General features: G+C 43.4%; 48 protein-coding genes and 5 pseudogenes. 38 read left to right on the top strand and 15 right to left on the bottom strand.

All coding sequences use genetic code 11. The annotated features are described in order from the left end of the window. Nucleotides 1-575: 575 nt before the first annotated feature. Nucleotides 576-748: pseudogene (locus H6G40_RS15270) on the top strand (IS1/IS1595 family N-terminal zinc-binding domain-containing protein); the annotation flags it as partial. 219 nt (nt 749-967) lie between these two features. Here H6G40_RS15270 and H6G40_RS15265 read toward each other — a convergent pair. Then, nucleotides 968-1285 carry a KGG domain-containing protein gene (locus H6G40_RS15265; protein ID WP_002732376.1) on the bottom strand — a complete coding sequence of 106 codons (318 nt, stop codon included), beginning with the start codon at nt 1283-1285 and terminating at the stop codon, nt 968-970. Between the two features lie 455 nt (nt 1286-1740). Further along, nucleotides 1741-3984 (bottom strand): IMS domain-containing protein, encoded by a 2244-nt coding sequence (locus H6G40_RS15260; protein ID WP_042790316.1) that lies wholly within the window; start codon nt 3982-3984, stop codon nt 1741-1743. 247 nt (nt 3985-4231) lie between these two features. On the opposite strand from H6G40_RS15260, the gene pdhA reads away from it, so the two are divergent. The 3 genes from pdhA (at nt 4232) to H6G40_RS15245 (ending at nt 7725) form a co-directional block, all read left to right on the top strand. Further along, nucleotides 4232-5266, top strand: a complete 1035-nt coding sequence (gene pdhA / locus H6G40_RS15255; RefSeq protein ID WP_002733307.1) for a pyruvate dehydrogenase (acetyl-transferring) E1 component subunit alpha — start codon at nt 4232-4234, stop codon at nt 5264-5266. Between the two features lie 199 nt (nt 5267-5465). Continuing rightward, nucleotides 5466-6248, top strand: a complete 783-nt coding sequence (locus tag H6G40_RS15250) for a hypothetical protein (RefSeq protein ID WP_002777147.1) — start codon at nt 5466-5468, stop codon at nt 6246-6248. A 538-nt stretch (nt 6249-6786) separates the two neighbouring features. Continuing rightward, on the top strand, nt 6787-7725 hold the full coding sequence (locus H6G40_RS15245) for a glycosyltransferase family 2 protein (protein ID WP_069474331.1): 939 nt from the start codon (nt 6787-6789) through the stop codon (nt 7723-7725). 235 nt (nt 7726-7960) lie between these two features. Here H6G40_RS15245 and H6G40_RS15240 read toward each other — a convergent pair whose 3' ends face one another. Continuing rightward, entirely contained in the window at nt 7961-8302 is a 342-nt protein-coding gene (locus H6G40_RS15240) for a hypothetical protein (protein WP_069474330.1), read from the bottom strand. Between the two features lie 34 nt (nt 8303-8336). Between H6G40_RS15240 and aat the strand changes: the two genes are divergently transcribed. The 3 genes and pseudogenes from aat to H6G40_RS23980 all read left to right on the top strand — a co-directional run. Next, the gene (aat, locus tag H6G40_RS15235; RefSeq protein WP_036396144.1) at nt 8337-8918 is read left to right on the top strand and encodes a leucyl/phenylalanyl-tRNA--protein transferase; all 582 of its coding nucleotides are present in this window, start codon (nt 8337-8339) and stop codon (nt 8916-8918) included. Nucleotides 8919-9496: 578 nt separating this feature from the next. Beyond that, the gene (locus tag H6G40_RS15230; RefSeq protein WP_069474329.1) at nt 9497-9700 is read left to right on the top strand and encodes a hypothetical protein; all 204 of its coding nucleotides are present in this window, start codon (nt 9497-9499) and stop codon (nt 9698-9700) included. A gap of 146 nt (nt 9701-9846) precedes the next feature. Beyond that, nucleotides 9847-9933 (top strand): annotated as a pseudogene (locus H6G40_RS23980) (DUF4351 domain-containing protein); the annotation flags it as partial. Between the two features lie 2 nt (nt 9934-9935). Here the strand turns inward: H6G40_RS23980 and H6G40_RS15220 are convergent. After that, the gene (locus H6G40_RS15220) at nt 9936-10742 is read right to left on the bottom strand and encodes an MlaE family lipid ABC transporter permease subunit (protein ID WP_002736708.1); all 807 of its coding nucleotides are present in this window, start codon (nt 10740-10742) and stop codon (nt 9936-9938) included. A gap of 228 nt (nt 10743-10970) precedes the next feature. Then, nucleotides 10971-13094 (bottom strand): serine/threonine-protein kinase, encoded by a 2124-nt coding sequence (locus tag H6G40_RS15215; protein WP_069475337.1) that lies wholly within the window; start codon nt 13092-13094, stop codon nt 10971-10973. A gap of 208 nt (nt 13095-13302) precedes the next feature. Between H6G40_RS15215 and H6G40_RS15210 the strand changes: the two genes are divergently transcribed. The 5 genes and pseudogenes from H6G40_RS15210 to H6G40_RS15190 all read left to right on the top strand — a co-directional run bounded on the left by H6G40_RS15210 (nt 13303) and on the right by H6G40_RS15190 (nt 17975). Then, complete coding sequence (locus H6G40_RS15210; protein WP_042790849.1) at nt 13303-13971, top strand: hypothetical protein; 669 nt, start codon at nt 13303-13305, stop codon at nt 13969-13971. A gap of 166 nt (nt 13972-14137) precedes the next feature. Next, nucleotides 14138-15307, top strand: coding sequence for an HhoA/HhoB/HtrA family serine endopeptidase (locus H6G40_RS15205; RefSeq protein WP_069475338.1), 1170 nt, complete (start codon nt 14138-14140; stop codon nt 15305-15307). 188 nt (nt 15308-15495) lie between these two features. Continuing rightward, on the top strand, nt 15496-16311 hold the full coding sequence (locus H6G40_RS15200; RefSeq protein WP_069475339.1) for a mechanosensitive ion channel family protein: 816 nt from the start codon (nt 15496-15498) through the stop codon (nt 16309-16311). A 27-nt stretch (nt 16312-16338) separates the two neighbouring features. Further along, a pseudogene (locus tag H6G40_RS15195) lies at nt 16339-16527 on the top strand (PDZ domain-containing protein); the annotation flags it as partial. 893 nt (nt 16528-17420) lie between these two features. Further along, nucleotides 17421-17975: a hypothetical protein gene (locus H6G40_RS15190; RefSeq protein ID WP_002737808.1), complete on the top strand. Its 555-nt coding sequence runs from the start codon at nt 17421-17423 to the stop codon at nt 17973-17975. Here the strand turns inward: H6G40_RS15190 and H6G40_RS15185 are convergent, their stop codons facing one another. The 4 genes from H6G40_RS15185 to H6G40_RS23735 all read right to left on the bottom strand — a co-directional run bounded on the left by H6G40_RS15185 (nt 17976) and on the right by H6G40_RS23735 (nt 20090). After that, on the bottom strand, nt 17976-18293 hold the full coding sequence (locus H6G40_RS15185) for a hypothetical protein (protein WP_002736138.1): 318 nt from the start codon (nt 18291-18293) through the stop codon (nt 17976-17978). Between the two features lie 122 nt (nt 18294-18415). Continuing rightward, on the bottom strand, nt 18416-19306 hold the full coding sequence (gene crtR, locus H6G40_RS15180) for a beta-carotene hydroxylase (protein ID WP_002737746.1): 891 nt from the start codon (nt 19304-19306) through the stop codon (nt 18416-18418). A gap of 162 nt (nt 19307-19468) precedes the next feature. Next, entirely contained in the window at nt 19469-19978 is a 510-nt protein-coding gene (locus H6G40_RS15175) for a transcriptional regulator (protein ID WP_176721682.1), read from the bottom strand. After that, nucleotides 19962-20090: a hypothetical protein gene (locus H6G40_RS23735; protein ID WP_272071995.1), complete on the bottom strand. Its 129-nt coding sequence runs from the start codon at nt 20088-20090 to the stop codon at nt 19962-19964. The genes H6G40_RS15175 and H6G40_RS23735 overlap by 17 nt, the downstream gene beginning before the upstream one ends. Before the next feature lie 152 nt (nt 20091-20242). On the opposite strand from H6G40_RS23735, the gene H6G40_RS15170 reads away from it, so the two are divergent. The 11 genes from H6G40_RS15170 to H6G40_RS15120 all read left to right on the top strand — a co-directional run bounded on the left by H6G40_RS15170 (nt 20243) and on the right by H6G40_RS15120 (nt 30384). Continuing rightward, complete coding sequence (locus tag H6G40_RS15170) at nt 20243-20797, top strand: PEP-CTERM sorting domain-containing protein (RefSeq protein WP_002736121.1); 555 nt, start codon at nt 20243-20245, stop codon at nt 20795-20797. A 119-nt stretch (nt 20798-20916) separates the two neighbouring features. Next, on the top strand, nt 20917-21216 hold the full coding sequence (locus H6G40_RS15165; RefSeq protein ID WP_069475340.1) for a nucleotidyltransferase family protein: 300 nt from the start codon (nt 20917-20919) through the stop codon (nt 21214-21216). Then, on the top strand, nt 21209-21580 hold the full coding sequence (locus tag H6G40_RS15160; protein ID WP_002738003.1) for a HepT-like ribonuclease domain-containing protein: 372 nt from the start codon (nt 21209-21211) through the stop codon (nt 21578-21580). Before H6G40_RS15165 ends, H6G40_RS15160 begins: the two co-directional genes overlap by 8 nt. 89 nt (nt 21581-21669) lie before the next feature. After that, nucleotides 21670-21837, top strand: a complete 168-nt coding sequence (locus tag H6G40_RS15155; protein ID WP_004163258.1) for a hypothetical protein — start codon at nt 21670-21672, stop codon at nt 21835-21837. A gap of 84 nt (nt 21838-21921) precedes the next feature. Beyond that, the gene (locus H6G40_RS15150; RefSeq protein WP_002750657.1) at nt 21922-22203 is read left to right on the top strand and encodes a DUF433 domain-containing protein; all 282 of its coding nucleotides are present in this window, start codon (nt 21922-21924) and stop codon (nt 22201-22203) included. Further along, nucleotides 22200-22547 carry a DUF5615 family PIN-like protein gene (locus tag H6G40_RS15145; RefSeq protein WP_002750655.1) on the top strand — a complete coding sequence of 116 codons (348 nt, stop codon included), beginning with the start codon at nt 22200-22202 and terminating at the stop codon, nt 22545-22547. The genes H6G40_RS15150 and H6G40_RS15145 overlap by 4 nt, the downstream gene beginning before the upstream one ends. A gap of 209 nt (nt 22548-22756) precedes the next feature. Further along, nucleotides 22757-27331, top strand: coding sequence for a glutamate synthase large subunit (gene gltB, locus H6G40_RS15140; protein ID WP_190537902.1), 4575 nt, complete (start codon nt 22757-22759; stop codon nt 27329-27331). Between the two features lie 85 nt (nt 27332-27416). After that, nucleotides 27417-27905 carry a hypothetical protein gene (locus H6G40_RS15135; protein WP_069475342.1) on the top strand — a complete coding sequence of 163 codons (489 nt, stop codon included), beginning with the start codon at nt 27417-27419 and terminating at the stop codon, nt 27903-27905. Between the two features lie 12 nt (nt 27906-27917). Beyond that, complete coding sequence (locus tag H6G40_RS15130) at nt 27918-29003, top strand: HsdM family class I SAM-dependent methyltransferase (protein ID WP_081330906.1); 1086 nt, start codon at nt 27918-27920, stop codon at nt 29001-29003. Nucleotides 29004-29014: 11 nt separating this feature from the next. After that, nucleotides 29015-29665 carry a restriction endonuclease subunit S gene (locus H6G40_RS15125; protein ID WP_069475343.1) on the top strand — a complete coding sequence of 217 codons (651 nt, stop codon included), beginning with the start codon at nt 29015-29017 and terminating at the stop codon, nt 29663-29665. 5 nt (nt 29666-29670) lie between these two features. Then, the gene (locus H6G40_RS15120; protein WP_242028768.1) at nt 29671-30384 is read left to right on the top strand and encodes a hypothetical protein; all 714 of its coding nucleotides are present in this window, start codon (nt 29671-29673) and stop codon (nt 30382-30384) included. Between the two features lie 185 nt (nt 30385-30569). Here the strand turns inward: H6G40_RS15120 and H6G40_RS15115 are convergent, their stop codons facing one another. Continuing rightward, the gene (locus H6G40_RS15115) at nt 30570-30689 is read right to left on the bottom strand and encodes a type II toxin-antitoxin system Phd/YefM family antitoxin (protein ID WP_069475345.1); all 120 of its coding nucleotides are present in this window, start codon (nt 30687-30689) and stop codon (nt 30570-30572) included. 156 nt (nt 30690-30845) lie between these two features. On the opposite strand from H6G40_RS15115, the gene H6G40_RS15110 reads away from it, so the two are divergent. The 3 genes from H6G40_RS15110 (at nt 30846) to H6G40_RS15100 (ending at nt 31696) form a co-directional block, all read left to right on the top strand. Then, entirely contained in the window at nt 30846-31085 is a 240-nt protein-coding gene (locus H6G40_RS15110; protein WP_002791637.1) for a hypothetical protein, read from the top strand. After that, a complete protein-coding gene (locus H6G40_RS15105; RefSeq protein WP_069475346.1) occupies nt 31085-31513 on the top strand; it encodes a putative toxin-antitoxin system toxin component, PIN family in 429 nt (142 codons plus the stop codon). The genes H6G40_RS15110 and H6G40_RS15105 overlap by 1 nt, the downstream gene beginning before the upstream one ends. Nucleotides 31514-31582: 69 nt before the next feature. Beyond that, nucleotides 31583-31696 (top strand): hypothetical protein, encoded by a 114-nt coding sequence (locus tag H6G40_RS15100; protein WP_242028767.1) that lies wholly within the window; start codon nt 31583-31585, stop codon nt 31694-31696. On the opposite strand, the gene H6G40_RS23975 is transcribed toward H6G40_RS15100, so the two are convergent. Together H6G40_RS23975 and H6G40_RS15095 are read right to left on the bottom strand one after the other, a co-directional pair. Next, nucleotides 31664-31795 (bottom strand): PIN domain-containing protein, encoded by a 132-nt coding sequence (locus H6G40_RS23975; RefSeq protein WP_420372232.1) that lies wholly within the window; start codon nt 31793-31795, stop codon nt 31664-31666. The two genes, H6G40_RS15100 and H6G40_RS23975, sit on opposite strands and share 33 nt — an antisense overlap. Before the next feature lie 251 nt (nt 31796-32046). After that, the gene (locus H6G40_RS15095) at nt 32047-32274 is read right to left on the bottom strand and encodes a type II toxin-antitoxin system Phd/YefM family antitoxin (protein ID WP_002763578.1); all 228 of its coding nucleotides are present in this window, start codon (nt 32272-32274) and stop codon (nt 32047-32049) included. A gap of 242 nt (nt 32275-32516) precedes the next feature. On the opposite strand from H6G40_RS15095, the gene H6G40_RS15090 reads away from it, so the two are divergent. The 6 genes from H6G40_RS15090 (at nt 32517) to H6G40_RS15065 (ending at nt 34640) form a co-directional block, all read left to right on the top strand. Continuing rightward, entirely contained in the window at nt 32517-32741 is a 225-nt protein-coding gene (locus tag H6G40_RS15090; RefSeq protein WP_002737428.1) for a C2H2-type zinc finger protein, read from the top strand. Further along, nucleotides 32731-33153 (top strand): putative toxin-antitoxin system toxin component, PIN family, encoded by a 423-nt coding sequence (locus H6G40_RS15085; protein WP_002738150.1) that lies wholly within the window; start codon nt 32731-32733, stop codon nt 33151-33153. Before H6G40_RS15090 ends, H6G40_RS15085 begins: the two co-directional genes overlap by 11 nt. Nucleotides 33154-33231: 78 nt before the next feature. Continuing rightward, nucleotides 33232-33474: a hypothetical protein gene (locus tag H6G40_RS15080; RefSeq protein WP_002737040.1), complete on the top strand. Its 243-nt coding sequence runs from the start codon at nt 33232-33234 to the stop codon at nt 33472-33474. A gap of 31 nt (nt 33475-33505) precedes the next feature. Then, nucleotides 33506-33751 (top strand): ribbon-helix-helix domain-containing protein, encoded by a 246-nt coding sequence (locus H6G40_RS15075; protein ID WP_002737637.1) that lies wholly within the window; start codon nt 33506-33508, stop codon nt 33749-33751. Further along, nucleotides 33748-34173 carry a putative toxin-antitoxin system toxin component, PIN family gene (locus tag H6G40_RS15070; RefSeq protein WP_002750630.1) on the top strand — a complete coding sequence of 142 codons (426 nt, stop codon included), beginning with the start codon at nt 33748-33750 and terminating at the stop codon, nt 34171-34173. Before H6G40_RS15075 ends, H6G40_RS15070 begins: the two co-directional genes overlap by 4 nt. Before the next feature lie 242 nt (nt 34174-34415). Then, complete coding sequence (locus H6G40_RS15065; protein ID WP_002735305.1) at nt 34416-34640, top strand: hypothetical protein; 225 nt, start codon at nt 34416-34418, stop codon at nt 34638-34640. Nucleotides 34641-34655: 15 nt separating this feature from the next. On the opposite strand, the pseudogene H6G40_RS15060 reads toward H6G40_RS15065, so the two are convergent. Beyond that, nucleotides 34656-35260, bottom strand: a pseudogene (locus H6G40_RS15060) (helix-turn-helix domain-containing protein); the annotation flags it as partial. A gap of 256 nt (nt 35261-35516) precedes the next feature. On the opposite strand from H6G40_RS15060, the gene cobA reads away from it, so the two are divergent. The 5 genes from cobA to H6G40_RS15035 all read left to right on the top strand — a co-directional run bounded on the left by cobA (nt 35517) and on the right by H6G40_RS15035 (nt 39312). Next, nucleotides 35517-36317 (top strand): uroporphyrinogen-III C-methyltransferase, encoded by an 801-nt coding sequence (gene cobA / locus H6G40_RS15055; RefSeq protein ID WP_123229972.1) that lies wholly within the window; start codon nt 35517-35519, stop codon nt 36315-36317. A gap of 10 nt (nt 36318-36327) precedes the next feature. After that, the gene (locus H6G40_RS15050) at nt 36328-36747 is read left to right on the top strand and encodes a secondary thiamine-phosphate synthase enzyme YjbQ (protein ID WP_002737818.1); all 420 of its coding nucleotides are present in this window, start codon (nt 36328-36330) and stop codon (nt 36745-36747) included. Nucleotides 36748-36879: 132 nt separating this feature from the next. Beyond that, a complete protein-coding gene (locus tag H6G40_RS15045; protein WP_002735968.1) occupies nt 36880-37374 on the top strand; it encodes a photosystem I reaction center subunit III in 495 nt (164 codons plus the stop codon). A 45-nt stretch (nt 37375-37419) separates the two neighbouring features. After that, entirely contained in the window at nt 37420-37548 is a 129-nt protein-coding gene (gene psaJ / locus H6G40_RS15040; protein WP_002738148.1) for a photosystem I reaction center subunit IX, read from the top strand. Nucleotides 37549-37713: 165 nt separating this feature from the next. Beyond that, on the top strand, nt 37714-39312 hold the full coding sequence (locus H6G40_RS15035; protein WP_002735621.1) for a peptide ligase PGM1-related protein: 1599 nt from the start codon (nt 37714-37716) through the stop codon (nt 39310-39312). Nucleotides 39313-39443: 131 nt separating this feature from the next. Here the strand turns inward: H6G40_RS15035 and sipA are convergent, their stop codons facing one another. Both sipA and H6G40_RS15025 read right to left on the bottom strand, forming a co-directional pair. Then, complete coding sequence (gene sipA / locus H6G40_RS15030; protein ID WP_002738252.1) at nt 39444-39656, bottom strand: regulatory protein SipA; 213 nt, start codon at nt 39654-39656, stop codon at nt 39444-39446. 8 nt (nt 39657-39664) lie between these two features. After that, complete coding sequence (locus tag H6G40_RS15025; protein ID WP_190537904.1) at nt 39665-39904, bottom strand: hypothetical protein; 240 nt, start codon at nt 39902-39904, stop codon at nt 39665-39667. Between the two features lie 152 nt (nt 39905-40056). On the opposite strand from H6G40_RS15025, the pseudogene H6G40_RS15020 reads away from it, so the two are divergent. After that, nucleotides 40057-40436 (top strand): annotated as a pseudogene (locus H6G40_RS15020) (ISAs1 family transposase); the annotation flags it as partial.

The raw sequence follows: 40436 nt of genomic DNA, 5'->3' as shown, positions 1-40436 counted from the left end.
GTATTCATGATTCTACCGTTTAATTGTTTCTCTTTATTTTGCCTTAGCTAACGTTTTTAGTCTCTAAGCATTTATACTTATTGCAAAATTGGGATGCTCCCAACCACATTTAGGACAACAAGATGTTGAAGTTTGTGAATCTTTTGTCAGAAGACAATGTTCTAAATCTTCATCGTAATTTAACCAAAGTTTAATTATCCAAGAGAAGATATTGATAAAAATAGCAATCATAAAAAGCAAATCCCCAACATTTATCAAGCAATTATTTTTATTAGTAAATATTCTACACAACTCAGTCCAGATAAGCAAGATGGCTTACCACTACTACCGAATCACTACCCAACATACCTTCGATACCCACAATGGGAGATTTACTCGAAGGAGGGGCAGAATCCCGGGAGCATCCCACTTTTGCAATAAGCAATTGTACTTAGATGCGAAATACTTATATGGCAAGCCTTTTCGGGAGTTCATAGATTTTCAACGGTTCTCTAAATTGTGTGATTGGAACCAGAATCGTTACTACAAAAGCCTTCTTACCCTTCTGAGCATTTATACTCATTACATAATTGGGATGCTCCCAATGTGGTTCTTATCATACCATCAAAAATGGTTCTACACATCATGGCAAGCCGAAACGTCAGTGTAAAGAATGTGGTCGTCAGTTTGTGATCAATCCCACTAATAAAACCGTATCTGACGAAACCAAACAATTAATTGATAAACTCTTGCTCGAACGAATTTCCTACCGAATCACCACCTTTGGCTAAAGAACTAGAACAATTGCAACCTTTCTGGCAGCGTTCTGAAACTTTGCCCAAATGGGATGTGACGGTTCTGCCCTCCTAGCTGGCATCTTATTTTTACGCAAGTCCCTATTGGGGATGGGGAAATGGGGGAATGGGGAATTTAGCTAAAAACCCCAACACCCCAAAACCCTTTCAGTCCCAGAAAAAGTCAACCAAAGTCAACTATTTGCTTCCGAGTTGCCAAAATCTGAGGAATTTTCACCTATAGACTCGTTGACTGGGGAATTTTCCCCGGAGTTTAAGTTTTTGCGACTGCCTTTGTGAGAATTTTTGCCCCCTTCCCGTCCAATAGCTGCCATGTGGGACCGATCTCGGCTAACCGCTTCACCACCTTTTCGTCCCGCTTCGCGAGCTTCTTCGGAGGTAAATTCGTGGGCTGTCCCTTTTTGATGAGCAGCTTTACCACCTTTACTAGCGATTTCCCTTTGTTTAGCTTGATCCATAGAGGCAAAACCGCGTTTACTCTTACCTGTCATAATATCCCTCCTGTGTGAATGCTGATTTTAAAAGTTCTTAAAGACTTATGCGAGATTTTTAAAAGATCAAAATCATGGTCTTGTGGGTGAGCAAAACATTGAGATTGCCCCGCTTTTTTCCTCTAAGAACTATGGATCCCTACCTACGATTATAACTCATTAGCTTGACTTCTAGGGAACCAATTACAGCAATCAAAGAGCAGATTTTATGTTAAAAAATATTAAGAGAATCGAGCATTTATCAGTCTAAAGATATAGAAGTTATCTTAATAGTGAGGTACAAAGGTTGCTTTTGCAGGAGTCGGTCTTCAGTTATCAGTTATCAGTTATCAGCTTTTTTCTCCCTGCTCCCTTCTCCCCACTTCCCCACTTCCCACTGAAAAGGCTGCCATGCAGCCTTTTTTGGGTGTGCAGGCAGCCTAAAGCCTAGTTTTTGGGGATTTAATCGGAAAAAATTAGGGTAAGACTTGGGTTTTTTCGATCAACCATTTATCTCCTTGCCGTACCAAATCATAGCGCACCTTCAAGGACTCATTATAGGAACGATTGACAATTTCCTTGCCATTATGGAAATACATGGCCTTTTCGTTGACTATCGCTTCCACCGTGGCTAAATTAGGATTTTTCGCATTATTAGTGACTGATCGCACATCCACTTGATGATCGTAGCGCCAATAGTTATTTCCCTGTAAAGCCGCCGCCCGTTTTTGCCAAATTTCCAAAGCTGAACCCGTTAAAACCTCTTTCAATGGCTCTTTTTGGTGTTCACTGCCAAAAGCCGCCGATTTTGCTGCTAACCAAGCTTGAATCGTCTCCTTGGCCTTTTCCTTGTCTAAGGGATTCCCTTCCATCACCTCCGCGTTAGCCGAAGGAATTTCTAGTATGGGAGTATTTAAAGAAATCGGTAACTGTTCCCCTTGCAAGGCTGCCAAAGGAGATTGACTATCGACAATTGCCTTTACCCCCAAGGACAAAACCACGAGCGTTCCCACTAATCCTACTCCCAATATCGCCACTCGATCGAGTCGTAGTTTTCTGCGGACTGGTCGTCTCCGTTTCGGTGCGACTAGGGTAGTTTTTACCGTTTCTACGGCTGCTGGCCCGGAGTTGCCCGCTGCTGGGTGGCGCGAGCGACTAGGACGACGACGGGGGGGATTAAGTGCCGGTTGACGATCGGCTGCTGTCACCACCACACTGCCCTGAGTATAGGGGGTGAAAGTTTCCTGCTGAGGGGTGGCTCTCAGGGCAGGTACAGCAGTGCCTGTCCGCTCACCGTTAGCTCTAGCTAAAGACGGTTTTTGGGGACGAGAATGGGAAGAATAAGCAGATTCCCTCATCGGTGTCGCTCCTGGCACTGGGTTTAAATGGGTGGGGGGGGTGTGGGTTTTGAGAACATTTACTTCCGATTCTAAAGGTTCCCCAACCTTTTCTTGAACTGACACGGGAACTTTTTCGTCAGGAAAACCTGACAATTCTTCCAAATAATTTTGTACCTCTTCCTCGGCAAAATACTCTTTGAGTGAGGCTTTCCGCTCGACTAAATCACTAAAATGGCAGAAAACTTCTGTTTGTAACCAACGCTCACCGTAACGACATAACCCAGGTAGAAGATCGGGAGATTGCCCAGATTGTTCCTTAATATAATTTAATATTTCTTGCTCTTGACTTTTTTCTAAAATTGTGCTTGCTTGTTCGGTTTGACCGAGCAGCAGGGCGCAGATCGATCGCTCGATGGAAACATCCTGATGTTTTTGTAATTGCTGCAGGCGATCGCTGGCTGCCACAATAGCGGCGGGTTGTTTTTGGGCGAAACCGCGGGCAATCAAGGCATAAACCAGCAGATAATTACCCACCGCCGAGGGGCGTTCTGCCTCTTTTGCCCAGATTTTCTCCTGTTCGGCCTGAGTCAAATAAACCCGTAACTGTTGAATAAAGCGTAAAAAATTATCCACCCCCAACCCAGAGCGATCGTCGCCCTGGCCATCGATGCCACCGCGAGCGGCCAACATATCCTCCAAGAGATTTAAGCCCCGCTGACGGGCAAGACCGGGGTTTTTTTCTTGGGATAACAATTCCAGAACCTGGTAGGGACGCAAGCGATCGCAATCATGACGAATCTCGCCGGCCACTTGTGGGAACATTTGTTCTTGTTCCAAGCAGATCAAGGCCTTGGCTGCGGTGCTGGCCGCCTGTTCATAATTTTTATCCTGCCAATATTCCCGACTTAATTCCCCGTAGGCCAAAGCCAAGGTTAAGATCATATCTGGGCGAGTAGTTGGCTCCAAATCTAGATAAGTTTCAGCCAAACGAATCACTAACTCGTATTCTCCCAACTCTTGCAGGATGAGCAAAGCTCCCACCAGATCGGCGGGGGCAATGGTAATCTGGGGAGTGGGATATTCTGAGGAAGCGGCGGCCACCTCCCCACCCTGAGAATCGAGGTTTTCGGCGCTGCTATCTGGGTTGAGAAGCAGGGGATTGGGAGCGAAAAATTGGGCATCGTAATCACGACGGCGATCTGGATCACTTAACACTTGGTAAGCTTCATCTAACAAGTGCTGACGGGCAACGATCGCTGTTTGACTGTATTCTTGACGTGGCAATTGCCGTCCCCGATCGGCGTGGGCCAAATCAATCTGCTCGGCATTCACCTGAAAAGGGATTCCCAATATCCTGTAGTAGTCAAGAGGAATTCGCACGGTTAGCTGTACCTCAACTCTGGAGAGTCCTTAGTGAATTAAATGATGTAAGTGAGAGCGGAGCGAGTAAAATAACAAGATACCATCTTATCCTAGCCAATCTCTGACTGACTAAGATTAGATTTGAGAGAGAAAATACCAAGAACCCCTTGGTTTAAGACCAAAAAATTCACTGCCAGAATTCTCGAAAAATCTACCGCTTCCTCTCCCCTTGCCTTTTTGTTGTCTAAATGATACTACAGACCCTATGATTTCCGAACGTACTTTACCAACCTTTAATCCTGCTTCCATCATTATCACCAAAGCTGAAGGTCTTCGCCTATACGAGGATATGGTTTTGGGGCGGATGTTTGAAGATAAATGTGCCGAAATGTATTATCGCGGCAAAATGTTCGGTTTTGTCCATCTCTACAACGGTCAGGAAGCCATATCTAGCGGTATTATTAAAGCCTTGCGTCAGGGAGAAGATTACGTTTCTAGCACCTATCGCGATCACGTCCACGCCCTTAGTGCCGGAGTTCCCGCTCAAGAGGTGATGGCGGAGTTATTCGGCAAAGCTACCGGTTGTAGTAAAGGACGGGGCGGCTCCATGCATATGTTTTCCGCCGAACATAAGCTTTTAGGGGGTTATGCTTTTGTGGCCGAGGGGATTCCCGTCGCTACCGGGGCGGCTTTTCAGAGTAAATACCGTCGGGAAGCCATGGGTGATGCCAGTGCCGATCAGGTAACGGTCTGTTTCTTTGGGGATGGGGCGAGTAATAATGGCCAGTTTTTTGAGTGTCTGAATATGGCCGCCCTCTGGAAGTTGCCGATTATCTATGTGGTGGAAAATAATAAGTGGGCGATCGGAATGGCCCACGATCGAGCCACTTCTCAACCAGAAATCTATAAAAAAGCCAGTGTTTTTAGTATGGTCGGTGTGGAAGTGGACGGTATGGATGTGGTCGCCGTTCATGCCGCCGCCAGAGAAGCCGTGGCCCGCGCCCGCGCCGGTGAGGGGCCGACTTTGATTGAGGCCTTAACCTATCGTTTCCGGGGTCACTCTCTAGCAGATCCCGACGAGTTACGCAGTGCTGACGAGAAACAATTCTGGGGCGAAAGAGATCCGATCACTCGCTTTGCCGCCTACCTCTACGAGCGAGATCTGGCCACGAGAGAAGAATTAAAAGAAATCGAGGAGAAAATTCAAGCTGAAATCGAGGCAGCGGTTAAATTTGCCGAATCTAGCCCCGAACCCGATCCTAGTGAACTAACTCGCTTTATTTTCGCCGAAGACGAGTAATTTCAGTGATCAGTTACCAGTTATTCAGAGTTGAGTTTTCAGTTCACTGATCACTGATTAGTGATCACTGATTACTTAAGGTATTCTATGAGGGGGAGAAGAAAAATGCCCCCTTCAATATGGTTGTTGTTGAAAAAATCTGTAAAAAATCGTTGCGTTCTTGTATAATTCGCTAAAATCCAGAGAAATAGCTTTTGCCATGGCGACTACAGAAGCATTGAACCCCAGTCAGTTCGCATTCTTAACCAACCTCACCGCTGATCGTTCAAGTTTACCCAACCCACAAGAAGAAATGGACAAAGTTATCATTCTCGTTAATGCCGAAGCTCAAGCCAGTGGTCAGATGTCTCGGCTATCGCCCGTTACCGAAAAAATGGTGATTGCCTTAAAAAATGCGGTTCCTAAATCCTTGGCGGTGGAGGTGACGGGGACGGCTTCCTTGTGGTCAAAAATGGAGTCGGGTAAAACCGGCCAAAATAATTTAATCTGGTGTCCCTTAACAATTCAATTACCCAATTGGGTGAATTTTCCGGGTAAAAAAGTTTATCAAGCTTGTCGGGATATCGAGGAAAGACGCGCTTGGGTTGCCCATACCCTGCACTATAAAACCAGTCAGGGAGATTCTTCTTTTGGGGATCTTTGGTTGCCGATCACGGTGACATCTAAGGGTTTAGAATACGGTGAAGTAATCGGGGAGGGTATGATCCCTAATGCCTACAGTCAGCCGATTAGTCTAGAAAGAGAGAGTCTTAAGTCTTTATATCGGCTGGCAGCGCAATTACTGGATAATTTACAGGCTCCTGCTTCCGTTTATTTGCTACAGTTTCGTCTGGCTCATCGAGAAGTGGTTTTTGATCGTCTCTGGCCTTTTCCTGCCGCACCTGCGATCGCTTCCCTACGCGGTCAACAGACGGATCTCTATGCAGCCTACTGGAATTGTTTACGTCGGCAAGCAATGGTCGATCATTCCTTGGCTATTTAATCCAATAGCAAAGAAAAACTGTCCAACTTTGCCCACAATAGCGATTAATCCCTCAACTATCTAGGGTTTGCTGAATAAGTACGGGCGAAGCATTCGGATAGAAAATCTACCTTTTCACCGATAGGTTATTGTCCGAATGCTTCGCCCCTACAGGACGCGGGCCGATGAAGACGCAAGGTTTTGAACGACGATTCTCTCAAAATCTTGCACCTGTTTCGCGAGAAAAGCCCCAAAACCTTTACTTTGCCTACATTTCAAATTTATTCAGCAAACCCTATCTAAAATTAAATCCCTGACGATGTTAGCGATCGCAAATTCACTATAAAAACTTCTGGAGGGGATGTAAGACCAAAAGCTGGGCGTAAGTTCGTCTTAAGGCAGTCCCCCGTGAAATAGGAAGCTCTCAACGACCTTGAGAGTAGTTCAAAGGCACTGTCTAGCAGTAATCTATTAAGTTGACAAAAGGGATACTTTAGCAGAATATTTAGCGTAGCGGCCGCCATAAAAACACGGCTTTTGTCCGTTCAACCTCTCGAAAATGCCGAAATATTCGCTAATTATCCCGATTTATAACGAGGAAGAAACCATTCCAGAACTCTATCGCCGTGTCAGTGCCGTCATGGATAGTTTAGATGATTCTGTGGAACTGATTCTGATTAATGATGGCAGTGGGGACCGGTCCTTAAAATTAATGCGGGAACTACAGGAAAGAGATGCTAGGGTCTGTTACATTAGCTTTGCTCGCAACTTTGGCCATCAGGCAGCAGTAACAGCAGGACTAAATTTCGCTAGGGGTCAAGTTATTGTTGTCCTCGATGCCGACTTGCAAGATCCACCGGAATTGATTCCCAAAATGATTGAGTCTTGGCAAGCAGGTTATCATGTGGTTTACGCCCAGAGAACAAAACGGAAAAAAGAAAGTTGGTTTAAACGCCTAACTGCCTACGTTTTCTATAGATTGCTGCGACAATTAGCCGACGTGGATATCCCTGCGGACACGGGGGATTTTTGTCTGATGGATCGTCAGGTGGTGGAAGTATTAAATTCTATGCCAGAACGGAATCGTTATATTCGCGGTTTGCGCGCTTGGATTGGTTTCCGACAAACTGCTGTTAAATTTGAGCGGGATCCCCGGTTTGCTGGCGAAGTCAAATACACTTTTAAAAAATCCCTAGCTTTAGCGATTAATAGCTTGGTGTCTTTTTCTAAGATTCCCCTGCGTATTTCCACTTATTTAGGCTTATTTTCTGCTTTAATTGCCCTGTTGATGGCTTTACTGGTTCTCTACTGGCGCTTACAGCAACCCGACTCTCCTGTTACTGGTTTAGCTACTATCTTGATCGCTGTGTTTTTCTTGGGTTCGGTACAATTGATCAGTATTGGCATATTAGGGGAATACGTCGGGCGAATTTACGAAGAAGTTAAAGGCAGACCAGCCTATACAATCGCTGAGATCGCTGGGTTGGAAATTAATTAAACCTTCCCAACAACTATCAATTAATTCTTGTCGATTAAAGATTTTGTTAACTTCTTAAATAAGCAATAAGCTGTTGACTATCTAAATTACTGGTTAAGACCGCCTATGATCGAGAAGAGAGGGTTTGATCATTTGTCCTAAAATTTCTAATAGGCAGTGCAGCTTACCCCATTCGTACAAAAAAATTAGCAGAGCAGCTAATAGAAATTAAACTCCAATAGCAGAGAAAAACTGTCTAACTTTGCCCACAACAGCGATTGATCCCTAAACTATCTAAAATTAAATCACTAACGGCGTTAGCGATGGCAAATTCACTATAAAAACTTTCGCGGAAATCAAAAGCTTGCATCTCGGTAACGATCGCAATCACCAAGTTACCGAGATCGTTTTCCCCTTCCAAACGCTGACGCAGAAAAATTTGACTAGCACGTTCAGCGATAGTATCGTTAATAGCTTCGGGAATAAATTCCGCATCTAACCAACGATGCAAAGCGGTGCGCAGCCAAGTTTGTTCCTGTTGGGGGTTTTCGATCGGTGGTAAAGTAATAGGCGGAATTGGTGCGGGATGATCGGGCATAATTAGAGAATGATCAGGCTACGAGACTGAATTCTTGGGGGGAGTTGTGGATACCGCCTCTATTATACAAGGATACGCACGCGGTTACTTTCTCATGGCTGATGAGGGGGGGCGATTGGATTGGTATTCTAGTAAAAATCGCGCTCTTATTCCTCTAGATCGGCGTTTTAGCTATCCCAAGTCCCTAAAACGAGTTTTGAATCAAAATCGCTTTACCGTGGCTATTAACCGCGATTTTGCTGGGGTTTGTGCCGGTTGTGCCGATCGCTCGCTGACTTGGATTTCCCCGGAGTTAATCCAAATCTATCAGCAATTACACCAAGCCGGTTGGGCCTACAGTTTCGAGACTTGGCAAGGGGATCAATTAGCGGGGGGGATTTTAGGTTTAGCAATTCGCGGGGTTTTTATCGGAGAATCGATGTTTTATAAAATTCCCGATGGTTCTAAGGTAGCCATGGTCAAGTTAGTTGAACACCTCAGAGAACGGGATTTCTGTCTATTTGATGCCCAAATGCAAAATCCCCATCTGGCTAGATTTGGGTCCTATACTATCCCCGAAAAAGAATATCATCTCCTATTGAAAAGCGCTCTGTTGAAGCATTGCCATTTTGTTTAAGTATTGTTTCCGATTGTAAGTAGCTAGACACAATCTAAGTACAGGACAAGGTGGCGCATCTTAACAATTTTTGACAAAATCAACTTTGTCTGAGTTGCTTACCCAGTCGGCGATTTAGGCATATTTGAGGAGAATTGGCCATCTCAATTGTTAAGCAAAAATCGACCAAATGTTAAGATTTCGTAACTATTTTGATTGACTTGTATCACCTGAAATGCCCATGAGGATCACAAAATTGGCCAATTGTCAATAGCTTTTGAGATGCTCTCATCCTGATTGGCGCGAGTTATGCTATACTATAAGCTTAGGCTTTTCGTTACTTGGCATGATTCGATCAGGGGGCATAAATCGAAGCAATGTCTTTCTGTGTAAGGGTTTTATCCTTTATAACCCCCCTCCATTGCATAGCACAAACCGAAGAGCCTAAACTGCTAAAAGCTGAACTTTTTCTGGATCGGCTAGAAGAAATCACAGACCAAGCTTCTGACGGTATTCAGAAAGCCAAGCTTTAAACCGTTCGCAGTACCCAAATCAAACTATCTCTTTCATTTAATCAACTCAAACTACTGGAGAGGCTCATGGTTGAAACTACAACAAAACTCAAAAAGTTTACGATTTTACATTCCAATGATATGCACGGCGACTTTTTAGCGGAGGCTAAAACTGGACAAGGTGGTTTGATCGGCGGGTTATCATTGCTTTCTGGTTATATCAATCAAGTGCGTCAAACGGAAAAAAATACGGCTCTTCGTTACTTGTTATGGTTCGATAGGGGGGCATAAATCGACTAAATCCTTATCTGGCAAGAGACTTAATTGATTAGTTCGCTCTAGATAAAAAACAATTGACAAAAATTGCTAAATGCCTTTCTCTATAAGGGTTCCATCCCTTATAACTCCCGTCCATTGCATAACACGAACCGAAGAGCCAAAATTTAGAAAACTTAGGAGAAGCTTTATTAGATTTTCAGTCAGTAGAGGATTTAGAACAATGGCTAGAAAATGAGCGTTTTTAACTTTACTGTCCAAATAAAACCGAACTATTACCAGAGCCTTGGAACAAGATCCAAGTCATCAGCAGATTAGATACAAAAATCGCTAAGAGCATAGTGACTACGGCTGCGGTCGTAGCTTGGCCAACTCCTTTAGCACCGCCATCGGTCGTTAAACCCCAATTACAGCCGATAATCGCGATTAAAGCCCCAAAAACCAACCCTTTAACCGGTCCACTCAGCACGTCTCCCACGCGCAGGAAACCGCGAACCGAGTCGAGAAAAACTGAATTAGCAATCCCGTATAAACTTTGGCCGACCAGCAAACCGCTACCTAAACCGATCAGCAACGCCATAATACTCAAAGCGGGAACCATCAGACAACAGGCAATTAAACGAGGCAGCACCAGATATTCCACGGGATCGGTTTTGAGCATATAGAGTGCGTCGATCTGCTCTGTCACCTTCATGGTGCCGATTTCCGCCGCAAAAGCCGATCCTACCCGACCGGCTACCACGATCGCCATCATAATCGGACAGAGTTCCCGACCGAGAGCAAGGGCCAAAATTCCCCCCACCATACTGCCAGCACCCAAAGCTTGGAACTCCCGGGCCACTTGGATAGTAAAGATCATCCCGATCACCGCAGCCGTGATCATGGCAATAATCAGGGAAGCAGGCCCGGCTGCCACCATTTGTTCTTGGGTGACGCGCCAATCGGGTTTGCGCGTGAATAGGAAGTAAAAAACCCTGCCGGTTAAGAGTATCGCTAACCAACAGCGCCGAAACCAAGAGCTTAATTCCTTGCTAAAAATCGCCAATAAATCCTTCATGGCCACCAAAATCGATCGGACTAGAGAAAAGTCTATCCTGTTTTGTCTTCTAACTCCCATTTCCTACCACGCTATGGATAGCGCAGAATTTTTATACTGAACTAAAATAGCGATCGCTGATTAGCTGGTAGTGAATAATTAGAACTCTTGCAAATTGATTATATGTTATAGCAATAGGTTGGCCAATTCAAGTCTGAATTGCATCACTATCTGAAAAAAGAGCGGAAGTTAGGGAACTGGTTCCTCGCTATCCACTTTCGGGGTTGGGTTTTGGGGAGATTGCTGAAGTTCTTGCCAGCGAGTTTCTGCCAGTTGTTTTTGTGTTTGCACTTCTTGGTCATTGGAACGATAACGAAGTGATTCTTGATAAGCTTGAATCGCTCGCTCGTATTGACCGAGTTTAAACCAACTATTGCCTAAACTTTTCCAGGTTTCGGGGTTATCTTTTTGTCTTTGAATCGCCTGTTGATAGGCGGTTATGGCTTGGGAATAGTCGCCTAAACGATAGCAAGCGTTACCGATACCGATAAAAACTTCAGATTTTCGGGAAGAAATACGGCGAGCTTTTTCGTAGGATGCGATCGCTTCTTGAAATCTTTCCAGTTGATGAAGTAATGCGCCTTGATTTAACCAAGCTTGATAATAATTAGAATTGGCTTTAGTTGCTTGAGTAAATGCCTCCAAAGCTTCTGAATTGCGGCCTAATTTTTGCAGAATAATCCCTTGACTATAGTGAGCTTGGGAAAATTGGGGATTAAATTGTCCGGCTTTGCTATAACTTTCTAAAGCATTATTAATTTTATTTAATTGATACAAACTATTACCTTTTTGATACCAAATTAAGGCATTATCTGACTCGATCGCTAGAGCCTGATCGTAGGCTTTAACTGCCCCTTCATAATCCTCAAGATTTTGTAATGACCAGCCTTTTTTATACCAGATTTTGGCATCATTTTGCTGAAAAGTTAACAATTTGTCAAGAGCTTTTTGGGCGGCGGAATATTGTTGCAGTTCTAGATAAATATCGGCTTTACCTTGCCAAGCTTGACTAGCGGCAGGATTAAGAGATAAGACCCGCTCAAAACTTTCTAAAGCCTCCTGATTTTTATCTAATTTATCTAAAGCTTCCCCGCGACCGAGCCAAGCTTGCCAAGCGGAATCTGGGTTAATTTGAATAGCTTTTTCGTAGGTATTTAAAGCTTCCGAGTATCTTTTTAAAGCCAATAAAGCATCGGCTTTTCCTTGCAATGCCTCAAGATAATCGGGATTAATTTTTAAGGCTTGACCATAGGAATTAAGGGCATCAGTATAACGTTTGAGTTGATAAAAAGTCTGACCTTGTTGATAGTAACCAAGAGAATTACGAGAATTTTGCCAATAGTCAAACCCCAGATAAGCACCAGCTATTAAACCAATTGTCCCCGATACAAACAAGATTTTTGTTAGCAAAGATTTCCCTTGACGAGCAACTTGACTTTGAGATTTCACTGCCTGGGTAATTTTCGGATCGAGATGATGAATTTTTCCTAATTTTCTCAGAGCGATTAATGCTTCACTGGCGCTGGTATAACGCTGACGAAAATCATAGCGGATCATGCGATCGATAACATCACTAAACTCGGCGCTAGTCATGGCCAAATGTTGCCAGAGAATTTCCCCCGTGGGAGCATCCAAGGGAATATCTTGGGGAGCTTTACCGGTTAAAGCTTGTAATCCAATCATACCAGTGGCATAGATATCGCTACTAAAACGGGGATAACCTTGGGCCTGTTCACTGGGGAAATAACCGGGGGTACCGATAGCGACTGTAGAAACGGTTTTACCTTCTTTAACTACTTGAGTGCTAATTTGTTTGACAGCACCAAAATCAATTAAAACCAATTGATCATCTTGGCTGCGACGAATAAGATTGAAGGGATTAACATCGCGATGGATCACCTGTTTCTGATGGACAAATTCGAGAATTGAGAGAATTTCTGTTAATAAAGCCACTACTTTCTCTTCATTTTGCCTATAGACACCGGCAGTAATTTCTGTGGCTAAATCTTCCCCTTCAATGTATTCTTGCACGAGGAAAAATTGCCCATTTTCCTCAAAATAAGCAAATAAACGGGGAATATGGCGATGATTGCCCAATTCTTGCAGGATTTTCGCCTCGGTTTCAAAGAGTCGTCTAGCGATGGCTACAGTTTCGGCATTCCGGCACTGGGGTTGAAATTGTTTGATCACACAGCGATTTTGATTGGGTAACTGGCGATCGCAGGCCAAAAAAGTCTGTCCGAATCCCCCTTTTCCCAATTGACGGATAATTTGGTAGCGATGACTAAGGATTTTTCCGGCAGCGAGTTCCATAGACGATGGCAATCCGAGGTTTTTTACCATTCTAGGCTTTTCGACTCTCTTTTGCGGTCGATGGACAAAATGCAGAAATTCTGCCATTCTACTTTTTTCCCTATAGAAAGGGAAAAAATTCCCTGTGGAGGGGACTGACATGACAGACAGAAAAAAATAATCTAGAAACAGAGAAAGTTCACTGTTGTTTTTTGAGAGGATAACCGCTATGTCTATCAATCCTGTTACCAGAGCCAGTACAGCCTTACTGATTACCCTGCTCATGGGTTCCACGTCCGGCACTTTTCCCGTCCTCGCTCAAAGTAATATTAATCGGCAAAGTCTCATCGCTCAACAAATCTCGATTCCGGCGGGAACAGTTATCCCTTTGAATTACGAGAAAGCCGATAAAATTTTAGTTTCTAAAAGTGATGTTATTCCTCTGACTTTAACCGTAGCCAGAGATATTCGTAACCGGAATGGGAGTGTGGTGATTGCAGCGGGAAGTGAAGTCAAGGGTACTTTACAAGCGATGGGCCAAGGTGTGCGGTTTATTGCCGAGGAAATTCGCCTCGATGGGGGTAATCGCACTATTCCCCTCAATGCCACTTCGCGATTAATTACTACCACTGAAACCGTGCGTAAAGGGGCAAAAACTCAAGATATCTTAGCGGGAACCGTCGCCGGTGCGGGGGCAGCCACAGCGATCGCTGCCCTTACGGGCGATCGCAAGATCGAAGTTCTCGATGTCTTAGCGGGGGCAGCCGTGGGAACCCTTGCAGGATGGGGTTTACCGACGGCGGGAATTGTCGGTGGTAGTTCCGCGCAGTTATACTCTGTTAACCCCGATCGAGATTTAAATATTACCCTGCAATCGCCCCTAGTGATCAGAGATTAGTAAACGGCAAACCATCACCAAATCCGCCAGCAGACGGATTTGGTGTCAATCGTCGGTTATTTCTGGATTTAAACGGAGCGATCGATTTGTTAGATTTTTAATAGTCGGTCTGTCAACCGATAGACAGAAACAGTTAAAACATCAGAATTCAGAGATCAAAGAAAGTATGAAACTTCCTACAGGGTTACGGCGAACTATTACCCACGCTTTGGCAACTTTTCTGGGAGTTATGCTCGGTTTTAGCAGTTTAGCGGCGGTAAATGCTCAAAATCTGCCCACTGCTGCCGCCGATCTGGCCAGAATTCCCCCGGAGATGACGGCGGAAAGTTTTGTCGCTAAGGCAGTGGCCCGCACAGGTGCGGCAGTGGTGCGAATTGACACCGAAGCGATCATTACTCGTCCCAATAGCCCCTTTTTTGATGATCCTTTTTTTCAGGAGTTTTTTGGAGAACAGTTTCGTCTTCCCACCCAGCAGCGAGTGGCGGGCCAGGGATCGGGTTTTATTATCGATGGCAGTGGTTTAATCTTAACTAATGCCCATGTGGTCGATAATGCCGATAAGGTAACGGTAACTTTAAAAGATGGTCGTAGCTTCAAGGGAGAAGTACGCGGTACTGATGAGATCACTGATTTAGCCGTGGTGAAAATTAATCCCCAAGGGGAAAAATTACCTGTGGCCGTCCTGGGCAATTCCGCATCCATACAAGTGGGGGACTGGGCGATCGCAGTAGGCAATCCCGTCGGTCTAGATAATACGGTAACTTTAGGAATTATTAGCACGATCGGGCGCTCGGCGGCTAAGGCGGGTATTCCCGATAAACGCATTGATTTTATCCAAACCGATGCCGCTATTAACCCCGGCAATTCCGGCGGTCCTTTACTCAACGCCCAAGGGGAAGTCATCGGCATCAATACGGCGATTCGTGCTGATGCCATGGGGATCGGTTTTGCCATTCCCATCGACCGGGCCAAACAGTTACAAGCAACCCTAGAATCAGGTCAAAAGGTGGCCCATCCCTATATCGGTGTGCAGATGGTTAATCTAACTCCCGATTTAGCCCGGGCTAATAATCAAAACCCCAATTCTGCCATGATCGTCCCGGAAGTGTCGGGAATTTTGGTGGTGAAAGTCCTACCCAATACCCCCGCCGAAAAAGCCGGGATCCGTCGCGCGGATGTGATTGTTAAAGCTAATAATCAACCGGTTAGCGATGGCGCTGAGTTACAGGAAATGGTGGAAAAAGCCGGGATCGGTCAATCTTTACCCCTAAGAATCAGAAGGGGGGAAAGGGCGATCGATCTCACCGTAATCACCGCCCAAATGTCAAATCAGTAATCAGTAATCAGTAATCAGTTATCAGTTATCAGTTATCAGATGTAAGTTTTCAGTTCACTGTTTACTGTTCACTGAAAATACTCCCCATCACCAAATCGGTTTTTTTCCTTGAGAGAGTTCTCGGTTTTTCCTCTCGCCCCTATAATCTGTGTGTAAATTAGCTTTATTTCTTTGCGAGGATAATAACTATGGATCCGGCTCAAGTTAGCAATCAAATGTACTTTATCAGGGATTTAGCGATTAGCTTCGGGGCGAAATTAATCGGGGCGATCGTACTCTGGTTTATCGGTAAATGGTTGATTAATCTAGCGGTTAATCTGCTCAAAACCAGTTTGGCGAAGGGCAACGTCGATCCTACCATCATTAGATATATCATTTCTTTCATCCTCATTGCCCTGCAAGTTGTCCTGATCGTGGCGATTTTGGGCTTTTTTGGCGTTGAAACCACTTCTTTTGCCGCACTTTTAGCCGCTACTGGTATTGCGATCGGGGCTGCCTGGGGGGGGCTGTTGGCCAATTTTGCCGCCGGGGCTTTTTTAGTTATGTTCCGTCCCTTCAAGGTGGGCGATTTTGTCTCTGCGGGAGGTATAACTGGCACGGTGGACGAATTGGGTTTATTTGCCACTACTATTAACACTCCTGACAACATTAAAACTGTAGTCGGCAATAACAGCATTTTTTCTGGGAATATTCAAAATTTTTCCGCTAATCCCTATCGTCGTGTGGAGTTGACCGCTCAATTAAGTCACGGGGTAAATGTCCCAGAAGCGATCGCTCTGTTAAAGGATAAAATTAGCCGTATCCCCAATGTTTTGACTGATCCCGCTCCCGATGTGGAAATTTTAGAATTTAATCCCTCCGGACTTCTCTTAGCAGTACGTCCCTATTGCAGTAACGATAACTATTGGCAGGTCTATTTTGACACTAATAAGGTTATCTATGAATCCTTCGGTGAAGCGGGCTATCCTATTCCTGCTACCCACACGGTTTTACACAATCGATAGACCGGGTTAAGCGAAGACCAGTTTTATGCCGAAAAAGCCGGGATCCGTCGCGCGGATGTGATTGTTAAAGCTAATAATCAACCGGTTAGCGATGGCGCTGAGTTACAGGAAATGGTGGAAAAAGCCTGGATCGGTCAATCTTTACCCCTAAGAATCAGAAGGGGGGAAAGGGCGATCGATCTCACCGTAATCACCGCCCAAATGTCAAATCAGTAATCGGCAGTCCGGAGTCAGTTATCAGATGTGAGTTTTCAGTTCACTGATCACGGTTCTTCGTTACTTGGTATAGTTCGATCGGGTGGCATAAATCGACTAAATCCTTATCTGACAAGAGACTTAATTGATTAGCTCGCTCTAGATCGAAAACAATTGACAAATATCGCAGCAATGTCTTTCTCTATAAGGGTTTCATCTCCTATCATCCCGTCCCGGCTCTTCTCGACTTTGTGTGATAATTTTTGCTTATGGAATCGTGAAATGTTGACGGAGAAAGACTTTTACGACTATTTTGCCGAAGAAACTATCAGTATAGGCTTCGTTTCCACACAGAAACCGGAAGAGCCTATAAGGGTTTCATCTCCTATCATCCCGTCCCTTGCATAAGACAAACCGAAGAGCCCAAAAAAGACCAGGTAAGGATGAGAAAGTCTTAGAAAAGAAGATACAATAAATCTTGAAAAGTTATCGTTTAACTGGATATCTTGAATACTAAATTGAGAAAAAGATTAGTTATAAAAAAGTCTATAAAGGTCGTGGAAGAGGAGTCTATTTATAAGTACCTAAGCAAAATGGCTCTCTTAGGTTTGGTGGGCAAAATGTATTCTAAGATACATTCTCAAGAGCGAGGGGGTGGAACGAAACACAAAGACACAAAGGACACAAAGACTGATCAATCATATTGTAAGTTAAACTTATCACACAGAACCTAGAAGAGCCGCAAAATTAATTACACATATCTAACCACCTCTTGCCTCCTGCCTTTTGCCCATCTTCACTAGGAAATTTATTTTGCACGACTACTTATGAGATGCAGCCCTTTCACCTTGAGGATTTATTCGGTAACGAGAAAATGCTATGATTCGGGTTGAATTTACCAAGTTTATTAAATTATGCGTTCTCCCCAATTAATTGTTCTATTGCTCGGTTTATCCCTTCTCCCCGGTATCTCCCCCCCTTTTGTCCATGCTAATCCCTCGATAGTGCCGGTGAAACAATCGGGTAATCGCGATTGGGGACAAAAAATCAGTGAAGCGGAAATTAAAGCAATGATTCAAGACATTGAAACCGCCATTAAAGATAAAAATATCCCCCTAATCCTCAAACACTATGCCCCGTTTATTTCCTCGCAATTGACCATTAAAACCGATGCTAGTACCGAAATTTTTGAGTTAGATGGCATCACGGAACATAAAATATTTTTAGAGGAATCCTACAAAAATATTAAAAGTATAGAGGTTCTTTCTGAGAATTGGGACGTGGATATTCTTGCTAATAACGAGATGGCGATTATCACTCGCGAGCGGGTAGTCAATATTACCAATACTGAGGGTGATAACTATATAGTGGCATCGGAAGCGGTGGCTAAAGTCGCTCCCATCGACGGCAAATTGAGGATATTTTCCATTCAAGAAACCGCCGAAGTGGGACGCAGACCAAAAAAATAATTAACTTCTCCGGTTGGGACTGGACCAACCCGACTCCCGCCGTCTTCTTCCCTCGATAAAACCGTCATCGTAGTCTCTGGAATTGCGCGGATTATCATAGCGGGCAAAGTTAAAACCGTCCTCTAGTCCGCGCTGAAATTCTTGCTCTGGTGGCACAAATCGATAACGTTGTCTATTATCCTGTACCGCTCGGTTGATTAACAAGGCCCCCGCTCCAATACCCACGGCCTCACCAAAGGTTAAAGACCTAGCATAATTGATGTTAATTGTCAAGAGAGTTGTTGTTAAAATTAAGGCTTTTCCCCAATGTTGACTCATAAAATCCTCCTTCAAAAAATCAGGTTGACAACAAAACCAGTACAGATAGAGAGTTTCTCACAAAATCGACCACCGACTCCCTAAAATGAAAACTTTGTACCTCATCATTACGATAAATAAGATCAAGAAGTTTTAGAAGAATGGGAGTGAAAGCGAATACCTAGGAAGACATCGTAGAGAAAACTCCAGAAATTCTTACCTTGCAGTAAACCCAAAGACTGTTCACAGTCTTTTGCGTCTAAAAGCGGTTTAGTGGCATAGTATGCCGGTTGGTATTTGTACCAGGGAATCGACGGCCAAAGATGATGCACGAGATGATAATTCTGCCCTAAAATCAGCAGATTTAACAGGGGACTGGGGTAAACTCGGGCATTTTTCCAACGATTACGCTCTTGGAAAGGACGATGGGGGAGATAATCGAAAAATAAACCGAGGGCAATTCCCACCACTAAAGCGGGAACAAACCAAAAATTCATCACATAGCTGATAAAACCGTATTGACAGGCGACGATGACTATGGTAGCCACAAAAAGACGACTGAGGAACCATTCCAGTAGTTCGTATTTTCGCCAGAGTTGCCGCTTAAAAAAGAAGATTTCGTGATAAAAAAATCTGGCCGCAATCATCCACAACGGTCCACCAGTGGAGACAAAATGATCCGGATCATTTTCGGGATCGTTAACGTGCGCGTGGTGCTGTAAATGGACTCTAGTGAAGACCGGAAAGGCAAAACCGAGCATTAAAGCACTACCATGACCTAAAATAGCATTAAATAGCCGATTGCTATGGGCAGAATTATGAGAAGCATCGTGGATAACTGTCCCCGATAAATGTAAAGCGAGGACATTAGCACTAAAACAAATCCAGTCCGGCCAGGACCATAGCCAATAGCCACAGGTAGATAGGGTTATTAGGCTCAAGGCACTGAAAAACATGGTAACGTTTGGGTTGAAGCCCCCCGGTGCTTTTAAATACTCTTTGGGGACTGTCAGCAACATCTCGGCCGACTGCATTATGGGTGTTGCTCCTTATTGTGTTCGCTTTACTGGCGTAAATTATCATACTACGCCTTTTTCATAAAGTTTTGTAACATTATCTTAATTAATCTAAAGTTATGAAGAAAGTAAGGATTTGTTATATGGTCTTCCCCCCCAGTCCCCGAAGGAAAAGCGAGGCTACAAGAGAAAATCACGGGCGCTTAACGCCAGTTTCGCACTTAAATGATTAAAAAATTCGGCTAGAGACTCGGCTTGAGAAGGAGCGATCGCCTGTTTCCCCCCTATCACCGATTCTACTCTATCCCGATCGCCGAAAATATCGACAAGACACTCCCTATCGATATCGAATTCATCAAGTAAAGATTCTAACGTAGCGGTAGGATTTGTTCGGGCGATCGGATAATGTTTCCGCTCGTATTCTTCCACTAATAACACCAATAAATCGAATAATAGTCCTTCGTCATTGCTTAACTCCCGTGACATCATCCCTTCAATTATGCTTAAAAATCGCTCGTATTCTTGGGAGTTATTAATCGGTTTCGGTTGATACTGCAAGCGACCTTGAACCTCTACTAAATTTTTCCAGTTAGCCTTACTAGCGAAGTTATACCAATCGCTAAGAGCTTCTTCTGCGTCCGAGTGGCCTTCCCAAAACTCTCGTAATTTAACTTTACTGATCACGCCCATCGATCGCTAGTTTTATTGTTGTTTTTAACTTAGATAAACATCGATCGCTCTGATAATTATAGTGTATGTCAATTTTACCGATCGCCCCCCGCACCCCAGAAAAGCGCACCACTTCGCCGCTCTCTTGGCAGATCCCCCTCAATCCCCAATCGAGTAATCAATAGCTAGATAAAGCATAATAAATATAAATAGAAACAACCTTGACAAAATCGGGGGGGGGGGGGGTAAGATTTGGCTAGATTTTAAACAAATTCAAGTCAGAATATGTCCCTGAAAAAATACTTCAACAAACCCCTAACCGTCGCCCTCGCCACAGTAGCCACCGCCACCCTCGCACCGGTTGCCAGTGCCGCCACTTTTAACTTTTCCTACACCTCCAGCTTAGGAACCATCACTGCGACGGTGGACGGAACCCTGCAACCAGATAACAACAGGGTATTCGTCAGTTCTATCAGTAATACCACCTTTAACGGCTCTCCCGCTCCTGCCCTCCCGTTCATAGGTTCTTTTGACGCTTTTAACCTTTCTGGTGGTAGTCTAACGGGTCAGGCGGTGCTATCCTTAGACGGATCGGGACTAGATTTTATCGCTTGTAACACCACGAATTGTAATGATCTATTCGGCTTTGGCACCTCTAACGACATTGCGGGGAACGTGGTTACGGGGTTCGCTTCCGACGGTAGTTACGGTTCTACTGTTGAACTCTTCGTCCTCGCCAATTATTCCCTGACCACCGTTCCCGAACCAGCGACGGTTCTCGGTTTACTCTCCGTTGCCGGGGTGGGTTTATTGTGCAAAGGCCGGAAACTAGAAAAGTAATTTTGACGGACTAAAAATTAAATTGATTGGGAACGGGTTGTGCGATTGTGGCAGCCCGTTTTAGTCTTTGATCAGGATCGGGAGATCGATCGCACAATTAACCAAAGGGAATAAATCAGATGGTAGATAAAATCACTGCCAACGACATATTGGAACGTTTACGAACCCTGAAACCCGAACTAGCGGAACGATACGCGATCAATCGAATCGGCATTTTCGGCTCGGTAGCCAGAGAGGAAACCCGACCGACGAGCGATATAGATATAGTGGTATGTATGCCCCCCGATCTGCTTAAAAGAGTCAGACTGAAAGCCGAACTAGAGAACCTATTCGGACGGGAAGTGGACGTGATCCGCTATCGGGATTCTCTGAATCCTTACCTCAAGGCACGGATCGATCGAGAGGCCATTTATGTGTGATCGATCGCTTCTATTCGAGTTATTACTAGAGCTTGAAGAGGCGATCCGCCGGATCGAGCGGCGATTTACCCGGATTCAAAAAGCCGATGATTTCATCGCCGATGATGATGGACTCGATCGATTGGATGGCATTAGTATGATGTTGATTGCGATTAGTGAAAATATTAGAAGACTCGATCGGCTAATGGCAGAGAGTTTAGCGAATCGCTATCCGGAAATTCCTTGGTCGGAGATTAAGGGAATCAGAAATATTCTCGCCCACGATTATTTTGACATCGATCCAGAGGAAATTTATCGGATTTGTAGGGAGGATCTGGCGATTTTGAAGCGGGTACTCGGGAAAATACGTCACGACCTCTTGTAATTATCGAAATTTCCCAATCAAACTGCTCCGCTCGGTCTTCACCCCGACATTTTTGATAAGGTTAAAAATCGCTTGGAGGGTTTAAGGTGATGGAAGGAAAAGAAACAGGACTAAATGAACGGGAACTAGAGGAAATTCTGGAAATGGCACGGGATGCGGCGGAAAAAGCCCGATCGATGTGCGAGGTAATCACAGAAAATTCAAAAAAATGGCGAGAAAGAGCGAAACAATCGCCGCAAGTGAGATCGGGTGGCTGAAGTAACCGAACCGATATTTATGGGGAATAGTCGGGGGTTCGATCGATACGATAAACTAAACGATATCCACTCCAGAAAACCGCGATGGTTCAAGCGACCGAATATCTCTATATCGTTCGAGACGACGAGATTTTACACGGGGAACCAATTATCAAAGGAACGCGTACACCCGTCCGCGCCATCGTCGAAACTTGGCGTCTGGGGGTCGCTCCCGAAGAAATACCCCTAGGAATGCCCCATCTGACGTTAAGTCAGATTTTCAGTGCGTTGACCTATTACAGCGACCATCTAGAGGAAATTAACGCTTATATCGAGCATAACCGCGTTCCCGACGACTTAATCGATCCGCTGCTAAAAAATTCGTGAATAATCTCTTTATCCGTCTCTATCTAGATGAAGATGTTAACGTTTTAATCGCCGAGTTGTTGAGAGCGAGCGGGTTTGACGCGATTACTGCGAGGGATGCGGGACAACTTAACGCCACAGATAAAGCACAACTCGCTCACGCGGTGAGTCAGGGGAGAACCTTAGTCACTCACAACCGAACCGATTTTGAAGAACTGGTTCGCGATTACTTCGATGCCGATCGAACCCATTACGGGGTGATTTTTGCCGTCCGTCGCCCTCCGCGAGAGATCGCAACCCGTTTACTGGTTATTCTTGATCGAGTGACTGCGGACGAAATGCGAAACCAAGTTCGATATATTTAATCGCCAAGAAAAATCGCCGTGACCCATTTTTAGGTTCTAGAATGGTCGGAAGTTGGATTCGGTGTAAAGGAACCCTTGTCACATCGAAACATTTCCTTAAGATATAAGACCGAAGGTCCAGTCTGGATACAAAATTGATATACCTAGAATCGCTACTCTGGCTCACCCTCTAGGCCATTCCCTTCCAGACTGCTAGGCTATTAGACAAGATGAATAACAATCAAACTCCACGGAAACAAGGACTATACGATCCCCGATTTGAACATGATGCTTGTGGTGTCGGTTTTATCGTTCATAAAACGGGTAAAAAGTCCCACGATATTGTTGAACAAGCCTTAACAATTTTACTAAACCTCGATCACCGTGGCGCGTGCGGTGCGGAAAAAAATACCGGAGATGGGGCGGGTATTTTATGCCAAATCCCCGACCTATTTTTCCGGAAAGTGACCAGTAATCTAGGTTTTACCTTACCGGCAGCGGGACAATACGGGGTAGGAATGCTCTACACGGCCCCTGATGCCGAAATTCGCGGGAAAAGTCGCCAGGAATTCGAGAAAATCGCCGCCGAAGAGGGGTTAAAAGTTCTCGGTTGGCGTGATGTTCCCACGGATAACTCCAGTTTAGGCAATTCGGCCAAATCTACCGAACCCTTTATCGAACAGGTTTTCATCGAACGCGATGCCAATTTAAGCGATGATCTGGCCTTTGAACGCAAATTATACGTTATTCGCAAACGTTCCCACCTCAGTCGTCAATCTTTTAATCGTTACTGGTATCCTTGCAGTATTTCTAGTCGTACCATTGTCTATAAAGGGCAATTAATGCCAGTACAGGTGGGTGACTATTTTCCCGATTTACACGACCCCGACTTTCAAAGTGCTTTAGGATTAGTCCATTCCCGTTTTAGTACCAATACCTTCCCCAGTTGGGAACGCGCCCACCCTTACCGTTATATTGCCCACAATGGCGAAATTAATACCCTGCGAGGTAATATTAACTGGATGCACGCCCGTCAGTCGATGTTTGCCTCACCCTTATTCGGGGAAGACATCAAAAAAATCCAGCCGGTTATTAATATCGAGGGTAGTGACTCCTTAATTTTTGATAATGCCCTAGAATTAATGGTTTTATCGGGGCGTTCTCTCCCTCACGCTGTCATGATGATGATTCCTGAACCCTGGGCGGCCCACGAATCGATGAGTGATGAGAAAAAAGCCTTTTATGAATACCATTCCTGTTTGATGGAACCCTGGGATGGTCCGGCCTCGATCGCTTTTACCGATGGTACGATGATGGGAGCAGTGTTAGACCGCAATGGTTTACGTCCTTCCCGTTACTACGTCACCAAAGATGACCTAGTAATTATGGCATCGGAAGCGGGAGTTTTACCCATTGAACCGGAACGCGTCGCTTTTAAAGGTCGTCTGCAACCCGGCCGGATGTTCCTTGTGGATATGAAAGAAGGTCGTATCGTGGCCGATGAGGAGATAAAAGAAGCTATTGCCAAAGCTCATCCCTATCGCCAGTGGTTAAACGAAAATTTAGTCAATTTAGATGATTTACCGGCTGTGGAAACTGCGCCACCGGAAACTTCTGTTTCCCTAATCCAACAGCAAACCGCTTTCGGTTACACTTTTGAAGAATTACGTCTTTTATTAGCCCCCATGGGCCGGGATGGAGTGGAAGCAGTGGGTTCCATGGGTTCCGATACACCCCTAGCCGTCTTGTCCGATCGCCCAAAACTGCTTTATGATTACTTTCAGCAGTTATTCGCCCAAGTCACTAACCCCCCGATTGACTCGATTCGCGAAGAAATTATCACCTCTCCCATCACCACTATCGGCGCGGAGAGAAATCTCCTGGATCCGCAGCCGGAAAGCTGTCACCTGATTAAACTTAACTCTCCCATCCTCACTAACGCCCAATTAGCGCGTTTACAGGGCAATAGCGAATTTAAAACCGTGACTATTCCCATTCTCTTCGATCCCACTTCGGGAGTCGAGGGGATGCGTAGCACAATTGAGGCAATTTGTCAAGAGGTGGACGAGGCAATTTTAGCGGGCGCGAGCATTATTATTTTAAGCGATCGAGGTATCGATAAAAATCACGCTCCGATTCCCTCACTGCTGGCAGTTGCCGGTTTACACCACCACCTCATCCGGCAGGGAACCCGTACCAGAGTCGGCCTTGTCCTGGAATCCGGCGAACCCCGGGAAGTGCATCACTACGCCCTTCTCCTCGGTTATGGTTGCGGTGCGATTAATCCCTATCTAGCCTTTGCCACCCTCGGCAGTATGATCGAGGAAGGATTATTGGTAGGAGTTGACCACCAGAGTGCCTGTAAAAACTACATAAAAGCCGCCACCAAGGGCGTAATTAAAGTGGCCTCTAAAATTGGCATTTCTACCCTGCAAAGCTACCGTGGGGCGCAAATATTCGAGGCTATTGGCTTAAATCGATCGGTAGTCGATCGCTATTTTACTTGGACAGCTTCCCGCATTGAAGGGGCCGATTTAGCAATTATTGCCAAAGAATCCCTACTCAGACATGGCCACGCTTTCCCCGACCGGGATGTTAATGTGCATACCCTCGATATTGGCGGTGAATATCAATGGCGTAAGGACGGGGAAGCCCATCTTTTTAGCCCAGAAACCATTCATACCCTGCAACAAGCGGTAAAATTGGGCAAATACGACCTCTTTAAGCAGTATTCCCAACTGGTCAACCAACAGAATCAAAAATTCTTCACTCTGCGGGGACTATTAACCTTTAAAAACCGGGAAAGTATCCCCATCGAAGAAGTGGAACCGATTGAAGCGATTATGAAACGCTTTAAAACCGGGGCCATGAGTTACGGGTCCATTTCCAAAGAGGCCCACGAATCCCTCGCTATTGCCATGAATCGTATCGGTGGCAAGTCGAACACCGGGGAAGGGGGCGAAGATTCCGAGCGCTACACTTGGACAAATGAACAGGGAGACTCGAAAAATAGTGCCATTAAACAGGTAGCTTCCGGCCGTTTTGGTGTCACCAGTCTTTACCTCTCCCAAGCGCGAGAATTGCAGATAAAAATGGCCCAGGGGGCAAAACCGGGCGAAGGCGGTCAATTACCGGGTAAAAAAGTCTATCCTTGGATTGCCAAAGTCCGTCACTCCACCCCCGGAGTTGGTTTAATCTCTCCCCCACCCCACCATGATATCTACTCCATTGAAGACCTAGCGGAGTTGATTCATGACCTAAAAAATGCCAATCGCGCGGCCAGAGTGAGCGTAAAACTGGTTTCTGAGGTGGGAGTTGGTACAATCGCCGCCGGAGTCGCTAAAGCTCACGCTGACGTGGTTTTAATCTCTGGTTTCGATGGTGGGACCGGAGCCTCACCCCAAACCTCGATTAAACACGCGGGTTTACCCTGGGAGTTGGGACTAGCAGAAACCCATCAAACATTGGTGTTAAATAATCTTCGCAGTCGCATTGCGGTGGAAACCGATGGCCAGATGAAAACCGGCCGCGATGTGGTGGTAGCGACGCTATTGGGGGCCGAAGAATTCGGTTTTTCGACCGCGCCACTGGTAACGTTAGGCTGTATTATGATGCGGGTTTGTCATCTTAATACCTGTCCGGCGGGGGTAGCGACCCAGGATCCGTTATTACGGAAGAATTTCATCGGAGATCCCGAATATACGGTGAATTTCATGAAATTTATCGCCCAGGAAGTGCGGGAAATTATGGCCGAATTGGGATTCCGCACCTTAAATGAAATGGTGGGGCGAACTGATGTATTAGAGCCAAAACAGGCTGTAGAACATTGGAAAGCGAAAGGAATTGACCTAACTCCGATTCTCTATCAACCGGAGGTAGATGCAGAGGTAGGGCGTTATTGCCAGATTCCCCAGGACCACGGTTTAGATAAGTCCTTGGATATAACCGTTTTAGTGGATTTATGCAAAGATGCCATTGAAAAAGGCGAAAAAGTCAAGGCGACACTACCGATTAAAAATATTAACCGCGTGGTGGGGACGATTTTAGGCAACGAAATCACTAAACGTCACTGGGAGGGTTTACCCGAAGATACCGTACATCTCCATTTTCAGGGCAGCGCGGGGCAGAGTTTCGGTGCTTTTGTTCCCAAAGGAGTGACACTGGAGTTAGAAGGGGATGCCAATGATTATGTGGGTAAGGGTTTAAGCGGTGGCAAAATCATCGTTTATCCGCCCAAAGGTTCCACTTTTGTGGCCGAGGAGAATATTATCATCGGTAATGTGGCTTTATACGGTGCAACCAGTGGTGAGGTGTATATTTCTGGGGTTGCTGGGGAACGTTTCTGTGTCCGCAATTCTGGAGTTAATACCGTGGTTGAGTCCGTTGGCGACCACGCCTGTGAGTATATGACGGGGGGTAAAGTCGTTGTTTTAGGGCCCACCGGTCGCAATTTCGCGGCGGGAATGAGTGGTGGTGTCGCCTACGTCCTCGATGAGTCAGGGGATTTCGCCACTCGTTGCAATACCCAAATGGTAGCTTTAGAGACCTTAGAAGGGGAAGAAATCAACGATTTACGCGAATTAATTCAACGCCATGCTGATTACACCCATAGTCAAAAAGCGGCGCTAGTTTTAGCAAATTGGTCAGAAATGTTGCCCAAGTTTGTTAAAGTAATGCCCAAGGATTATAAGCGGATGTTGCAGTGTATTAAAGAGGCGTTAGATTCTGGTTTAACTGGCGATTCTGCCCTCGATGCGGCCTTTGAAGCCAACGCCCGCGATGTGGCAAGGATTGGCGGTAGTTAGTTAGTACAAAAATATTGTAGGTTAACATAAAGTTAACCTACAATAAAACTACTATAATTAATCCTTATGCAAAGGAAAATTTGAAATGTTAAAATGGTTAACAAAAGCTATAAGCATAATAATAAGTTTAGAAAACTATGCTGCTTTTGCTAATTCATGTCCAGAGGACTGGCCGCAAAGATTAATCAATAACACTTGGTTTGAAGCAATTGGTTTTATCGAAACTCAGCAAGGAAAATATAATTGTCAAGTTTTAGAATCAGGAATTACTAGCGTTTTTTTCGCTATTAAGTGTAATAATGGTTCGGTTATCTATAAAACCGAAGATTTTTGTTATGAAGATGATCCATCTAGAGACAATCCTAATAGAAGATGTGCTGATTTTATATTTCTAATTGATAAAAATGGTTCTGAATTTAAAATGAATTATGAAATAATAATGAACCAGATTTGTAATAATGGAATAATGACTCAGCAACTCAATTTTATTGCTTTTCAATCAAGTTTTAGGTTTAGTGGTTCTGTTATTATCAAATTACGTTATCGTCCTGTCTTAAAGCCAGAAGGTTTTTAGGAGATTAACAAAATGTATAATCTAAATCTTGATCAAAAAGTGCGAGGTAAAAGAATGTTAGAAACTAAAGCTCTGAAAGATATAGAGTTAGCTTTTAGACAGTTTGGCTATGAAGGGGAAGATGTATTCAATGTAATTGCCTATTCTTACATTGATGTTTTTGCCATTGAAACTACTAAAAAGCTCGATAAGATTATTATGAAAGGGCGATGCTTATCAGAAATTGTATTTCAAGACAAGACTCTTCAAGAAATAATTTATTGTCAGATAAAAAACGATGTCAATGGAAAAAACCTACCTATTTTTTATCAATACTTTTTAGCTAAAAGATTCAGAGACATTACGGGAAAGTTTTTTACCCCACACGCAATAGCAGAACAAATGGTCAGTATGCTTCCTATTAAATCGGATGCTTTAATAATGGATCCTACTTGTGGCAGTGGAACTTTTCTAAAAGAAGCGGGAGAACGTTGGCAATATAAACCTTGTCATCTCATTGCCAATGATGTAGATGAGATGTTGGTCTGTTTAACGGAATTAGTTTTAAGAATAAATACTAACCAAAGTCACAATATTTCTCTATTTACGTCGAATATTTATCGTCCCGATCAAGAAATTCAAACACTATTTGGTCAAGTAGATTACATTGTAGCAAATCCACCGTTTTCACTGCCAATAGACTTGTTAGAATCTCAAAGCGACTTATTCAATTTAGGCTATAGAAATAGCGATGCTCTATTTATTGATTTAGCTCTAGAGTTATTAAAGCCTGACGGACGTTTAGTTTGTCTTTTGCCTCATTCAATTATCTCAAATAAAGAGTACGAAAAGTTACGTCAAAGTGTCGAGAAAAGTTGGTTATTAACTGCCGTTATAATATTACCTGAAGGCGTTTTTCAATCAACTTCAAATACCACGACTCGTGCCGATATTATTGTCTTGGACAAAAAAGGTAAAAATACAATAAATAAAAAGACGATTTTTTCTAATATTTCTTCAATTGGCATCCCCCTGAACAATCAGCAAAAAAAGACAGAAAGCAACGATCTAAAAACATTGCTAGAAAACAAGGAAGTCGCCAAAGTTCTCGGTATTTAAGTATAAAAACAATGAAAAAAAACGGGCATACTTTTTTGACAATAGTAGATACCTGTAAGATAGAAGCAGGTATCTGGAATCCCTATCATTACAAAAAGAATGAATTAGGTTATACTCTATCAGATTTTGTTGATATTCAAAAAATTATCAATCATAAATGCGATATTAGTTTGTGTCATTTTGCACCGATAGAATATAAAAACATTCCAAAAGGAGAACTATTAACCTTTGTCCTAGAAGATAATTATTTGGCAAAAGGACGATATAGTGTTGTCGGTGAACAATCTCTAATTTTTGGCACTATGAGAGCCTATCTTGGCAATGTTTTAGTAACACCAAAAGCAACTTGGATCGAAAAAGATAGTCCCTTATTCTATCCTATTAATTCAGAGTTTGTAGAGATCATACCCAAAGATAACCTACCTTATTTTTGGTGGTGTTATCTCAAATCAGCTTTATTTCTCCATCAAATGCCAGCAGGGAGTGGTGGAACACGTCCAAGAGTAAGCGTAGAGAATTTGGAACAGATACCTGTAAGCGTTCCTACATTGCAAGAACGGACAAAAATAAACTCTAGTTTAATAGTTCTAGCAGAGCAATCTTGGCACAACCTTCTTACTTGCAGACAGATAATGAAACAGGCAAATTTATCAAATAATTAATGATTATGCCCGATATATCACCACAAGAAATTCAATCACTACGCAATATTTTTAAGTCATTGATTGGCATAAAAATAGATTGGTTGAGTATTCCAGATCAAGCACTAAAAGGATTTGAACCTAGCCAAGTGGCTGTAATTGTTAACACACTTTTAGATGGAGTTTTACCCCAAATTCAATTAATTTTAAATTATCAAAATCAGGAAAAAATTACAAACATTGGACTAGAGAAATCTCCCAGTCAAATTGGAGAACGAGAAAGTTATCCCGACTACATTCATATTTCAGGCAAAAGAGTAGAGTTAAAAGGTTTATTTGTAGATAATAAAACTTTACAACTCAAAAGACCACCGACACCAAGAGAACCATCGGCAAGACTAAAAGAAAATATTACGATTGATAGTATTGATGCCGAAAAAGATGTTTTATTGATTGCAGCTATTCAACTTCAAGAAGAAAATGGTTTTTGTTCACCATTTATCGTTGACATTGAAGTGTTTTCAATGATCGATTGCATTCGAGCAAGAGATCAACGATTGATAGAAACTGGCGGTAAATGGATTGATAATGTTCCCAAGGTGATTAGTAATAATGGCAGGAAAAAACAAAGGGCAGGGGAAACATTGGCAGATAATGATTATGAAAAAGATACTAATTTTGGTAAATTAAAACGAATACCATATCCGCCACTACAAGATTTTTTAACTAAATGGACTTAAAAGATCATTAATACTTAGGGCTTGCTAAATATCAGTGGAGGTCATGCTAGAAAATGGCTTGGGGTTTTTTTGGCAAAAAAGTGCAAGAAACAAACGTTGAGAAATCGAAATATGGACTTAAAACCCTTGCACTTTCGCTCTTTGATCGCGAAGGTTTATGCTTCGAGGTGTGCGAGATCATTCTATTATTCTGATAATTTTGCCAGTGGGAGATTATTATCGGTAATTAACAATTCTTCCCCTAGTTTGAGATTGTATATCATTTCGGGCAGTTTGGCTTGAGCTTCTTGGAGAGAGACAATCATAATTTTACGGCAAGCGCGAAGATGAAAGGATTTTCTAGTCCGATAATTTCTCGATTCTAACCGATCGAAGCCCGGAAGGTGTAGGCGAACCGAAAACCCTCTCCATTAAGGACTCGTGTTAAACTGATTAATCATGCTGGTGTCTAGAAGCGACCTATGCCGAACTTAACCTTAAGCAATGAACAAGTGATCGAATTAGTCAAACAACTCCCCGAAGCACAGCAACAGGAAGTTTATAAAATTCTCATCCTCAGTCAGTGGAGACAGTTGGAACCAGTATTTAATGAAGGAGCAGAAAGAGCTAGAATCGTAGCCAAAGAACGCGGCTATGATTGGGATACTATGACCGAAGACGAAAGAGAAGAATTTATCGATGAAATCGTTCACGAAAAATAGTGACCTATGTAGTTGTTTTTCATACAAATATATTAATCTCTGCTTGGCTGTCTAAAAGCAGCCCTACATTTTCCTGCTTATCGTTAGCGAAGACGGGATCGGTATCTTCAGTAACCTGCCAAGAGATTTTAGACGAATTAACCGAAAAACTCCAGCAGAAATTTCAAATATCTGAACGGGGACTTAGAGAATATATCGCGGAAATTCGTCAATTTTCTAGCCTTGTTCCGATAACAAGACAACTGAGAGCGGTTCCCAACGATCCCGATGACGATATGATCATAGAATGTGCGATCGCTGGCAAGGCTACCCATATTATCACGGGGGACAAACATCTTCTTTCACTGGTTGAATATCAAAATATTCAGATCGTGAAAGCAAAAGACTTTTTGGACTTTTTAGATCGAAATAATAACCATGAATTATGAACTTTACTCAATGGGATTTTATTAAAAGATATTCGCGAAGCAAGATTATCCGCAGGAGACGTGGGGACATTGGTAGAAAAACATCAAATCGAGGGATTAGAAACGGGTTATAGTGTCGAGTTTTCCGATAGGTTGAGAAAAACGATCGCCCTACCAAAGACGTTGAATACCGTACCGATCTAAAATAGTATCTACACTAATAATCGGAATATTTTCAACAATGGCTTGAGCTACCAGAAGGCGATCAAAGGGGTCTTTATGATAAAAAGGAAGGGTGATCAGCGCATCCGTATGTTCTGGTGTGATGGCAAGGATATTAAATTGATATTGATTAAGGCATACGTCGATAAAATCTTTGTAAGATTGATGTAAAATGAGTTTACCGATACTGATTTTGATGGCGATTTCCTAATAGGATGCTGGGCTGATTAATATTTCGTTATTTTGGTTAATAATTAGTTGATGGGCGGCGCTACTTAGTGGGGATTCGTTGAGTGTGTACCAAAGCAGAGTATGGGTATCGATTAGACATTTCAATGCAGATACTCCGCAAAGTCTTGTAAGTGTTCTTCATCATCGGCCACGATGGTAATCATTCCTTTACATAGGCCAGGCCCCGGACGTTGGGGAGATGTGGGGGTTTGCCCGATTAATTTGGCTAGTGGGAGATTATTATCGGTAATCAACAATTCTTCTCCCGGTTTGAGATTGTATATCAGTTCGGGCAGTTTGGCTTGAGCTTCTTGGAGAGAGACAATCATAATTTTACGGCAAGCGCGAAGATGAAAGGACTTTCTAGGCCGATAATTTCTCGATTCTAACCGATCGAACCCCGGAAGGTGTAGGCGAACCGAAAACCTTCTCCATTAAGGACTGGTGTTAAACTGATTAATCATGCTGGTGTCTAGAATTGACCTATGCCGAACTTAACCTTAAGCAACGAACAAGTTATCGACTTATTCAAACAACTCCCCAAAGCACAGCAAGAATGAGCCTTAATACTATGAGCAAAATTTTGATCGAAGTCAGTCCCGAAGCGGCAGAAGTCTATCAATCCGCATCCCCGGAGGAACAAGAACGCGTCCGGGTTCTTGTCGATTTGCTAATTAGAAAGCCAGTTAACAGCGATATCGATTTCTTGAGAAAACTAATGGACGAAATTAGTGATGAGGCGGAAGCTAGAGGATTAACCCCCGAAATTTTAGAATCTTTACTAAATGAGCCTTGAATATTCTTTTATTCTCGATACCAACGTTTTAGTAAGCGCGCTTCTGTCGAAAAACGGCAAAGCTCGTCAGGCATTAGACAAAGCCCAAAATATCGGCAAGCTTTTAATGTCCGAATCTACTTTGTTAGAATTGATCACTGTTTTCAATCGTCCCAAATTCGATAGATATGCCTCCTCAGCAAAAAGGCGGCTATTTATAACGGCGATAGAAAGAACCGCGGAAATTGTCGTGATTCGAGAGAAAATCAAGGTTTGCAGAGATGAGAAAAATAATCAGTATTTAGAACTAGCGATCGATGGTCAAGCTACCTGTATTGTAAGCGGCGATTCTGATCTATTAGTTTTAAATCCATTTCGAGAAATCCCAATTTTAACGATTCAAGAATTTCTAGATCATGACTTTTCCCGTTAGCGATCAGTCCCCCCACCCACGAGCCGGCTAGAGACTCGTGTTAAACTGATTAATCATGCTGGTGTCTAGAAGCGACCTATGCCGAACTTAACCTTAAGCAACGAACAAGTGATCGAATTAGTCAAACAACTCCCCGAAGACCAGAAACAGGAAGTTTATAAAATTCTCATCCTCAGTCAGTCGGACCGATGGGAATCCTTGTCTAACTACGCCATTGACAAAGCTCGAATCGTAGCCAAAGAACGCGGCTATGATTGGGATACCATGACGGAAGAAGAAAAAGAAGAATTTATCGATGAAATCGTTCACGAACCATCATAATATCCACCGAATTTACAGAGTGTATTTCACCATGAATATTACCTTAAATCCCGAATTAGAACAATTAATTAACTCTCAATTAGCGACAGGAAACTATAACAGCGTTGAAGATTTATTAAAAGACGCTTTGTTAAATTTAGCGGACAAACAAAACCGTCAGACTTTAAACCAACAAGTTAAAGAACTCTTTGATAAAACTCAATCCTTACCCGGCGTTCAGGATATTACCGAAGAAGATATCGCCGCAGAAATTGAAGCCTATCGGAGAGGCGAATGAAAGTCGTGATCGATACGAATATTCTAGTTTCGGCAATTTTAAAAGGAAGGTTGCCGAGAACGGTTATACAATTCGTGATCGAGTCTAATAAAATCGAATGGATTGTTTCCGAAGCTATTTTAACTGAATATAAAGATGTTGTCAGCCGTCCTAAGTTTAAGCTGTCGGAAGGAGTGATAAGAGAATGGTATAGGATTTTCGATACAGTTCCTAGATTAATTGATGTTCACAGCACCGTTGATTTCCCTAGAGATCGATCGGATGCTAAATTTCTAGCTTGTGTGATGACAAGTGATGCTGACTTTTTGATCACAGGTGATAAAGACTTTGAAGAAGTAGATAATTTAGGATCGACAACTATAATTTCTGCCTCAGAATTTAAAGCACTCGTGATCGATCCCGTTGCGGATGAAGAATCTTGAAATCCTGTTGATCCCGCGATACTCGATCGAAGGAGTCTTTATGATAAAAAGGAAGGGTAATCAGCTCCTCCGTAGGTTCTGGTGTGATGGCAAGGATATTAAATTGATATTGATTAAGACATAATTAGCTGGTTATAATTAAATTAAAAATGGACTATGCGGAACTTAACCTTAAGCAATGAACAAGCACTCGAATTAGTCAAACAACCCCCCGAAGCATAGCAAGAATGAGCCTTAATAATATGAGCAAAATTTTGATCGAAGTCAGTCCCAAAACAGCGGCAGCCGATCAATCCGCATCCTCTGAAGAAAAAGAGCGTGTTCGGATTTTTATTGATCTGTTGATGAGAAAGCCGAGTAAAGACGATAGGGACTTTCTTGGTAAGCTGATGGACGAAATTAGCAATCGATCCGAAGCTAGAGGATTAACACCCGAAATCCTAGAATCTCTATTAAATGAGCCTTGAATATTATTTCGTTTATATATTGACTAATGCGACAACTTTTTCTAAGCTTATAGCACTAATTATTGAAATATTTCTTCCTCTTTTTTGTGGTTTTATTTCTCGATCTCTTTGGGCAATTAAGGCTCTAGCATAGAGTCTCAAAAGGGCTAAATTTACCCCCGATTCATCGATAAAAATTAGTTTTGATGCCTCAATTTCCCGCACTTGTGACCAGTATTCTACTCTTTTTTGCTCTACCCTGTCACTTTCTTTTTCCGCCGCGTGTAGTGTTTTTTTTTGAAACTGTAATTGAGTTTTTGCGTCAGCCGCCCCAGGGTGGCTCTACTGACTTTCACCTGTGTCTTTTCATACAGTAATTCTGATAATTCTTCGAGAGTTGCATCATTGTTAGCTTCGATGATTTCTATTAAAATTATCAGTTGTTCACTATTTAACTTGGTTGGCGGACTTCCCCCTTGCGGACGAGGACGGATATCTCCTGTTTCTTTATATTGCTTCAATAACTTCTGAATAAAGCTTTTAGCCACGTCAAATCTCTGGGCTAGTCCTCGAATGGAAATTTTTTCTTTCTTCCAGACATCGATAATTTTTTGGCGAAAATCTACAGAATAGGGTCTCATAGGAAGCTGGCGAGTTCTATTATTTGTCTATTTGCTTTCTATTGTACCTCATAGCTCCAAGAATTTCTATAGACAAGATTTAGGATCAGAGTGATCGCTAGATTAAAGGTTAAGTAATGTTAAGATCATAATTCTTCATGAAGAAAGCGCATGATCGCCGAGTGACTGTAGCTAAAAATACCAAATTTTGCCCCAGTCACAATAAAGTAGGGATCAAGCGCATTCGATCGAAGCAAGAATTTTCTCCCCAGTATCTATGAATCAATCAGAAAGTTGCGGTAAGGTCTATCTCGTCGGTGCGGGTCCCGGGGATCCCGGTTTGTTGACCTTAAAAGCGAAAGTTCTCTTAGAAAACGCCGATGTTGTCCTCTATGATGCCCTAGTCAGCCCCTCGATTCTAGCCATGATTAACCCCAAGGCCGAACAAATCCATGGGGGTAAGCGTCGCGGTCGTCATTCTCTGGTACAGGAGGAAATCACCGATTTACTGATCCAAAAGGCCCAGACTAATGCCGTGGTTGTTCGTCTCAAGGGAGGTGATCCCTTTGTTTTTGGTCGCGGGGGTGAAGAAATGCTCGATCTGATCACCGCCGGAATTAGCGTCGAGATCGTGCCGGGGATCACTTCAGGAATTGCCGTGCCTGCCTACGCCGGTATTCCCCTCACCCATCGCGATTATAGTTCCTCCGTTACCTTCGTCACCGGCCACGAGATGGCGGGTAAATATCGTCCTCAAGTTAACTGGTCAGCGATCGCCCATGGTGCGGAAACAATTGTCGTTTACATGGGTGTGCATAATTTACCCCATATTATCGGCGAGTTAACCAAGGCGGGCAGAAGTCCAGAAACACCAATCGCCCTGATTCGCTGGGGAACAACACCGCAACAACAGCAGTTAATCGGTACTTTCAGCACGATTATGGACCAGATTGAAGCCACCGGCTTTGAAGCCCCAGCGATCGCTGTTATCGGTGCAGTGGTGGACCTTCACGATCTCTTGCAAGCGGGACAACCTTTGCTATCGAGGACAATCCCCCCCACCCCCATTTCTCCCTGATTCGGTTGCCATGCGTCAATATCAAAAATCCCTGACGATTACCACCAGTCCCAAGAATTTCCATCGTCTCACTGCCCCCATAGAAGCGATCGTAGCCGAATCGGGCATAACGACGGGATTATGCAGTATATTTGTCTGTCACACCTCCGCTTCCTTGCTGATCCAAGAAAATGCCGATCCCGATGTTCTCACCGATTTGGCCAATTTCTTCGCCAAGTTAGTCCCGGAAGATAGCAGTCTCTACTATCACTCTACCGAAGGGCCAGACGATATGCCCGCTCACATTCGCTCGGTCCTAACCCGAACATCGGAACAAATCCCGATCGCTAGGGGTAAATTAGTTTTAGGCATCTGGCAAGGTATCTATCTCTGGGAACATCGTCAGAGTCGTCACCAAAGACAAGTGGTGGTTCATATCACCGGGATCTGAAGCTTTGCGTATAGTTTTGTAATAGAAACTTTACTCGTACCCCTCATCGGAGTAAGATTTTTTCCGTGTACGATCAAATTGTTCGCTTTTTGAACAAAGAACTTCATATTTCGTAACAAAAGGAAACAATTTATGCGAAAATTGTTCGCTCTGGCCCTGGTGCTATCCCTCTGGTTCACCTTTGCCGCTCCAGCGTCGGCTGATTTGTCCAATCTGACCCCTTGTAGCGAAAATCCCGCTTTCCTACAAAAAGCGAAGAGTTTCCGCAACACCACTCCTGACCCCGAATCGGGAGCCAAACGCGCTCAAACCTACTCCCAAGCTCTCTGTGGACCGGAAGGCTATCCCCACCTAATTGTTGATGGTCGTTGGGACCACATGGGCGATTTCTTTATCCCTAGCATCCTATTCCTGTACATTACCGGTTGGATCGGTTGGGTTGGTCGGGCCTATTTAATCGCCGTGCGCGACGACAAAGATGCCGAAATGAAGGAAATCATCATCGATGTTCCCCTCGCTCTCAGCAAAATGTTAACGGGTTTTCTCTGGCCCTTGGCGGCTTTACAAGAAGCCACTTCCGGTAAATTAACCGTTAAGGATTCGGAAATTACCGTTTCCCCTCGTTAATTTTTGTGTCAAACCCTTGACTTTTTATTCCCTAGGAGAACTCAGATGGAAGGACTTACTAAATTTCTCTCGTCCGCACCCGTGTTAATTATGGCGCTGCTGACTTTCACTGCCGGGATTTTAATCGAATTCAATCGCTTTTATCCCGATCTCTTATTCCACCCGCTAGGTTAAAGCCAATCTCAGGTGATTAAAAGGGATACAGAGTCCACTGTATCCCTTTTTAATGGCAATGATCCCAGGGATTGGGGAATATTAAGAAAAGAAAGACACTGGAGACGACAGGCTCTCAAAATCGATAAGATACAGGTATCTGCAACCCCAGAGGTGGGACAAACCATGCTGTTAGATAGAGATTTGATGCTAGAAAAGCGGCTGCGGTATCAAGAATTACAAGAAAAATTAAAAGAGATTTGGCAGGGAGAAAACGTTCTCGAATCGGATGAATGCGATTATGATATCCTAGTTATCCCTTCTTTTAGTATCGATCAGAGAGTCGGTCAAAAAGTGGCGGGGTTTTTACATTACGAAGAAAGATTATTATTTTCTCTGATTCGATTGCGACACCCGAAAACTCGTTTAATCTATGTAACAGCGCAGCCACTTTCGCGGATGGTGATTGATTATTACCTGCAATTGTTGCCTGGGATTCCTTTTTCCCATGCTAATAATCGTCTGTTATTACTGACAACTCACGATAACTCTTTTCAACCTTTAACCCAAAAAATTCTGGACAGACCGCGCTTAGTAGCAAGAATCCGGCAAGCGTTGCGTCGAGATCGGGCCTATATGGTTTGTTTTAATTCTACTAATTTAGAGCGAGAATTGTCTTTACAATTAGATATTCCTTTATTTGCCTCTAGTCCAGATTTATTGTATTGGGGTTCTAAAAGTGGCAGTCGCGAGATTTTTGGTCAAGGCAATATTCCCCATCCTGACGGTAGTTTACAGGTAAATACGGTCAAAGATTTGTTATACGAAGCTGCTAGTTTGTGGTCCCGTCAACCGCAACTAAAACGCATGGTAGTGAAGTTAAATGAGGGGTTATCGGGAGAAGGAAATGCAGTTTTAGATTTACGTCCTTTAGGGGAAATTGTTGATAGTAACAGCCTAGATTTAAGCGAGAAAATGAATCTCTTGGCTAAACTATTAGACAAGATGAGTTTTCAAGCAAGGGATGAAAATTGGGACAGTTTTTCTGGCAGAATTGCTGAATTAGGGGCAATTGTCGAAGCTTTTATTGAAGGAGAAGAAAAGCGATCGCCGAGTGTGCAAGGTTATATTACACCCACGGGAGAAGTGAAGATTCTTTCCACTCACGATCAAATTTTAGGGGGTCCCGATGGTCAAATTTATCTAGGTTGCCATTTTCCCGCTGATGAAAATTATCGCCTGCAATTACAGGAATTAGGTCTAAAAATAGGGGAAATTCTGGCAGCCAAGGGAGCAATTGAACGCTATGGAGTTGATTTCGTCGCTGTTAAAAATCCAGAAACTTTAGTCTGGGATCTACAGGCGATCGAAATTAATCTGCGAAAAGGAGGAACCACCCATCCTTTTATGACTTTGAAACTTTTAACTAATGGTAAATATGATCGAGAAACTGGATTATTTTTCAGTCAACCTCACCAAGAAAAGTATTATATTGCCTCCGATAATCTCCACAAACCCCAATACAAAGGTTTACTTCCCGATGATTTAATGGATATTATTGCTAAACATCACTTACATTTTGATAGTAGCAGTAAAACGGGAACGGTTTTTCATCTCATGGGTGCGCTGTCAGAATTTGGTAAATTAGGGTTAACTTGTATCGGCAATTCTAGTGAGGAAGCGGCGGCAATTTATCAGCGTGTGGAACAGGTTTTAGATTGGGAAACAGAGCCTAGTTCCATAAATTTAGGTTATTATTCTGGATTACCGATCACTTGGATATAACTAGACTGATTTACTGGGTATAATTTTTTGTCTGAGAGATTTAATCATCCAAGCAGGCAGTTTCTGGCAGCCAATGACCGATAGTTTTACCTTGGTTAAAAGTTGTCTTGACTGCGATGCACTTAACTGGTTTAAATGACCTCTAAATATTTGCTATCGAGCAGAAATGAGCCTCGATCGAATTTTACACCCCAATAACCCCCCGGCCGGCGATCAATAACCGTGCCTATATCGTCGATATTGAGCAGATCCGGCGGCCGTAACATAGGCATGGGATCGGCGGTTTTCAGGTAAGGGGGAATGGCAATCAGACGGACTTTTCCCCCGATGCTAATTTCACTCATGGTACTGACTAGATGCGATCGTGATAATCTTCCAAGTTAGCATATTTCAAATCATTCTCAAGATAGATTCCCCAAAGAATAGGTGTTGTGTAAGCTGTCGTCGTCCACCTTTGGTGTTGGGTTAAGGTGTTGCCTAACCTAGCGGCGCGGGTGGCGATCGCTATCAGTACAACCAAAAAAACCAAAATCTGAATCGTTAGTTGGGGAGAAGAATGTAAAGATTTCTTAAATTGTATTTTTTGATACATTTGTGGGAAGAGAAATGTGTAAAAAAACGTTGTCTCCCTTTGTTCTTGGGTTGGGGTGTTGCCTGACCTAGCAAAGAAACGACAAAAGTAGGCTAATAGCCTCAAAGCATAAGACTACAAGCTTACACACAAAAAACACTACTCAGGAATAAAAAGTGTCTGAAATCGACGAAGGGCAAGCTATAATTGAGGATTGCTCTCTCCAAAATAAAGTTTTTACTGGCGATGCTTTACACTGTCAGAAAAAAACAATCAGCTTAATAATCAAGAGTAAAAATGATTATGTTATCACCGTTAAAGGAAATCAGAAAAATCTTTATCAGCGAATACAAGACCTGAGTAATTCCTCAAAGCCAGAAAGTTGCTTTCTCAAACAAGATAATAGTCATGGACGAAAAATATCAAGAAAAATAGAAGTTTTTAAAGTGAGGAAAAATGAAAGACAAGGGTTTGAAAATCTGCGCCGAATTATTAAAGTAGAAAGAAGGGGTAGTCGCGGGGATAAAACTTATGAAGAAACAGCTTACTATAT

This window comes from Microcystis viridis FACHB-1342, from assembly GCF_014698335.1.
In the GTDB taxonomy this organism is placed as follows: domain Bacteria; phylum Cyanobacteriota; class Cyanobacteriia; order Cyanobacteriales; family Microcystaceae; genus Microcystis; species Microcystis ichthyoblabe_A.
Note: the sequence above shows the minus strand (reverse complement) of the source record. Positions and strands in the feature narration are given on the sequence as shown.

Excerpts from the sequence above, each read along its gene's own strand:
- H6G40_RS15115 (WP_069475345.1), bottom strand. The coding sequence starts at position 30,689 with ATGATTGTCTCTCTCCAAGAAGCTCAAGCCAAACTGCCCGAAATGATA.
- H6G40_RS15085 (WP_002738150.1), top strand. The coding sequence starts at position 32,731 with ATGAGCCTTGAATATTCTTTTATTCTCGATACCAACGTTTTAGTAAGC.
- H6G40_RS15205 (WP_069475338.1), top strand. The coding sequence starts at position 14,138 with ATGAAACTTCCTACAGGGTTACGGCGAACTATTACCCACGCTTTGGCA.
- H6G40_RS15090 (WP_002737428.1), top strand. The coding sequence starts at position 32,517 with ATGAGCAAAATTTTGATCGAAGTCAGTCCCGAAGCGGCAGAAGTCTAT.
- H6G40_RS15190 (WP_002737808.1), top strand. The coding sequence starts at position 17,421 with ATGCGTTCTCCCCAATTAATTGTTCTATTGCTCGGTTTATCCCTTCTC.
- H6G40_RS15160 (WP_002738003.1), top strand. The coding sequence starts at position 21,209 with ATGTGTGATCGATCGCTTCTATTCGAGTTATTACTAGAGCTTGAAGAG.
- H6G40_RS15200 (WP_069475339.1), top strand. The coding sequence starts at position 15,496 with ATGGATCCGGCTCAAGTTAGCAATCAAATGTACTTTATCAGGGATTTA.
- H6G40_RS15035 (WP_002735621.1), top strand. The coding sequence starts at position 37,714 with ATGCTGTTAGATAGAGATTTGATGCTAGAAAAGCGGCTGCGGTATCAA.
- H6G40_RS15185 (WP_002736138.1), bottom strand. The coding sequence starts at position 18,293 with ATGAGTCAACATTGGGGAAAAGCCTTAATTTTAACAACAACTCTCTTG.
- H6G40_RS15135 (WP_069475342.1), top strand. The coding sequence starts at position 27,417 with ATGTTAAAATGGTTAACAAAAGCTATAAGCATAATAATAAGTTTAGAA.
- H6G40_RS15065 (WP_002735305.1), top strand. The coding sequence starts at position 34,416 with ATGAGCAAAATTTTGATCGAAGTCAGTCCCAAAACAGCGGCAGCCGAT.
- H6G40_RS15220 (WP_002736708.1), bottom strand. The coding sequence starts at position 10,742 with ATGAAGGATTTATTGGCGATTTTTAGCAAGGAATTAAGCTCTTGGTTT.
- H6G40_RS15150 (WP_002750657.1), top strand. The coding sequence starts at position 21,922 with ATGGTTCAAGCGACCGAATATCTCTATATCGTTCGAGACGACGAGATT.
- H6G40_RS15155 (WP_004163258.1), top strand. The coding sequence starts at position 21,670 with ATGGAAGGAAAAGAAACAGGACTAAATGAACGGGAACTAGAGGAAATT.
- sipA (WP_002738252.1), bottom strand. The coding sequence starts at position 39,656 with ATGAGTGAAATTAGCATCGGGGGAAAAGTCCGTCTGATTGCCATTCCC.
- H6G40_RS15080 (WP_002737040.1), top strand. The coding sequence starts at position 33,232 with ATGCCGAACTTAACCTTAAGCAACGAACAAGTGATCGAATTAGTCAAA.
- H6G40_RS15265 (WP_002732376.1), bottom strand. The coding sequence starts at position 1,285 with ATGACAGGTAAGAGTAAACGCGGTTTTGCCTCTATGGATCAAGCTAAA.
- cobA (WP_123229972.1), top strand. The coding sequence starts at position 35,517 with ATGAATCAATCAGAAAGTTGCGGTAAGGTCTATCTCGTCGGTGCGGGT.
- pdhA (WP_002733307.1), top strand. The coding sequence starts at position 4,232 with ATGATTTCCGAACGTACTTTACCAACCTTTAATCCTGCTTCCATCATT.
- crtR (WP_002737746.1), bottom strand. The coding sequence starts at position 19,306 with ATGCAGTCGGCCGAGATGTTGCTGACAGTCCCCAAAGAGTATTTAAAA.
- gltB (WP_190537902.1), top strand. The coding sequence starts at position 22,757 with ATGAATAACAATCAAACTCCACGGAAACAAGGACTATACGATCCCCGA.
- H6G40_RS15070 (WP_002750630.1), top strand. The coding sequence starts at position 33,748 with ATGAAAGTCGTGATCGATACGAATATTCTAGTTTCGGCAATTTTAAAA.
- H6G40_RS15245 (WP_069474331.1), top strand. The coding sequence starts at position 6,787 with ATGCCGAAATATTCGCTAATTATCCCGATTTATAACGAGGAAGAAACC.
- psaJ (WP_002738148.1), top strand. The coding sequence starts at position 37,420 with ATGGAAGGACTTACTAAATTTCTCTCGTCCGCACCCGTGTTAATTATG.
- H6G40_RS15050 (WP_002737818.1), top strand. The coding sequence starts at position 36,328 with ATGCGTCAATATCAAAAATCCCTGACGATTACCACCAGTCCCAAGAAT.
- H6G40_RS15075 (WP_002737637.1), top strand. The coding sequence starts at position 33,506 with ATGAATATTACCTTAAATCCCGAATTAGAACAATTAATTAACTCTCAA.
- H6G40_RS15170 (WP_002736121.1), top strand. The coding sequence starts at position 20,243 with ATGTCCCTGAAAAAATACTTCAACAAACCCCTAACCGTCGCCCTCGCC.
- H6G40_RS15110 (WP_002791637.1), top strand. The coding sequence starts at position 30,846 with ATGCCGAACTTAACCTTAAGCAATGAACAAGTGATCGAATTAGTCAAA.
- H6G40_RS15095 (WP_002763578.1), bottom strand. The coding sequence starts at position 32,274 with ATGATTGTCTCTCTCCAAGAAGCTCAAGCCAAACTGCCCGAACTGATA.
- H6G40_RS15240 (WP_069474330.1), bottom strand. The coding sequence starts at position 8,302 with ATGCCCGATCATCCCGCACCAATTCCGCCTATTACTTTACCACCGATC.
- H6G40_RS15210 (WP_042790849.1), top strand. The coding sequence starts at position 13,303 with ATGTCTATCAATCCTGTTACCAGAGCCAGTACAGCCTTACTGATTACC.
- H6G40_RS15175 (WP_176721682.1), bottom strand. The coding sequence starts at position 19,978 with ATGGGCGTGATCAGTAAAGTTAAATTACGAGAGTTTTGGGAAGGCCAC.
- H6G40_RS15025 (WP_190537904.1), bottom strand. The coding sequence starts at position 39,904 with ATGTATCAAAAAATACAATTTAAGAAATCTTTACATTCTTCTCCCCAA.
- H6G40_RS15120 (WP_242028768.1), top strand. The coding sequence starts at position 29,671 with ATGCCCGATATATCACCACAAGAAATTCAATCACTACGCAATATTTTT.
- H6G40_RS15230 (WP_069474329.1), top strand. The coding sequence starts at position 9,497 with ATGGTTGAAACTACAACAAAACTCAAAAAGTTTACGATTTTACATTCC.
- H6G40_RS15215 (WP_069475337.1), bottom strand. The coding sequence starts at position 13,094 with ATGGAACTCGCTGCCGGAAAAATCCTTAGTCATCGCTACCAAATTATC.
- H6G40_RS15250 (WP_002777147.1), top strand. The coding sequence starts at position 5,466 with ATGGCGACTACAGAAGCATTGAACCCCAGTCAGTTCGCATTCTTAACC.
- H6G40_RS15130 (WP_081330906.1), top strand. The coding sequence starts at position 27,918 with ATGTATAATCTAAATCTTGATCAAAAAGTGCGAGGTAAAAGAATGTTA.
- H6G40_RS15125 (WP_069475343.1), top strand. The coding sequence starts at position 29,015 with ATGAAAAAAAACGGGCATACTTTTTTGACAATAGTAGATACCTGTAAG.
- H6G40_RS15165 (WP_069475340.1), top strand. The coding sequence starts at position 20,917 with ATGGTAGATAAAATCACTGCCAACGACATATTGGAACGTTTACGAACC.
- H6G40_RS15045 (WP_002735968.1), top strand. The coding sequence starts at position 36,880 with ATGCGAAAATTGTTCGCTCTGGCCCTGGTGCTATCCCTCTGGTTCACC.